Source organism: Streptomyces sp. STAM6 (assembly GCF_054963715.1).
In genome coordinates, this window is record NZ_JBUEFZ010000022.1 from 56,360 (window position 1) to 114,030 (window position 57,671).

General features: G+C 73.4%; 46 protein-coding genes and 2 pseudogenes (2 of these 48 running past the window's edge). 23 read left to right on the forward strand and 25 right to left on the reverse strand.

Going from position 1 to position 57,671, the window contains the following annotated elements:
• On the forward strand, positions 1-47 hold the final stretch of the coding sequence (locus tag ACY34K_RS23275) for a DUF6278 family protein (protein ID WP_462750194.1). Its footprint begins 394 nt before the window's first position; 47 of the gene's 441 nt are visible here — the last part of the coding sequence; its start codon lies off the left edge, out of view; its stop codon occupies positions 45-47.
• Positions 48-207: 160 nt separating this feature from the next.
• Here ACY34K_RS23275 and ACY34K_RS23280 read toward each other — a convergent pair whose 3' ends face one another.
• The 3 genes from ACY34K_RS23280 to ACY34K_RS23290 all read right to left on the reverse strand — a co-directional run bounded on the left by ACY34K_RS23280 (position 208) and on the right by ACY34K_RS23290 (position 4,172).
• On the reverse strand, positions 208-1,794 hold the full coding sequence (locus ACY34K_RS23280; protein WP_462750196.1) for a CocE/NonD family hydrolase: 1,587 nt from the start codon (positions 1,792-1,794) through the stop codon (positions 208-210).
• Between the two features lie 110 nt (positions 1,795-1,904).
• On the reverse strand, positions 1,905-3,056 hold the full coding sequence (locus ACY34K_RS23285) for a L,D-transpeptidase (protein WP_462750291.1): 1,152 nt from the start codon (positions 3,054-3,056) through the stop codon (positions 1,905-1,907).
• Between the two features lie 330 nt (positions 3,057-3,386).
• On the reverse strand, positions 3,387-4,172 hold the full coding sequence (locus tag ACY34K_RS23290; protein ID WP_462750197.1) for a hypothetical protein: 786 nt from the start codon (positions 4,170-4,172) through the stop codon (positions 3,387-3,389).
• 104 nt (positions 4,173-4,276) lie between these two features.
• Between ACY34K_RS23290 and ggt the strand changes: the two genes are divergently transcribed.
• Positions 4,277-6,097 (forward strand): gamma-glutamyltransferase, encoded by a 1,821-nt coding sequence (ggt, locus tag ACY34K_RS23295; protein WP_462750199.1) that lies wholly within the window; start codon positions 4,277-4,279, stop codon positions 6,095-6,097.
• Positions 6,098-6,150: 53 nt separating this feature from the next.
• Here ggt and ACY34K_RS23300 read toward each other — a convergent pair whose 3' ends face one another.
• Positions 6,151-9,039: an NACHT domain-containing protein gene (locus tag ACY34K_RS23300; RefSeq protein WP_462750201.1), complete on the reverse strand. Its 2,889-nt coding sequence runs from the start codon at positions 9,037-9,039 to the stop codon at positions 6,151-6,153.
• A 119-nt stretch (positions 9,040-9,158) separates the two neighbouring features.
• Between ACY34K_RS23300 and ACY34K_RS23305 the strand changes: the two genes are divergently transcribed.
• Complete coding sequence (locus tag ACY34K_RS23305; RefSeq protein WP_462750203.1) at positions 9,159-9,368, forward strand: hypothetical protein; 210 nt, start codon at positions 9,159-9,161, stop codon at positions 9,366-9,368.
• 3 nt (positions 9,369-9,371) lie between these two features.
• Here the strand turns inward: ACY34K_RS23305 and ACY34K_RS23310 are convergent.
• Positions 9,372-9,869 (reverse strand): annotated as a pseudogene (locus ACY34K_RS23310) (M24 family metallopeptidase); the annotation flags it as partial.
• Positions 9,870-10,184: 315 nt separating this feature from the next.
• On the opposite strand from ACY34K_RS23310, the gene ACY34K_RS23315 reads away from it, so the two are divergent.
• The 10 genes from ACY34K_RS23315 (at position 10,185) to ACY34K_RS23360 (ending at position 21,927) form a co-directional block, all read left to right on the forward strand.
• A complete protein-coding gene (locus ACY34K_RS23315; RefSeq protein ID WP_462750205.1) occupies positions 10,185-10,391 on the forward strand; it encodes a winged helix-turn-helix transcriptional regulator in 207 nt (68 codons plus the stop codon).
• Positions 10,392-10,494: 103 nt separating this feature from the next.
• Positions 10,495-12,141, forward strand: a complete 1,647-nt coding sequence (locus ACY34K_RS23320) for a hypothetical protein (protein WP_462750207.1) — start codon at positions 10,495-10,497, stop codon at positions 12,139-12,141.
• A 170-nt stretch (positions 12,142-12,311) separates the two neighbouring features.
• Complete coding sequence (locus tag ACY34K_RS23325; protein ID WP_462750209.1) at positions 12,312-13,154, forward strand: nitrilase-related carbon-nitrogen hydrolase; 843 nt, start codon at positions 12,312-12,314, stop codon at positions 13,152-13,154.
• The gene (locus ACY34K_RS23330; protein ID WP_462750211.1) at positions 13,151-14,434 is read left to right on the forward strand and encodes an aspartate aminotransferase family protein; all 1,284 of its coding nucleotides are present in this window, start codon (positions 13,151-13,153) and stop codon (positions 14,432-14,434) included. The genes ACY34K_RS23325 and ACY34K_RS23330 overlap by 4 nt, the downstream gene beginning before the upstream one ends.
• Before the next feature lie 16 nt (positions 14,435-14,450).
• Positions 14,451-15,854, forward strand: coding sequence for a dihydropyrimidinase (gene hydA, locus ACY34K_RS23335; RefSeq protein ID WP_462750213.1), 1,404 nt, complete (start codon positions 14,451-14,453; stop codon positions 15,852-15,854).
• A gap of 11 nt (positions 15,855-15,865) precedes the next feature.
• On the forward strand, positions 15,866-16,873 hold the full coding sequence (locus ACY34K_RS23340; RefSeq protein ID WP_462750215.1) for a TIGR03842 family LLM class F420-dependent oxidoreductase: 1,008 nt from the start codon (positions 15,866-15,868) through the stop codon (positions 16,871-16,873).
• 386 nt (positions 16,874-17,259) lie between these two features.
• On the forward strand, positions 17,260-19,053 hold the full coding sequence (locus tag ACY34K_RS23345) for a gamma-glutamyltransferase family protein (RefSeq protein WP_462750217.1): 1,794 nt from the start codon (positions 17,260-17,262) through the stop codon (positions 19,051-19,053).
• A gap of 41 nt (positions 19,054-19,094) precedes the next feature.
• Positions 19,095-19,919 carry an inositol monophosphatase family protein gene (locus ACY34K_RS23350; RefSeq protein WP_462750218.1) on the forward strand — a complete coding sequence of 275 codons (825 nt, stop codon included), beginning with the start codon at positions 19,095-19,097 and terminating at the stop codon, positions 19,917-19,919.
• Positions 19,920-20,002: 83 nt separating this feature from the next.
• Positions 20,003-21,424, forward strand: a complete 1,422-nt coding sequence (locus ACY34K_RS23355; RefSeq protein ID WP_462750220.1) for a phytoene desaturase family protein — start codon at positions 20,003-20,005, stop codon at positions 21,422-21,424.
• The gene (locus tag ACY34K_RS23360) at positions 21,421-21,927 is read left to right on the forward strand and encodes an O-acetyl-ADP-ribose deacetylase (RefSeq protein WP_462750222.1); all 507 of its coding nucleotides are present in this window, start codon (positions 21,421-21,423) and stop codon (positions 21,925-21,927) included. The genes ACY34K_RS23355 and ACY34K_RS23360 overlap by 4 nt, the downstream gene beginning before the upstream one ends.
• A gap of 4 nt (positions 21,928-21,931) precedes the next feature.
• Here ACY34K_RS23360 and bla read toward each other — a convergent pair whose 3' ends face one another.
• Entirely contained in the window at positions 21,932-22,945 is a 1,014-nt protein-coding gene (gene bla, locus ACY34K_RS23365; RefSeq protein ID WP_462750224.1) for a class A beta-lactamase, read from the reverse strand.
• A 113-nt stretch (positions 22,946-23,058) separates the two neighbouring features.
• On the opposite strand from bla, the gene ACY34K_RS23370 reads away from it, so the two are divergent.
• Both ACY34K_RS23370 and ACY34K_RS23375 read left to right on the forward strand, forming a co-directional pair.
• Entirely contained in the window at positions 23,059-23,961 is a 903-nt protein-coding gene (locus tag ACY34K_RS23370; RefSeq protein ID WP_462750226.1) for a LysR family transcriptional regulator, read from the forward strand.
• The gene (locus tag ACY34K_RS23375) at positions 23,958-24,860 is read left to right on the forward strand and encodes a serine hydrolase (protein ID WP_462750228.1); all 903 of its coding nucleotides are present in this window, start codon (positions 23,958-23,960) and stop codon (positions 24,858-24,860) included. Before ACY34K_RS23370 ends, ACY34K_RS23375 begins: the two co-directional genes overlap by 4 nt.
• Before the next feature lie 29 nt (positions 24,861-24,889).
• On the opposite strand, the gene ACY34K_RS23380 is transcribed toward ACY34K_RS23375, so the two are convergent.
• The 10 genes from ACY34K_RS23380 to ACY34K_RS23425 form a co-directional block, all read right to left on the reverse strand.
• The gene (locus ACY34K_RS23380) at positions 24,890-25,351 is read right to left on the reverse strand and encodes a hypothetical protein (protein ID WP_462750230.1); all 462 of its coding nucleotides are present in this window, start codon (positions 25,349-25,351) and stop codon (positions 24,890-24,892) included.
• Positions 25,338-26,654 carry an Hsp70 family protein gene (locus ACY34K_RS23385; protein ID WP_462750232.1) on the reverse strand — a complete coding sequence of 439 codons (1,317 nt, stop codon included), beginning with the start codon at positions 26,652-26,654 and terminating at the stop codon, positions 25,338-25,340. Before ACY34K_RS23385 ends, ACY34K_RS23380 begins: the two co-directional genes overlap by 14 nt.
• Positions 26,651-28,942, reverse strand: coding sequence for a dynamin family protein (locus tag ACY34K_RS23390; RefSeq protein WP_462750234.1), 2,292 nt, complete (start codon positions 28,940-28,942; stop codon positions 26,651-26,653). The genes ACY34K_RS23385 and ACY34K_RS23390 overlap by 4 nt, the downstream gene beginning before the upstream one ends.
• 6 nt (positions 28,943-28,948) lie before the next feature.
• Positions 28,949-29,590: a hypothetical protein gene (locus ACY34K_RS23395; RefSeq protein WP_462750236.1), complete on the reverse strand. Its 642-nt coding sequence runs from the start codon at positions 29,588-29,590 to the stop codon at positions 28,949-28,951.
• Positions 29,587-30,417 carry a C39 family peptidase gene (locus ACY34K_RS23400; protein ID WP_462750238.1) on the reverse strand — a complete coding sequence of 277 codons (831 nt, stop codon included), beginning with the start codon at positions 30,415-30,417 and terminating at the stop codon, positions 29,587-29,589. Before ACY34K_RS23400 ends, ACY34K_RS23395 begins: the two co-directional genes overlap by 4 nt.
• Positions 30,408-32,132, reverse strand: coding sequence for a dynamin family protein (locus ACY34K_RS23405; RefSeq protein ID WP_462750240.1), 1,725 nt, complete (start codon positions 32,130-32,132; stop codon positions 30,408-30,410). The genes ACY34K_RS23400 and ACY34K_RS23405 overlap by 10 nt, the downstream gene beginning before the upstream one ends.
• Positions 32,133-32,139: 7 nt before the next feature.
• A complete protein-coding gene (locus ACY34K_RS23410) occupies positions 32,140-33,399 on the reverse strand; it encodes a hypothetical protein (RefSeq protein ID WP_462750242.1) in 1,260 nt (419 codons plus the stop codon).
• A complete protein-coding gene (locus ACY34K_RS23415) occupies positions 33,396-34,292 on the reverse strand; it encodes a PP2C family serine/threonine-protein phosphatase (protein WP_462750244.1) in 897 nt (298 codons plus the stop codon). The genes ACY34K_RS23410 and ACY34K_RS23415 overlap by 4 nt, the downstream gene beginning before the upstream one ends.
• A 95-nt stretch (positions 34,293-34,387) precedes the next feature.
• Positions 34,388-35,170, reverse strand: a complete 783-nt coding sequence (locus ACY34K_RS23420; protein WP_462750245.1) for a vWA domain-containing protein — start codon at positions 35,168-35,170, stop codon at positions 34,388-34,390.
• Between the two features lie 110 nt (positions 35,171-35,280).
• Complete coding sequence (locus ACY34K_RS23425; protein WP_462750247.1) at positions 35,281-36,339, reverse strand: hypothetical protein; 1,059 nt, start codon at positions 36,337-36,339, stop codon at positions 35,281-35,283.
• Between the two features lie 386 nt (positions 36,340-36,725).
• On the opposite strand from ACY34K_RS23425, the gene ACY34K_RS23430 reads away from it, so the two are divergent.
• The 6 genes from ACY34K_RS23430 to ACY34K_RS23455 all read left to right on the forward strand — a co-directional run bounded on the left by ACY34K_RS23430 (position 36,726) and on the right by ACY34K_RS23455 (position 46,847).
• Positions 36,726-40,388 carry a CHAT domain-containing protein gene (locus ACY34K_RS23430; RefSeq protein ID WP_462750249.1) on the forward strand — a complete coding sequence of 1,221 codons (3,663 nt, stop codon included), beginning with the start codon at positions 36,726-36,728 and terminating at the stop codon, positions 40,386-40,388.
• A gap of 1 nt (position 40,389) precedes the next feature.
• Positions 40,390-42,303 carry a caspase family protein gene (locus ACY34K_RS23435; RefSeq protein WP_462750251.1) on the forward strand — a complete coding sequence of 638 codons (1,914 nt, stop codon included), beginning with the start codon at positions 40,390-40,392 and terminating at the stop codon, positions 42,301-42,303.
• A gap of 246 nt (positions 42,304-42,549) precedes the next feature.
• Entirely contained in the window at positions 42,550-43,278 is a 729-nt protein-coding gene (locus tag ACY34K_RS23440; RefSeq protein WP_462750253.1) for a Crp/Fnr family transcriptional regulator, read from the forward strand.
• 140 nt (positions 43,279-43,418) lie between these two features.
• Positions 43,419-44,804, forward strand: a complete 1,386-nt coding sequence (locus ACY34K_RS23445) for a hypothetical protein (RefSeq protein WP_462750255.1) — start codon at positions 43,419-43,421, stop codon at positions 44,802-44,804.
• A gap of 49 nt (positions 44,805-44,853) precedes the next feature.
• Positions 44,854-46,329: an AlkA N-terminal domain-containing protein gene (locus tag ACY34K_RS23450; RefSeq protein ID WP_462750257.1), complete on the forward strand. Its 1,476-nt coding sequence runs from the start codon at positions 44,854-44,856 to the stop codon at positions 46,327-46,329.
• Positions 46,330-46,337: 8 nt separating this feature from the next.
• Positions 46,338-46,847: a methylated-DNA--[protein]-cysteine S-methyltransferase gene (locus ACY34K_RS23455; RefSeq protein WP_462750259.1), complete on the forward strand. Its 510-nt coding sequence runs from the start codon at positions 46,338-46,340 to the stop codon at positions 46,845-46,847.
• Positions 46,848-47,020: 173 nt separating this feature from the next.
• Here ACY34K_RS23455 and ACY34K_RS23460 read toward each other — a convergent pair whose 3' ends face one another.
• Both ACY34K_RS23460 and ACY34K_RS23465 read right to left on the reverse strand, forming a co-directional pair.
• Positions 47,021-47,767, reverse strand: coding sequence for an SIR2 family NAD-dependent protein deacylase (locus tag ACY34K_RS23460; RefSeq protein WP_462750261.1), 747 nt, complete (start codon positions 47,765-47,767; stop codon positions 47,021-47,023).
• A gap of 147 nt (positions 47,768-47,914) precedes the next feature.
• Positions 47,915-48,997: an ADP-ribosylglycohydrolase family protein gene (locus tag ACY34K_RS23465; RefSeq protein WP_462750263.1), complete on the reverse strand. Its 1,083-nt coding sequence runs from the start codon at positions 48,995-48,997 to the stop codon at positions 47,915-47,917.
• Positions 48,998-49,096: 99 nt separating this feature from the next.
• On the opposite strand from ACY34K_RS23465, the gene ACY34K_RS23470 reads away from it, so the two are divergent.
• Complete coding sequence (locus ACY34K_RS23470; protein WP_462750265.1) at positions 49,097-50,251, forward strand: glycerate kinase; 1,155 nt, start codon at positions 49,097-49,099, stop codon at positions 50,249-50,251.
• Positions 50,252-50,280: 29 nt separating this feature from the next.
• Here the strand turns inward: ACY34K_RS23470 and ACY34K_RS23475 are convergent.
• A pseudogene (locus ACY34K_RS23475) lies at positions 50,281-50,565 on the reverse strand (SMI1/KNR4 family protein); the annotation flags it as partial.
• A gap of 92 nt (positions 50,566-50,657) precedes the next feature.
• Between ACY34K_RS23475 and ACY34K_RS23480 the strand changes: the two are divergent.
• On the forward strand, positions 50,658-51,224 hold the full coding sequence (locus tag ACY34K_RS23480) for a GNAT family N-acetyltransferase (RefSeq protein WP_462750267.1): 567 nt from the start codon (positions 50,658-50,660) through the stop codon (positions 51,222-51,224).
• A gap of 55 nt (positions 51,225-51,279) precedes the next feature.
• Here ACY34K_RS23480 and pssA read toward each other — a convergent pair whose 3' ends face one another.
• The 6 genes from pssA to ACY34K_RS23510 all read right to left on the reverse strand — a co-directional run.
• Positions 51,280-52,149: a CDP-diacylglycerol--serine O-phosphatidyltransferase gene (gene pssA, locus ACY34K_RS23485; protein WP_462750293.1), complete on the reverse strand. Its 870-nt coding sequence runs from the start codon at positions 52,147-52,149 to the stop codon at positions 51,280-51,282.
• Positions 52,142-52,798 (reverse strand): phosphatidylserine decarboxylase, encoded by a 657-nt coding sequence (locus tag ACY34K_RS23490; protein ID WP_462750269.1) that lies wholly within the window; start codon positions 52,796-52,798, stop codon positions 52,142-52,144. Before ACY34K_RS23490 ends, pssA begins: the two co-directional genes overlap by 8 nt.
• A 168-nt stretch (positions 52,799-52,966) precedes the next feature.
• Positions 52,967-54,181 carry an acyl-CoA dehydrogenase family protein gene (locus ACY34K_RS23495; RefSeq protein ID WP_462750271.1) on the reverse strand — a complete coding sequence of 405 codons (1,215 nt, stop codon included), beginning with the start codon at positions 54,179-54,181 and terminating at the stop codon, positions 52,967-52,969.
• Between the two features lie 2 nt (positions 54,182-54,183).
• Positions 54,184-54,708 carry a MaoC family dehydratase gene (locus tag ACY34K_RS23500; RefSeq protein ID WP_462750273.1) on the reverse strand — a complete coding sequence of 175 codons (525 nt, stop codon included), beginning with the start codon at positions 54,706-54,708 and terminating at the stop codon, positions 54,184-54,186.
• 5 nt (positions 54,709-54,713) lie between these two features.
• Positions 54,714-55,673, reverse strand: a complete 960-nt coding sequence (locus tag ACY34K_RS23505; protein WP_462750275.1) for an HpcH/HpaI aldolase/citrate lyase family protein — start codon at positions 55,671-55,673, stop codon at positions 54,714-54,716.
• Positions 55,670-57,671 carry the 3' portion of a protein meaA gene (locus tag ACY34K_RS23510; RefSeq protein WP_462750277.1) on the reverse strand. It continues 11 nt past the right edge of the window, so 2,002 of the gene's 2,013 nt are visible here — the last part of the coding sequence; its start codon lies beyond the right edge, outside the window; it ends in the stop codon at positions 55,670-55,672. The genes ACY34K_RS23505 and ACY34K_RS23510 overlap by 4 nt, the downstream gene beginning before the upstream one ends.

The window sequence follows — 57,671 nt, forward strand, 5'->3', positions numbered from 1 at the left end:
GTTCTCCGGAGCTCTTCCAGGTGTACGCCGAAGCCGCCGAGGGCTGACTGCAGTAAATACGGCTATTGCCGCTTTTATGCGTGTCGATGGCATGAAGTCCCTTTTCGCGATGGATAGTTTGCGCTGGCACCGGGTCGGGCGCACGGGACTTTTCTGGAGATCACAGCAGCACCGCACGGCCCATGCCCGCCCGGCGGCGGCCGGAGATCACTCCTCGCGCAGCGGAACCGACACGTACGACGGGTCGGACGACGGTGAGGAGAAGGTCAGCCGTGCGCCGGACGGGTTGTGTTCGATGTACAGCGGGTCCACGGTGTCGACGACCAGGGCGAGGCGATGGCCGGCCGGGACGTCGTAGGCGGTGGAGAACAGCTCCAGGTCCACGGTGAACGGCTTGCCGGGCGTCTTGTCGTGGAAGGTGTACGGCGCGTTGCTGACCAGCTTCCCGAGGCCCAGAGGACCCACGTCGTAGAGGTACGCGACGAGGGTGCCGCTCTCCTTGGTGCTGGTGACCGTGGTGTGCAGTTTCGCCGTGCCCCTGACGCGCTGCACGGAGGCGTGGCGCTCGGACTGCCAGACGGCGGCGAAGGAGCGGGGCAGCAGCGGGATCGAGGCCACGGGCGGCAGCTTCAGGAACTGGTCCAGGGCATTCGACAGCAGTACGACACCGCCGTTGGCGCCGGAGTCGACGTTCGCGTGAATCCGCCGGGAGCCGCCGAGAGCGATCTTGCGCTCGTTCGCGCCGACCGACTTCCAGTCGGGGTACCCCTCGTAGCCGCCGGAGGACCGGGACTTGAGCTGGACCGGCTGCTCCTCGTCGATGCCGTTGGCGGCGCCCTTGAGGTGGTGGTCGAACCAGCGGTGGGCGTTGGTCCAGGTGTCGTTCGGCAGTCCGAGCAGGCCGGTGGCCTCGGCGGTGGCGTGGTCGCCGGGGCGCAGCTCCAGCCGCTTCGGGCCGGTGAGTTTCTCGTAGAACGAGGCGTACTGGTTGGGCGGGAAGATGGTGTCGCCCCAGGCGTTGCCGAGCATGACGGCGGTGCCGTTGGTGTTGAGCCGGTCCAGCTGGGTGACGGGGGAGCGCTTGGCGCCCCAGGCGATCATCTCCTGCTCCTTGGCGAGGTTGGAGGAGAGGAAGTCGCGCAGGACCTGCTGGAGCTCGGCGCTGGGTCGGCCGGTGAGGTAGCCGGCGCCGCCCAGCAGCGAGGCGGCCTGGAGGTGCTGCGTACGGCCGCTGTAGATGGACTCGATGAGGTCGGCCCAGCCGCTCATCGCGACGACAGCCTTGATCCGCTTGTCGTGTCCGGCGGCCAGCAGGCTGATGCCCGCGCCGTACGACACGCCCGCCATGCCGACCTTCTCCGGGTCGGCGGGGGTGTTCGCCAGCGCCCAGTCGACGACCCTGGAGGCATCGGCGACGTCCGGCGGGCCCGCGACCTCGATGTGTCCGCCGGACTGCCAGAACCCCCGGGAGTTGTAGCTGACGACCACATAGCCGGAGTCGGCGAGCTTCTTCGCCTGGGCGAGGTACTCGACCTGCGGCATGGCCCAGCTCGTGGGCAGCACGATGACGGGGTACCGGCGGGTGCCGTCGGCGCCCGCCGGGGTCACCACGTTCGCCTTGAGGACGGTGCCACCGTCACCGGCGATGTCGACGAACCGTATACCGGCGGTCGCCGCCGTCCGTTCGGGTGCGGCCGCCGCGGCGGGGGCGGAACCGAAGGCCGTCCCCGCCACCAGGGTGGCCGAGACGGCCGCGGCCGCCGAGGTACGGCGGGCTTTGCGCACGTTTCCCACGGGTCACTCCTTCGTGGCCACTTGAAAAGTGAACCGAAGGTAACCGCCTGGGCTTACCGGAGGTAACCGGTTGGTAAGTTACGTGCCGGTAACGATTATTGGACGTCGTGTCAGCGGGAGTTGCCGCCCAGCGCGCTCTTGGACTGCCAGTCCGACCAGGAGACGTTCCAGTCGCCGTAGCCGTTGTTCAGCGCCTGCGTGCCCTTGGCGTCCGCGCCCTCCACCTCGAACGGGTCGCCGACCTGGACCTCGCCGTACACCCACTTGGCGTCCGGGGTGTCCATGCCGAGGCAGCCCGAGCTCTTGTTGGCGCTGCCCATGTAGCGCGCGTTCCACGGCGCGGCGTGCGCGTACATCCCGGACCAGGTCAGCCGCATCGAGTAGTCGACCATCTTGTCGTACGCGTCACCCAGGCCGACGGTCTCGGAGCGCATGTTGATCGTGCCCTCCTTGGACATCAGCACCGTCTTCCCGCGCCACGAGGCCTTGTCCCCGCCGGGTGTACCGCCCGACATCGGGACGTCCTTCACCTGCGCGCCGTCCCGGAACAGCTTCAGCCGGTGGTTGTCCAGGTCCGCCTTGACCACCTGGTTCTTGCCGATGGTGACGTTCGTCGTGTAGTCGCGGACGAACCAGCCGCCGTTCGCGCCCGAGTCCACACCGTTCAGCTCGGCCTTCAGGGTGATCTTGGTGCCGGACTTCCAGTACTCCTTCGGCCGCCAGTCGACGCGGTCCTTGCCCGACCAGTCCTGCATCCAGCCCCACGAGCCGACCGTGTTGTTCGACGTCGTGACCTTGAGGTGCTTCTCCACCTCGGCCTTGTTCTTCACCGGGTGGTCGAACACGATCGACAGCGGGTGCGCGATGCCGACCGTGGAGTTCTTGCCCGGTGCCAGCGTCAGCTTGTTGACCTTCTCGGGCTCGGCGGTGGCGAAATCGGCCTTCGCGGTGCCGCCGTTGTCGTCACGCGCCTGGACGGTGTAGCTCGTGCCCGGCGCGGCGTTGCGGACCGAGGTCCAGCTCCTGCCGTCCGACGCGACCTTGCCCTCCAGCGTCGTGCCCTTCGAGTCGGTGACGGTCACCTGCTGGAGCCGGCCCTCGGCGAGGGTCACCTTGACCGGCTCGCCGGCCTTGGCCTGCTTGCCCGTCAGGTTCACCGAGATCCGCGTCTCGGGCTTCCCCTTCTGCTCGGCCTGGGCGGTCCCCGTACCCCCGCCCGAGCACGCGGTGAGGGCCGCGGTGAGAACCGCCGTACCGGCCATGGCGGCGGTGCGGAACGGGGTGCGCGGGCGTATGCGGCTCAACTCGAAACCTCCGGTGCGTTCTGTCGTCCCTGGGAGAGAGGGAGAACGGAGGTGACGGGTTGCCGCGGACCGGAAGAATTCCGCAGGTACCGGGTGTGACACGGCCGACAGGGCGCGCGAACGTGCCCCCACCGGGTCCCGGGGCGCCCCCTCGCGCGAAACACGCCCCCACCTGATGCTGGGGCGCCCCCGGGCGAACGCGTCACCGCCGGGTCTCGGCGTCTCCGGCAGGTCTTCGGCGTCCCCGGTAGGTCCCGGGGTGTCCCGGGCGGGCCTTCGGCGCCCCGGTCAGGCCTCCGCGGCCTCGGCGGCCTCGGCGGCCCGGTCGGGCTCGGCGGGCTCGGCGGGCTCGGCCGCCGCCGGGGCGGGGGTCCGCGCGGCGTCCGTCACATCGGCGACCAGCTCGACGACGTCGGGGCCGTAGGCCTGTGAATTGACGACCTTCAGCAGCAGCACGAAGGAGCCGCGGCGGGCGTACTTGCGGGCCAGCTTCTCCTGGTGCCGGACCAGATAGCGGGTCGCCGCCTGATTGGTGATCGCCCGCTGCCCGCAGAAGAGGAAGACCGGCCGGGTGCCCTCACCGGCGGTGAGCCGGGCCAGCAGGACGTACTCGCAGGAGCCGGCCTCCGCCCGATAGCGCTCGGTGCCGATCCGGAACGAGCCGCGGTCCGGCCCCGGCTCCGTGTCCACATCGACCTCCACCCCGGGCAGCAGCGTCCGCAGATGCGCCTCCATACGCCGGTTGGAATAGGGCCCGCCCAGACAGAACTCCGTACGCTCCCCGAAGCCCTGCTGCGTCAGATCGTGCTGCGTGATCCGGGCGTGCGCCCCGCAGTCCTTGATGAGCGCCGAGAGCTCCAGCAGCGCGAACACGTCGAAGCGGTGCACCGCGACGTCGCTGCCCGCCTCACGGTTGACCACCAGCATGCACTCGGAGTCCCCGGGCAGCCCGAAGAAGGCCTGCTTGCGGCGGAGCCTGCGGCGCCACAGGGCCGTGCGGGCCAGCCAGCCGAGCGACGCGCTGACCCCGGTGGCGACGACCCCGAGCGCGATGTTGAGCAGGTCTTCAGTCATGGCCGCGCATGGTAGCGGGGACACGGACCGCTGTTCGAGGCGGTCCTGGCACGGCGGCCGTCGCGAAGTTACGCTGCGCGGACGGCCGTTGACTGGAGGTACGGATGCGTCGGTCCCACGTACGGTACGTCTCGCTCGCCGCGGTGGCCACGACGGTGCTCTCGGTGGGCGCCGCGGCACCACCCACAGAACGCGCGGGCGGCACCGCGCCCGCGAAGGTTCCGGTGGCCGTCGGCCACGGAGGAGCGGTCGCGAGCGTGGACCCCGACGCGTCGGCCGCCGGAATAGAGGTCCTCAAGAAGGGCGGCAACGCCGTGGACGCCGCCGTGGCGACCGCCGCGGCGCTCGGCGTCACCGAGCCGTACTCGGCCGGCATCGGCGGCGGCGGATACTTCGTCTACTACGACGCCAGGAGCCGCAAGGTCCACACCATCGACGGGCGCGAGACCGCGCCCGCCTCCGCCGACTCCTCGCTGTTCCTGGACGAGAACGGCAAGCCCCTGCCCTTCGAGGAGGGCATGACCAGCGGGCTCGGCGTCGGCACCCCCGGCACGCCCGCCACCTGGGACGCCGCACTCGACGCCTGGGGCACCAAGTCGATGCGGGACCTGCTCAAGCCCGCCGAGCGGCTGGCGCGCGACGGCTTCACCGTCGACGCCACCTTCCGCGCCCAGACCGCGGCCAACGAGGCCCGCTTCCGGGACTTCCCCGCCTCGTCCGAGCTCTTCCTGCCCGGCGGCCAACTGCCCGTGGTCGGGTCCGTCTTCAAGAACCCCGACCTCGCCCGTACGTACCAGAAGCTCGCGCGGCACGGCACCGGGGCGCTGTACCGGGGCGACCTGGCGCGGGACATCGTCCGCACCGTGCGGAACCCCCCGGTGCGCGAGGGCGCCACGCGCAAGGTCCGGGCCGGTGACCTCACGGAGCGGGACCTCGCGGCGTACGAGACCCTGCGGCGCAAGCCGACGAAGATGGCGTACCGCGGCCTCGACGTGTACGGCATGGCGCCGTCCTCCTCGGGCGGCACGACCGTCGGTGAGGCGCTGAACATCCTGGAGCGGACCGACCTCTCCACGGACGCCACCTCACAGACGCGCTATCTGCACCGCTTCATCGAGGCCAGCCGGATCGCGTTCGCCGACCGGGGCCGCTGGGTCGGCGACCCGGCCTTCGAGGACGTACCCGTGCGCGAGCTGCTGTCCCAGCGGTTCGCCGACTCCCGCGCGTGCCTGATCAAGGACGACGCGGTCCTGACCAGTCCCCTCGCCCCGGGCGACCCCCGCGACCCGCAGCCGTGCGCCCCGGGCGGTACGGCGGCCCCGACCACGTACGAGGGCGAGAACACCACCCACCTGACAGCGTCCGACAAGTGGGGCAATGTCGTCGCCTACACCCTGACCATCGAGTCGACGGGCGGCAGCGGCATCACCGTCCCCGGGCGGGGCTTCCTGCTCAACAACGAGCTGACCGACTTCTCCTTCGCCCCGGCGAACCCGGCGGTCCACGATCCGAACCTGCCGGGCCCGGGCAAGCGCCCCCGCTCCTCGATGTCACCGACGATCGTCCTCGACCACCACGCCCGCCCGGTGCTCGCGCTGGGCTCGCCGGGCGGCGCCACCATCATCACAACCGTCCTGCAGACCCTGACGGGCGTGGTCGACCGCGGTCTGCCCCTGGTCGAGGCGATCGCCGCCCCCCGCGCCAGCCAGCGCAACCAGACGACCACGGAACTCGAACCGGGCTTGTGGAACAGCCCGGTCCACAGGGAGCTGGAAGCCCTGGGCCACGCCTTCCGCCAGAACCCCGAGATCGGCGCCGCGACCGGCGTCCAGCGCCTCCCCGACGGCCGATGGCTCGCCGCCGCCGAGAAGACCCGCCGCGGGGGCGGCTCGGCGATGGTGGTCCACCCCTCCGGCACACCGTAGTCCGCGCTCCGCGCGCCCCCTCCGGCCCGGGCGGACGGCCCGGGCCGGAGGGGTCAGAGGGCCGCGCGGGGGCGGGGAAAGAGCGTGACGCGGTCGGGCGGGAAGCCTTCCAGGCCGGTGACGTGCCCCGCGCCGTGGATGTGGAGGCTCATGTCCTTCATGGCTTGGAGCGGGGTGATGTCCGGCGACCAGCCCCCGATGCAGCTGAGCCGCAGAGTGCGGACGTGGGGGAAGCGGTCCGGCAGCAGATCCAGACGTACGTCGGAGCGTTCGCCTCTCAGCTCCAGCGTCGCGACGTGGGGCATCCGCGGGGCGAGGGCCAGGTCGGTGTCCCGTGTATGCAGCTCCGTCAGCTGGGGCAGAGCGGCCAGCTCGTCCCACTCCACGGCGTCCAGCGGATGGTTCACCACGACCTCCCGCAGATTCTCCCACCGGGTGATCCCGGTGAGGGACGCCTCGATCTGCGAGCCCAGCCAGAGACTGCTCAACTCCGGGGGAGCGGGCAGGTCCCGGAGCGTTCGCCACGGCAGGGTCGTGAAGAGCTTCAGACGGGTCAGGCCGGGGAGGTCCCGCAGCCCGTCGAAAGAGAATCCCGCAGGCTGGTCGCCCAGCAGAAGATCGGGCAGGGGCAGTCCGGCCAGGTCGTCGAGCCCGTCGAGCCGTATGCACCGGCGCAGGGCGAGCCGGCGCAGTGCGGACAGGTCGCGGACAAAGCGCAATCCCGTCAGCGCGTGGCCCTCGGAGATGCCCAGCGATTCGGTGTGCTCGGGCGAGAGCTGCTCGGCGACCTGCTCGTCGGTCAGCGGGAGGTGGAACACCACCCGCTTGAGGGGCCTCAGCAGAGCCAGGGCGTGAACCTGCGCACCGTTGACAACCTCGACAGTGACTTCCCCACGCAGCGGCGCCAGCACCTCGCGGGCGTATTCGGCCGCCCCGAAGGCCAGCCAGCCCAGGGCCAGTTCCACACCCACCTGCGGGCCCGCGGCAGGTCCGAATCGCTTGAGGAAGGCGAACGCCGCATCGCCCCCGATGCCGACGGCCGTCCGCACGACGGCCGCCATCTCGTCCTCTTGGAGGCCTTGCGTGTCGCGCGGCAGGAGGTCCAGGACCCCGGGCCCCAGCGCGGCGAGCTCGTCCGCCTCCTGGGGGCTGCGCGGCGGCATGAACGCGGCCGCCCGCCGCGTGACCAGCGCCCGCGCCTCGGGGCTGACCTCCGTCGCGTACGACAGGCTCGCCGCGGCCAGGAGGTGGAGCCGCGCGCGGTGCTCCTTCTCCTCGTCGCCGCGTTCGACCAGTTTCCGCAGCAGGTCCGCCCGTTCGACCGGGCGGGCGTGGGCGATCGCCATACGCACGACGTCCTCCCACTGGCTGTCGTGGGCGTGCCGCACCAGTAGCGGGAAGTCGAGCGCTTCCACGGCCGCCTTGGCGCCGAGATAGTCCTGGAAGGTTCGGTGGACGAAGTCGACGGTGTCGGCGGTCGGTCTGCGCAGCAGCCCGCTGCGGCCCACCAGATGGGTCAGCACTTCTTCCGCGCCGCCCTGCCGGGTGACGACCGGCATGGACCGCAGGGTGTCCTCCAGCAGTCGCACCGCCGTCGCACGGGTCATCTCGGTCTGCTGGTTGCGGATCAGCCAGTACGCCAGCTGTTGCAGCAGGTGCATGCTCTGGTGCTCGCTCAGCTGGATGCCCTCCGGCACCATGATGTCCCGTTCCCGGTCGCGGCGGACCAGCAGCATGGACAGGGCCGCTTCGTACAGCTCCATGCGGCTGTGCGGCAGGTGGCCGCGACGCTCGCGGTGCAGGGCGCAGATGAGCGCGCACATCAGGGGTGTCGTGGACAGCTGGGCGATGTCCCGCTCCGCCCGGACCGTCAGGCGCAGGGCCTCCTCCAGTCCGTCGAGGTGGGCCCGCTCGGCGTCGCTCGTGCAGCCGTGCCGTGCCGCCGTGTGCCATCGGCTCACGAACAGCCCGGTGTCGGCGGCGCCCATGGGGCGTACGGTCAGTTCGGTGAAGCTGAGCGGGGCGGACGCCAGCCAGCCCTCCGGCACGGCCGAGGGGCGGGTGGTGACGACGAAGGTGACGTCACGGTAGGCGGACAGCAGTCCCCGCAGCCACTCCCGCGTCGCGTGGCGCTGCTCCTGCGGCACCTCGTCCACACCGTCGACGAGGATGAGCGCCTGGCCCCGGGAGAGCAGGTCGTCGGCCCAGCCGGCCGGCTCGGCGGCTGCCAGCGGTGAGCCCACGGCGGCGAGGAACTCGTGTGCCCGGGGGAGCGGTCCACGCCGTACGAGGGTGCGCAGAGGGAGGACGAAGGGAATCCTGCCCTGCCAGTCGGCCAGTTCGGCGGGCAGCCGGTCACGGGCCGCCGACACGGCCAGCCACTGCAGCAGGGTCGTCTTGCCGCTGCCGGCCAGCCCCTTGAGCAGGATGCGCCGGCGGCCGGCGATCGCGTACTCGGCCCGGCACAGGGTCTGCGTCCGGTGCGGCACATCCTCCCCACCGCGCCAGCCCTCGCGTTGTTCGGCCAGTTCGAGACTGAGGTAGGCGGCGTCCAGCGGCCACACGGCGCGCCCGGGCCGGCTCAGGTCCAGCCCCACGACGGTCAGCTGGGCATGCCGCTCGGCCACGTAGTCCAGGTACCGTTCGGTGAAGTGCGACGGGGGTGAGGCGCGGCGGGAGGGAGGGACATCGCCGCCGCGTTCCTCGGGGGCCGCCTCGCGGCGGAGTGCCAGCAGGGGCTCGGGGTCCGCGCGCAGGGCCTTCGCCAGCGCGAGCACGGTCGCCTCGGACGGGAGGGCCCGCCCGTTCAGCGCCTGGCTGACGGTGGTGCGGCCCAGTCCCGACCGCTGTTGCAGCCCGGCCATCTGCAGGCCCCGTCGTAGCCGTAACGCACGCAGCCGTGCGGCGAGTGCCGCTCCCGGGCCGTCGACCGCTTCCCCCATGCCGGGCGCACCCCTTTCGCAGACCGTTCCCGTTCATCTTCGTTCGCTCCGAACGCCGCTGAACGTGAAAGTCCCGAAATTGGCGGTGAACCGATTCACGCCGTCAAGGGGGAGACACCATGAACCCGTCCACGCTCCGTCTCGTAGTCGTCTGCCTGGTCCTCGCGGTCGACACGCTTTTCTGCGTGCTGGTCGCGGCGGTGACGGGACTGCTGGCCAGGCGCGGCGGCGCGTGTCCGGCGAACGCGCTGCTGCGTGCCGGGACCGCCTTCGCCGGCACGGTCACCCTGTCCCTGGCCGTCGCCGCGTTCCTGTTCTCCGCGCTGTGAGGGTCACAGGGCCGTCAGCACGCGGGGCCCGTCGTGGGTGATGGCGATCGTGTGTTCCGTGTGGGCCGCGCGGCTGCCGTCGGTGGTGCGGACCGTCCAGCCGTCGCGGACGGTGCAGTGGTCGTCGCCGCCGGCGGTGACCCTCGGCTCGATCGCCGGCACCATGCCGTGGGGCAGGGGCATGCCGCGGCCCGCCGGCCCTCGTTGGGGACGCCCGGGCCCTCGTGCATCGTGCGGCCCACGCCGTGACCGCCGAAGCCGTCCGGGATGCCGTACCCCGCGGCGCGGCAGACGCGGCCGACCGCATGGGCGTTGTCGCCGATGCGGTTGCCCACGACGGCCGCCCCGATGCCCGCCTCCAGGGGCCTCGTACGCCGTGTCGATCAGCCGGGTGTCCTGCGGCCGGGCCCGGCCGACGGTGAAGCTGATCGCCGAGTCGCCCACCCAGCCGTCCAGAACCGCGCCGCAGTCGACGCTCACCAGGTCGCCTTCCCACAGCCGCGGTCGCGAGACCGGCGAGCCCGATGTGCCCGGAGCCCTCCGGCGCCCGGCCCACCGCGGTCCGGTAGCCCCCCGTGCGCCGGCCCTCCGCGTGCTGGTCCAGCGGCGGGACCATCGTCAGTCAACGGTGCTGGGCCGGCGTCGGCCGGATGGGAGAGCGGCTGGACCCCGGCATGTTCGACGCCCCCGGCTGCGCCGACGGCGCTCAGCCGTTCCGCGTGGGGGACAGGTGGTCCGGGGTGGTGCTGCGCTGCCTGGAGGGCGGCCCGCGCCGCTTCGGGGAACCGCGTCCCGCCGCACTGGATCACACCCGAAGTGCTCACCGAGACGCTCCGCGCCATGGAGCGCGACGGCTTCCTCACCAGGACCGTCCACGACGAGAACCCGCCGCGGGTCGCGTACGAACTGACGGCGCTCGGGCGCTCCCCGATCGGGCCCATGGACGTGGCCCGCGACGGGTCCCGGAGGGACGGCGGACTGATCACCCAGGCACGCGACGTCTACGACGGCTCACACCCGTGAAGTCCCGGAGTGCAAACTTCCCGTAGCCGTGCCGTAACACATATGGGGTCCAATGCCTGCGGACGGACCGGAAGGTTCCAGTCGATCGCAGGCAGGGGCGGACATGACGGAGCATCAACTCCCGTCGGACATCTCGGCACTCGCGCACTACCTGAGGGGGCTGACAGGGCTGCTCGACGAAGGGGGCGGCTGGTACGGCGTCTTCCGCCGGCGCGACCCCGACGGCATGCGGGCCTGCCTGGACGGTACGGAGATCCCGCCCTGGGATGTCGTCGAGGCGCTGCTCCAGGACCTCGCCGCCGTGCGCGGGGCCGAGGCCGACGCGTCGGAGACCCGGCGCGCGCGGGAGCTCCACGCGGCTGCGGCCGCCGTCCACGACCGGCTTCCCGGCGGACGGGCCGCCTTGCACGCGCGACTGGAACTGATGCTGCGGGAGCAGGCCCGCACGGCGCGCCACGGCGAGGAGCTGGTGACCCGCCTGAGCGCGGTCCCGGAAGGCACCGCGGAGGCGGAACGGCTCGCCCACGACCTGGCCTGGCTGCGCGACGACCACGCCCGCGCGTCGGCCCGCATCACCGAACTGCGCGCCCGGCTGGCCGCCCTCCCGCTGGAGCCACCGGCCGCCCCGCCCGACGACTGGTTCCGCCGGGCCGATGCCGCGCCGCCCGGGCCGGCGCCGGCCGCTCCCACGGCGGCAGGGCCGGTGCCACGCGTCCCGGCAGCGGCGGCGTCCGCGCAGACCGCCTCGCCGGACGTTTCCGCGTGGGGCGCCCCGGACGCCGCTCGGCCGGCGGACGGCACCGGCGGGGTCCCCGCGCCGGGCGCCCCGGCGTCGGCCGCTCCCGCGCCAGGTGCCCCCGCACAGGGCGTATCCGGGCCGCCCGACGCCGCGCCGCCCGCCCCCGCTCCCGGACCGGCCCCCGCACCGGCCCCGGCCCCCGCACGCGCGAGGTGGGGCCGGGGTGCCGCCGGGAACAGGAAGCAGCGGCCCCGGGGTGCGAGGTACGCATGGGTCGAGGGAGAGGACGAGCCGACCGCCGTGCCGGAACTCCCGGTCACCGGCGCCGTACCACGAGGCGCGCGCTTCGGCGGCGCGGCCACCGAGGAGGCCCCGCACCCGCACGACCCCCGGCGGGGAGACGAGGACCCCGGTCACCCGCACGACCCGGTGGACCCGGCGGACCCCTGGTCGGCCGGCGACGGCGGCGGGTCCCGGGAGCCCGCGGCCCGTGATGCCGCCGCCCGCGATGCCGTCACGACCCTCCTCGCCCTGCGCGCCGAGGGGCGCGGGGGAGAGGCGCACGCACTGCTCTGTGAGGCCGCCGCCTGGCCCGCGTCCTGGCTGCCGGTGCTCGCCGCCGGACTGGAGCGGGCGGGCCTCGCCCCCGACTGGGCCACCCTTCTCTGGGAGGCGGCCTCCCTGCCGTCCGAGTCGCTGGCCGACCTCGCCGGCGCGCTCACCCTGGCCGGGCGGGAAGGGGACGCCCGGCAGCTGCTGCGGCAGGGCGTCGCACGGCCCCCGGACGAGACCGCGGCCGCGGTGCTGGCGCTGGACGACGGCGACCCGAGGGCGTGGGCGCTGATCGAGGCGTACGCCGGTTCCCGCACCGCCGAGGACGCGGCCCGGCTGGCCGCGCACGCCCCGCACCGGCTGGTGCCCCCGCTGCTGGCGGCCGCTCGTGCGGTGTCGCCGGCCCGGGAGCGCGACGTCGTGCACGCCCTGCGGGTGGCGGGGCTGGTGAGTGCCTGAGTCGACACTGAAAAATGACCGGTGTCGACCAGTCGGGTACGAAACGTGATCGACTCCGGTGGTTGACGGCGGCGGTCTTGCTCAGGGATGTGACGAGGCTTACGTTCTCCATCTACGCACCCGGTCTACGTGCGTAGAGGCTCTCTGACGCCGCGCCGAAGGAGCAGCTCATGTCCCACATCGTCCGCGCCGCACTCGTCCAGGCGACCTGGACCGGCGACACCGACTCCATGATCGCCAAGCATGAGGAGCACGCCCGGGAGGCCGCCCGGCAGGGTGCCAAGGTCATCGGCTTCCAAGAGGTCTTCAACGCCCCGTACTTCTGTCAGGTCCAGGAGCCGGAGCACTACCGCTGGGCCGAGCCCGTACCCGACGGCCCCACCGTCCGCCGGATGCAGGACCTCGCCCGTGAGACCGGCATGGTGATCGTCGTACCGGTCTTCGAGATCGAGGACGCCGGCTTCTACTACAACACCGCCGCGGTGATCGATGCCGACGGTTCGTACCTCGGCAAGTACCGCAAGCACCACATCCCGCAGGTCAAGGGCTTCTGGGAGAAGTACTACTTCAAGCCCGGAAACCTCGGCTGGCCGGTCTTCGACACCGCCGTCGGGCGGGTCGGCGTCTACATCTGCTACGACCGCCACTTCCCCGAGGGCTGGCGCCAACTCGGCCTCAACGGCGCCCAGCTCGTCTACAACCCCTCCGCCACCCACCGCGGCCTCTCCTCCCACCTCTGGCAGCTGGAGCAGCCCGCCGCCGCCGTCGCCAACGAGTACTTCGTCGCCGCCATCAATCGCGTCGGCCGGGAGGAGTACGGCGACAACGACTTCTACGGCACCAGCTACTTCGTCGACCCGCGCGGCCAGTTCGTCGGCGACCTCGCGTCCGACAAGGAGGAGGAACTGGTCGTCCGTGACCTCGACCTCCGCCTCATCGACGACGTACGCCGGCAGTGGGCGTTCTACCGCGACCGCCGGCCCGACGCGTACGAGGGGCTGGTACAGCCGTGAACAGCGACCTCCTCAAGCGCCACAAGGCCGTCCTCCCCGACTGGCTCTCCCTCTACTACCAGGACCCCCTCGAGATCACCCACGGCGAGGGCCGCCACGTCTGGGACGCCGACGGCAAGCGCTACCTCGACTTCTTCGGCGGCATCCTCACCACCATGACCGCCCACGCCCTGCCCGAGGTCACCGCGGCCGTCAGCGAGCAGGCCGCGCGGCTCATCCACTCGTCCACGCTCTACCTCAACCGGCCCATGATCGACCTCGCGGAGCGGATCGCGGCCCTCTCCGGCATCCCCGACGCCCGGGTCTTCTTCACCACCTCGGGGACGGAGGCCAACGACACCGCCCTGCTCCTCGCCACCGCCCACCGCCGCACCAATCAGATCCTGGCGATGCGCAACAGCTACCACGGCCGGTCCTTCTCGGCGATCTCCGTCACCGGAAACCGCGCCTGGTCACCGACCAGCCTCTCCCCGCTGCAGACGCTGTACGTGCACGGCGGCGTCCGCACCCGCGGCCCCTACGCGCGCCTGAGCGACGAGCCGTTCATCGAGGCGTGCGTCGCCGACCTGGAGGACCTGATCGGCCACACCGGCGACGTCGCCGCGCTGATCGCCGAACCGATCCAGGGCGTCGGCGGCTTCACCTCACCGCCCGACGGGCTGTACGCCGCGTTCCGCGACGTCCTGCGCCGCCACGGCATCCTGTGGATCAGCGACGAGGTGCAGACCGGCTGGGGCCGCACCGGTGAGCACTTCTGGGGCTGGCAGGCCCACGACCGCAACGGCCCGCCCGACATCCTCACCTTCGCCAAGGGCATCGGCAACGGCATGTCGATCGGCGGCGTCGTCGCCCGTGCCGAGGTCATGAACTCCCTGGACGCCAACTCCATCTCCACGTTCGGCGGCTCGCCGATCACCATGGCGGCGGGCCTGGCGAACCTCTCGTACCTGCTGGAACACGATCTGCAGGGCAACGCACGGCGCGTCGGCGGGCTCCTCCTGGAACGGCTCCGCGCCGCCGCGGCCACCGTCGACTTCGTCCGTGAGGTCCGCGGTCGCGGACTGATGATCGGCCTCGAAATCGTCGCCCCCGGTACCGACGACCCCGACCCGCGCGCCCTCGGGGCCGTCCTCGAAGCGGCCCGCGAGGGCGGTCTGCTCGTCGGCAGGGGCGGCGGCCACCGCACCAGCGTCCTGCGCATCGCCCCGCCGCTCTCGCTGACCGTCGCCGAGGCCGAGGAGGGCGCCTCCGTCCTCGAACGAGCCCTGCGCTCCATCTAGCCGAAGGAGCCGCACCATGACCACCCGTACCCTGATCCGCGGCGGACTCGTCATCACCGCCGCCGACGAGACCCATGCCGACGTACTGATCGAGGACGGCCGGATCGCCGCCGTCGCCGCCCACGGCACGACCGCCGCCGAGGCCTGGACCGCCGACCGCACCATCGACGCGACCGGCAAGTACGTCATCCCGGGCGGCGTCGACGCCCACACCCACATGGAACTGCCGTTCGGCGGCACCTTCGCCTCCGACGACTTCGAGAGCGGCACCCGCGCCGCCGCCTGGGGCGGCACCACCACCATCGTCGACTTCGCCGTCCAGTCCGTCGGCCACTCCCTCCGGGAGGGCCTGGACGCCTGGCACGCCAAGGCGGACACCAAGTGCGCCGTCGACTACGCCTTCCACATGATCCTCTCCGACGTCAACGAGTCCTCGCTCAAGGAGATGGACCTGCTCGTCGAGGAGGGCGTCACCTCCTTCAAGCTCTTCATGGCCTACCCCGGCGTCTTCTACAGCGACGACGGGCAGATCCTGCGCGCCATGCAGCGCTCGTCGGCCAACGGCGGGCTGATCATGATGCACGCCGAGAACGGCATCGCCATCGACGTCCTCGTCGAGCAGGCGCTGGCCCGTGGCGAGACCGACCCCCGCTACCACGGGGAGGTCCGCAAGGTCCTCCTGGAGGCCGAGGCCACCCACCGCGCCATCCAGCTCGCCCGGGTGGCCGGCGCACCGCTGTACGTGGTGCACGTCTCCGCCGAGGAGGCCGTCGCCGAACTCGCCGCCGCCCGCGACAAGGGCCTCAACGTCTTCGGCGAGACCTGCCCCCAGTACCTCTTCCTGTCCACCGACAACCTCGCCGAGCCGGGTTTCGAAGGCGCCAAGTACGTCTGCAGCACACCACTGCGGCCCCGCGAGCACCAGGCGGCCCTCTGGCGGGGACTGCGCACCAACGACCTCCAGGTCGTCTCCACCGACCACTGCCCCTTCTGCTTCGTCGGCCAGAAGGAGCTCGGCCGGGGCGACTTCTCCAAGATCCCCAACGGGCTGCCGGGCGTGGAGAACCGGATGGACCTGCTCCACCAGGCCGTCGTCGACGGCCACATCAGCCGCCGCCGCTGGATCGAGATCGCCTGCACCACCCCGGCCCGCATGTTCGGCCTCCACCCCAAGAAAGGCACCCTCGCGCCCGGCGCCGACGCCGACGTCGTCATCTACGACCCGCACGCGCACCAGACCCTCTCGGTCCGTACACACCACATGAACGTCGACTACTCGGCGTACGAGGGCAGGACCGTCACCGGACAGGTCGAGACGGTCCTCTCGCGCGGCGAGGTCGTCCTCGACCGGCGGACGTGGACCGGCCGCGCCGGACACGGCGTGTACGTCCCGCGCTCCACCTGTCAGTACCTGAACTAGGAGGCCCCGGCATGGACTTCGGACTCGTCCTGCAGACCGACCCGCCCGCCTCGGCGGTCGTCGGCCTGATGCGGCGCGCCGAGCGCAACGGGTTCCGCTACGGCTGGACCTTCGACTCCGCCGTGCTCTGGCAGGAGCCGTTCGTCATCTACAGCCAGATCCTGGAACACACCCAGAAACTCACCGTCGGCCCCATGGTCACCAACCCCGGGACCCGGACCTGGGAGGTCACCGCCTCCACCTTCGCCACGCTCAACGACATGTTCGGCAACCGGACCGTGTGCGGCATCGGCCGCGGGGACTCCGCGATGCGGGTCGCGGGCCGCAAACCCAACACCCTCGCACGGCTGGGCGAGGCGATCGGCGTCATCCGCGACCTGGCCGAGGGCCGGGAGGCGGAGGTCGACGGACAGCCACTGCGCCTGCCGTGGGTCCGGGACGGCAGGCTGCCCGTGTGGATGGCCGCCTACGGGCCGAAGGCCCTCGCCCTGGCCGGACAGAAGGCGGACGGCTTCATCCTCCAGCTCGCCGACCCGTTCCTCACCGAGTGGATGGTGAAGGCGGTGCGGACGGCGGCCACGGAGGCGGGCCGCGACCCGGCGGAGATCACCGTCTGCGTGGCCGCGCCGGCGTACGTCGGGGACGACCTGGACCACGCCCGCGAGCAGTGCCGGTGGTTCGGCGGCATGGTCGGCAACCACGTGGCCGATCTGGTGAGCCGGTACGGCGAGCACTCGGGTCTGGTGCCCGAGGCCCTCACGGCGTACATCAAGGCCCGCCAGGGCTACGACTACAGCCACCACGGCCGCGCCGGGAACCCGTCAACCGACTTCGTGCCCGACGAGATCGTGGACCGCTTCTGCCTGCTGGGGCCGCCCGCCGCTCACATCGAGAAGCTGAAGGCGCTCCGTGACCTGGGCGTCGACCAGTTCGCGGTGTACAACATGCACGACGCGAAGGAGGCGACGATCGACGCGTACGGCTCCGCGGTCATCCCCGCGCTGAACTCCCAGGACTGAACTCCCAGGACTGAACTCCCAGGACTGAACTCCCAGGACTGAACTCCCAGGACTGAGCTTTCCTGGCTGCTCCCGCACCGGATCCCCGCGCCCGCCGCATCAGCCGGGCACGCCGGATCCGCGACCGGCACCGTCTCCGCCGGCAGCCGGTTCGCGCCGGAATCCGGCGACGGGCGCCGTTTCGCCGCGGAGAGGGCCCGGCGGTCGGCGCCGCCCGCACTCCGCGCCGGGAAGGCCCCGTCCCCCGAGGGGCTGCGGCCGCTCGCCGACCGCGGCCGGGCGCCCCGGCCGGTGGCGTCCCGGGCGCGGTACACGGCGCCGACGGCCCCGGCGTCGGGCCGGCCGGCTGACCCCACGAAGGGACAGCCGAGGCGTAGCATCCGCCCATGTTCACCACCCGGCCCACCCTCCGGGGCACCTTCGGCATGGTGTCCAGCACCCACTGGCTCGCCTCCCAGTCCGCCATGGCCGTTCTGGAGGACGGCGGCAACGCCTTCGACGCGGCCGTCGCCGCAGGTTTCGTGCTGCACGTCGTGGAGCCCCACCTCAACGGCCCGGCCGGCGAGGTGCCGGTGCTGCTCGCGCCCGCCGGCGGGCCCGTGCGGGTGCTGTGCGGACAGGGGCCGGCACCCGCGGGCGCGACCACCGGCCACTACCGCTCCCTCGGCCTGGAGCTGGTCCCCGGTACAGGGCCCCTCGCCGCCGCCGTGCCCGGTGCCTTCGACGCCTGGATGCTGCTCCTGCGCGACCACGGCACCAAAACCCTGTCCCAGGTACTGCGTTACGCCGTCGCGTACGCCGAGGACGGCCACCCGCCCGTGGCACGGGTCGGTGAGACCGTCGAGACGGTACGGGGACTCTTCGAGACCGAGTGGACCACCTCCGGCGAGGTGTACCTGGTGGACGGGAAGGCCCCCGCCCCCGGTGAACCGTTCCGCAACCCCGCACTCGCGCGGACCTGGCGCAGGCTGACCGCCGAGGCCGTCGCGGCCGCCGGCGCCGACCGTACCGGGCAGATCGAGGAGGCCCGCCGCATCTGGCGCACCGGGTTCGTCGCCGAGGCGCTGGTGCGCCAGTCCGGCCGCCCCACCATGGACTCCAGCGGCAGCCGCCACACCGGCACCCTGACCGCCGCCGACCTGGCCGGCTGGTCCGCGACGTACGAGGACCCGGTCACCCACGACCACAACGGCTGGACCCTGTGCAAGGCCGGCGGCTGGAGCCAGGGGCCCGTCCTCCTCCAGCAACTCGCCCTCCTGCCCGACGATGTGCCGCCCCACGGCTCCGCCGACTACGTCCACCTCCTCGTCGAGGGCTGCAAACTGGCCATGGCCGACCGTGAGGCCTGGTACGGAGACGCGGCAGCCGTCCCCCTGGACACCCTGTTGTCCGCCGCCTACAACGCCGGACGGCGGGCCCTGATCGGCGCCAAGGCCTCGTACGAACTGCGGCCCGGCAGCCCCGGCGGGCGCACACCGGTCCTCAGCTCCCATGCGGTCGCCGTCGCCGCGGGAGCGCCCCGCCTCGCCGGAGCCGGCGGTTCGTTCGCCGCGGGCACCGGCGAGCCGACCGTCGGCGGCGACGGTGCCACCCGCGGCGACACCTGCCACCTCGACATCGTCGACCGCTGGGGCAACATGGTCGCGGCCACCCCCAGCGGAGGCTGGCTGCAGTCCAATCCCGTGGTCCCCGAGCTGGGCTTCCCGCTCGGCACCAGGCTCCAGATGGCCTGGCTCGACCCGGGCCTCCCGAACTCGCTGACCCCGGGCCGCCGCCCCCGCACGACGCTCAGCCCCACCCTGGCCCTGCGCGACGGTGTGCCGGTCATGGCGTTCGGCACCCCCGGCGGCGACCAGCAGGACCAGTGGCAGCTGCACTTCTGGCTGGCCGTCACCCACGGCGGACTGGACCTCCAGGCCGCGATCGACGCGCCGAACTGGCACACCGAGAGCTTCCCCGGCTCCTTCCATCCCCGCGGCATGCGCCCCGGCGCCGTCACCGTCGAGTCGCGCACGGACCCGGACGTCGTCGAGGAACTGCGCCGCCGCGGCCACGATGTCACCGTGGGCCCGCCCTGGTCCGAGGGGCGGCTCTGCGCGGTCGCCCGTGACCCGCGGACCGGGGTCCTGTCTGCGGCGGCGAACCCGCGCGGAATGCAGGGTTACGCGGTCGGACGCTGACCCGCCGCCCCGCTGTCAGCGGGCCGTGGTTAGCTGGACGCATGATCGAAGACTTTCTCGACGGTTCCCTGTCCGAGGTCGAGGAGGCGGTGCGCGCGGCGGCCGCCGCCGAGATCATGCCGCGCTGGCGACAGCTGGCCGCGCACGAGATCGTCGAGAAGAAGGGCCCGCACGACCTGGTGACGGTGGCAGACCGGTCGGCCGAGGCACACCTCACCGCCTCCCTCACCGCGCTGCTGCCCGGCTCCGTCGTGGTCGGCGAGGAGGCCGTGCACGCCGACCCGGCGGTGTACGACGCGCTGCGCGAGGACGCGCCCGTGTGGATCGTCGACCCGGTCGACGGCACCTGGCACTTCAGCCACGGCGATCCCGGGTTCTGCACGCTCGTCGCGCTCGCCCGGCACGGTGTGGTGTACGCGTCGTGGACGTTCGCCCCCGCCCGGGACGAGATGGCCGTCGCGCTGCGCGGCGGCGGGGCACGGGTGAACGGCGGGGCGATACGGGCGGGCTCGCCCGCGCCGGGCGCCCCCCTGCGGGTCGCCACGTCCCACCCCGACTACACCACGCCCGAACAGAAGGCAGCGCTCCTCGGCCTGAACACCGACGGCGTCCGGCCCCACCCCTGCGGGGCGGCGGGCCTGGAATACCTCGCCGTGGCCCGGGGCGAACTGGACGCGGTCGCGTTCTCCTGGGAATACGCCTGGGACCATGCGGCGGGCCTGCTGCTGGTGGAGGAGGCCGGAGGCGCGCACACCACGCTCGCCGGCACACCCTTCAGCGTCACCGGGGGCAATGAACTCCCCTTCACCGCCGCCCGCGACGCCGCCACGGCCGAGCGGATACGCGGCCTGCTGCGCCCGCAGTGACCGGCCGCCCACCCGGTCACCACACCCGGTCCCGCCCGAATATCCTGGTTTCCCTGGCCACCGCCCGACGAAGGAGTCCGAAGGTGCCGTCGATGCTCGATGCAGTCGTGGTGGGGGCGGGGCCCAACGGGCTGACCGCCGCCGCGGAACTGGCCCGCAGGGGCTTCTCCGTCGCCGTCTTCGAGGCCCTCGACACCGTCGGGGGCGGTGCCAGGACCGAGGAGCTCACCCTCCCCGGCTTCCGCCACGACCCCTGCTCCGCCGTGCACCCCCTCGGCGTCGGCTCGCCCGCGTTCAAGGCCATGCCCCTCGACCGTTACGGGCTGGAGTGGCTGCACCCCGAGCTGCCGATGGCCCACCCCTTCGACGACGGCACCGCGGCCGTCCTCTCCCGGTCCGTCTCCGAGACCGCCGCCTCCTTCGGCCCCCGGGACGCGGGCGCGTACCGCAGGCTCGTCGAGCCCTACCTCGGCAAGTGGGACACCCTCGCCCGTGACTTCATGTCACTGCCGCTCACCGCGCTGCCCCGCGACCCCGTCACCCTCGCCCGCTTCGGCATCGCCGGACTGCCCCCGTCCACCTGGCTGATGCGCCGCTTCCGGGACGACCGGGCCCGCGCCCTGTTCGCCGGACTCGTCGCCCATGTCATCGCGCCGCTCGGCGGCGTGGCGACCGGCGCGATCGGGCTCGTCTTCGCCCTCGCCGCGCACGCCGGCGGCTGGCCCCTCCCGCGCGGCGGCTCCCAGTCCCTCTCGGACGCCCTCGCGGCGTACGTGAAGGACCTCGGCGGCACCCTCCACACCTCCTACGAGGTCAAGCGCCTCGACGACCTGCCGCCCGCGCGCGCGTACGTCTTCGACACCTCACCCACCGCACTCGCCCGCATCGCCGGGTTCGGCCGCTTCTACGAGGGGTACCGCTACGGCGCCTCGGTCTACAAGATCGACTACGCCCTGGACGGCCCCGTCCCGTGGACCGCCGAAGCCCCCCGCCGGGCCGGCACCGTACAAGTCGGCCCCGGCAGCCGGGACATCGACACCGCCCTGAAGAACGTCGCGCACGGCACCGCGCCCGACACCCCCTTCCTCATCACCGCCCAGCCCAGCCTGGTCGACCCCGCCCGCGCCCCCGAGGGCAAGCACGTCTTCTGGGCGTACGGCCATGTGCCCCACCGCTGGGAGGGCGACCTGACCGAGGCGATCGAGCGGCAGATCGAGCGCTTCGCACCCGGCTTCCGCGACCTCGTCCTCGCCCGCGCCACCGCCGGACCGCCCGAACTGGCCGCGCGCAACGCCAACTACGTCGGCGGTGACATCGCCTGCGGCGCCGCCAGCGGCCTCCAGCTGATGCTGCGCCCCCGGCTGTCCCTCTTCCCGTACCACACCCCGCACCCCGCGGTGTTCATCTGTTCGTCCGCCACCCCGCCCGGCCCCGGTGTCCACGGCATGTCGGGTCACAACGCCGCCAAGGCGGTCTGGCGCCATCTGCGAAAGAGCCGGCGGTGAACATCACCCTCGTCCTCGGAGACATCACCGAGCAGCACGCCGACGCCATCGTCAACGCCGCGAACTCCTCGCTCCTCGGCGGCGGAGGCGTCGACGGCGCCATCCACCGCCGCGGCGGACCGGAGATCCTCGCCGACTGCCGCGCCCTGCGCGCCTCGAAGCACGGCCGCGGCCTGCCCACCGGCCGGGCCGTCGCCACCACGGCCGGCCGTCTGCACGCCCGGTGGGTGATCCACACCGTGGGCCCGGTCCACTCGGGGAGCGAGGACCGCTCCGGCCTGCTCGCCTCCTGCTACCGCGAATCCCTGCGCGTCGCCGACGAACTGGGGGCACGGACCGTGGCCTTCCCGGCCATCTCGACCGGTGTCTACCGATGGCCGATCGAGGACGCGGCGCGCATCGCCGTGCGGACCGTGCGCGAGGCGGACACGGCCGTGACGGAGGTCCGCTTCGTCCTCTTCGACGAGCCGGCGTACGAGGCGTTCGCAGCGCAGGTGGGCTGAGGAGCTACGACAGCGACTCGGCGACCACGGCCGCCGCCCGCGCGATCAGCCGGTTGTCGTGGTGGTCGCCCGCCTTGCCGCGGTTCGACATGATCGCCACCACGATCGGCGCGGCGCCGCCCCGGGGCCACAGGACCGCGATGTCGTTCCGGGCACCGTAGCCACTGCCCGTGCCGGTCTTGTCGCCGACCACCCAGCCCTTGGGCACCCCCGCCCTGATGAGCTCGTCCCCGGTGACGTTGTTCCGCAGCCACGTCGTGAGCTGGTCGCGCTCCGCCCTGCCGAGGGCGTCACCGAGGACGAAGGCGCGCAGATCCCGGGCCATCGCCCGCGGAGTGCTCGTGTCCCGCGACTCACCCGGTGCCCAGCGGCTCAGCTCCGGCTCCCGACGGTCCATCCGGATCACATCGTCACCGAGGTCCCGCAGGGCGGATTCGAGCCCCTTCGGCCCGCCGAGCGCGTCGAACAGCAGGTTCGCCGCGGTGTTGTCACTGAAGCGGACGGCGGCTTCGCACAGCTCGCGCAGGGTCATGCCGGTCTCCACGTGCTTCCCGGTCACCGGAGAGTGGGCGATCAGATCGCTCCTGGAGTACGTGATCACCTTGTTCATGCCGCTCAGGGAGTACTTCCGCAGCACGGCACCGGCGGCGAGCGCCTTGAACGTGGAGGCGTAGGCGAACCGTTCGCCGTCGTTGTGGGCCACCTCCCGTCCGGTGCCGGTGTCGACGGCGTAGACCCCCAGCCGCGCCCCGAACTCCCGCTCCAGCTCCTTCAGCTTCGCGGCGTACGGCTTCGCGGCCGGAGCCGCGCCCGCCACCGACGACGCCGCGGGCACGGACGCCGCGGCGGCCGGAGACGACGGGCCCACCGGGGAAGCCCCCGAAGACCCTTGCCCGCCGCACGCGGTGATCGGGACGAGGGCGAGCGCGGCGAGCGTGCGAGCCAGGCGTTCCCGGCGAGACGGGACTTTCGAAACACGCCCCGGTGCGGCGCGCCGGGCACGGGTCGTCTGCTGCATGGTCCGAACCTCCGATGGGGGATGGCTGTCGGGAACACCCTCACCGCCGCGCCGTCATGCGGTCCAATACGCTTCCGCGCGATTCCATGCCGTTCTGGCATAGGGTGCGGAGTGTGGATCTGGTGGGGGCATGTCGTGCGTTCGTCAGCGTCAGCGAGCGGGGCAGTTTCACCGTCGGCGCGGCCGCCGCCCGGATGTCCCAACCGGTGGCCAGCCGCCGTGTCGCCGCGCTGGAGGAACGTCTCGGCGAGCGGCTGTTCGAGCGCACGTCGCGACGCGCCGTCCTCACCCCCTTCGGCCGGGACATGCTGCCGGTGGCCCGACAGCTCGTACAGGCCGCCGACGTGCTGCTGGACGAGGCGGAGGCCGCCACACGCAAGCCGTGGCGGCTCGCGGTGCCCGGCATCTGCCCGACCGTCGCCCTCGCCCGCCTCGTCGCCGAAGCGCGCGCACACGGCACCACCCTCGACCTCCGTCCCGCCCCACCGGCACGCCGCACGGAGCTCATCCACACACAGCAGGTGCGCGCCGCCCTGCTCGCCGTCCCCGAGGCCGAGGCGACCTGGTCCGTGCCGCTCGGCCTGGCCGGCGCACGCGACCCCGGGGTGAACCGCGTCCACCTGGAGACCCTGCGGGTGGGACGAGCGTCCTCCGGCCCGGCCCGCCGCGTCTGGATCCAGCCCGAGGACGACGTCCCGCACATCCGAGACCCGCTGACGCGGCTGCGCGACGCCGTCGGCCTGCGGCCCGCGCAACTCGTCGTCGCAGCGGAACTGACCACCGCGGCGGCCGAAGTCCTCTGCGGCGACGACCTGTTGCTGTGTTCGGCGGCCCAGGCGGACGAACTGGCCCTCGACTGGCGGCCGGTCGGCGGGATCACGCTCCGCCGCGGCTACGCCCTGGCCGCCTCCGCCGACGGCAACCCCCAGCACATCGAGGCGCGGCTCGGCGCGGCCATCGCCCGCTGCCTCGGCGCCGGCACACCACACGACGACGGGGAAGGAACGGGGAAGTGAGCACCGAGGCACTGCTCCGCGCGATGCGCCGGCAACTGCACGACGGCGGTCTGCACGGCTGCCTGCTCGTACGGGACCTCCACACGGGCGACGAGCTGGGCATCGAGCCGGACACCCAGCTGCCCTCCGCGTCGCTGGTCAAGGTCCCGCTCGCGCTGGCGACGGCGGAGCGCATCCGGCGCGGTGAACTCGACGGCGCCACGACGCTCGACATCCCGCCGGGCCGGATCACCACCCCCGGCCCCACCGGGCTCAGCCGGTTCCGCCACCCCGCGCGGATCGCGATCGACGACCTGCTCTACCTGAGCACCTGTCTGAGCGACGGGGCCGCCGCCGACGCGCTGTTCGACCTCACCCCGCCGGCCCGGGTCGCCGCGATCCTCCACGAGTCCGGCGTCGGCGGCATCACCGTCCGGCACACCCTCCGCGAACTCACCGAGACCCCCGTGGAACGCTTCGACGCCGCCCAGGCGCACCTCGCCCACGCCCTCGCCATCGACGCCGGCACCGGCGGCCGCGGCCACCGCGTACCCCAGCTCGACACCACCCGGGCCAACACCGGCAGCGCACGCGCCTACGCCGATCTGCTCCAGGCGCTCTGGACGCCCTCCGCGATCCACCCCGAAGTCGCCGCCCGGGTACGCGAGCTCATGGCGCACAACGTGATCCGGCACCGGCTCGCCCCGGACTTCAGCTCCGACGCCACCACCTGGTCCTCGAAGACCGGCACCCTGCTCAACCTCCGCCACGAGATCGGGGTCGTCGAGCACTCCGACGGCCAGGCCTTCGCCGTGGCCGTGCTCACCGAGTCGCTCGTTCCGGCGAGCACCCAGCCCGGCGCCGAGGCCCTCATGGCGGACGTCGCCCGCAGACTGCGCGACCACCTCCGGCAGCTCTGAGCGACGGCCGCGGCAGCGGCCCGCGGTGCCTACAGCCGGAACTCCCGGTGGCACCAGGTGAACAGCTCACCCGCCTCCTCCAGCCACCGGTCGGCCATCGTGTGGAACGCCGGCCGGGAGACCGCACAGGCGAGCGGCAGCGTACGGACGCCACTCAGATACGCGGGACGGGCGGCGCCCACGTCGCACACGGTCAGCATCGGAGCCAGCCTCTCGACGTTCCAGGCGTTGGCCGCGGCGGCGGCCAGGGCGATCTGGTCCTCCGCCAGGTAGCGGTCGTCCGTGGCGAGCACGAGCAGCACCTCGTCGCGGACCGTGGTGAACGCCAGAGTGACCTTCCTCCCGGCGCCGGGATGGTCGAACCACACCGTCACCGCGGTCGTGTCCGCCTCGAAGGGCAGGTCGTGCCGTGCCACCCAGCCGCTCACCAGACGCTGCCACTGGCCGGACAGCGCGGGCCCCTCGGGCGGGAAAACGTCAGGTCCGTCCACGTCGTACCGCCTCCAGCACCATACGGCCGGTCAGCCCGGCGTCCAGCAGCGCCCGCACACCGGCGGGGAACGTACGCACCGGACGCGGGCCCGGAGCCGTGTCGGGAAGGGCCGGGGGCGCGGCCACCCGGGCGGGGACCACGCCCCGGGCGAGCAGGGCCGCCCCCGTGGCCACGGCGAGTTCCGGCTCGGACACCGCCATCACCGGACGCCCGGACCGGGCGGACAGCAACTCACCGACCATGGGAAGCCGGGAGCTGCCGCCCACCGGGACGATCAGATCGAGGTCCGCCCATCCCAGGCCGTGGCCCCGCAGCACCCGCTCGCACTCGTCGACCGTGTCCGACAGCAGGGGACGGACGGCCTCGCGCAGTTCCTCCTGGGTGAGGGTGACCTCCACCGGCGGATCGAGCATGGTGAGCAGATCCGTGTGCACCGACGACACGGACAACTGCTGCTTGAACGCGGTGCACGCCTCGGCCAGCTGCGTCCTGCGGCGCAGCACGTCCGCCGCGCCGTCTCCGGCGCCGTCGCCGGGGGCCCGCAGGCGCTCGAGGGCGGTCGCGGGACAGCGGTCCCGGATCAGACCGAGGACCGCCCGGTCGACGGACAGCCCGCCGACATGGGGCAGCCCGCCGGGGGAGCCGAGGACGGTCGGGCTGCGGCCGTCCCCCGTGCCCCGGGCGATCGCCAGGTCGAACGTGCCGCCGCCCAGGTCGTACACCAGGATGGTGCGCTCCCGGTCCATTCCGTGGTCGTGCAGGGCGTAGACCGCGGCGGCCACCGGCTCGGTGTGCACCTCGACGGTCTCCGGCCGCAGGCCCGCCGCGGCGGCCGCTTCCCGCATGAGTCCCCGCCGGGCCCCTTCCCACGTCACCGGCACGGTGATGGCCACCCGGTCCGGTTCCGCGGCGACGGCACGGCGGGCCTGCTCCACCAGGAAGCCCAGGACCCGCGCGGTCAGCTCCTCACTGCGGAACCGGCGTTCGCCGAGCCGGTGCGCGAACGGCTCGCCGAACTCGCGCTTGAACTCGTCGCGGAACCGCTCGGGGCGGCGCAGGCGCGAGCTCTGGGCGGCCTGCCCCACCACCGTCGACCCGTCGGGCAGCAGACACACGGCACTGCGTACCGATGTCGCCCCGTGGGCGCTGACGGGGTCGCGCACCGGCATCGGCGGATGGCCCGGGCGGAGCACCACCAGGGCCGAGGACCAGGTGCCGAAGTCGATGCCGTAGACCAGGCCGCGGGCCGCGGTACCGCCGGCCGCGCCCCCGGCCGGTCCGTCGGTCGTGTCACCGGTCACGGGGCGTCGAACTGGTCGGGGTCGAAGGACGAGCCGATCGCCGGGGGCAGGCCGGCGTCGGCACCGGGCGGCTCGGACAGGAGGTCCGGCGCGGTGACGTCGCCCGGCAGCCCTTCGGCGGCGGTGGTGCCGGGGCCTGGCAGGGCGGCTCCCTGGCCGGGCAGGGCGGTCGCCGGGCCGGCCGGGGCGTCAGGGCCGAGCCCGTCGAGTGCGGCATCCAGGACGAGGTCCGCAACGATCTCACCGGCCACCGCGGCCGCCGTGGCGCCCGCCATGGCCGCGGCCGTGGACGACGCGCCGTGCGGACGGGGCGCGGCGTGCGGGGTGTGTGCGGTGTGCGGCCCGGGCGCGGCGTGCTCGGCCCCACCGCCGGGGCCGTGCGCTCCCGGCGGCGCCTGCCGGGACACCGGCCGCGCGGCCAGCCGGTCCACGCGGTCACGCAGCCGGTCGAGCTCCCCCCGCAGTCCGCGGTAACGCTCCTGGCGGGCCAGCAGTTCGCCGCGCCGGCGCGCCTGGACCTCCCTGGTCTGCCGGCTCGCCTCCTGGAGCCTGCGGCCCGACTCGGCGAGGGACTCCTGCTGGGCCGCGAGCTGCGCGTTGAGCTCCTTGACGAGGGACTGGGCGATGTCCCCGTACGCCTGCTGGAAGGATTCCGAGGCATGCCGCCGGTTGGCGGCGATCTCCTGGCAGACCAGCTGGAGCAGCCGCGCGTCGCGCTCGCGTTCGGCCCGCTCGCGCAGGTCCTGCCGATGGTGGCGAACGCCCTGGACCAGGCCCATGATGCCCAGTCCGGCCGCCACGAACATGCCGCTGAACGGCTCGAGAATGGCGACCCCGGCTCCCGCGCCGAGACCGGCCGCCCCGGTGGACCACCCCGCCCGCAACTGGTCGAAGACACGGGCGGGCCGGACGTTGAGCGGCACGGTCGGGACCGTGATGCGGGGGCTGAACGGCGGGTGGGGCGCCTCGGGCGAGGCGAGCGGGAGACTGGTCTGCCGGGCGAAGTCCTCCATGATCCGCACCGCCACCCCGGCCAGCCGGTCGTGGGCCTCGGTCAGAGCGGCGTGCATGCCGGAGGCGACCTCGCCGATCAGCTCGTCCGAGCCCGGGTCGACCCCGGCGGACGCCTTCTCCTGGTAGCGCCGCAGTACCGAGTCGAACGCGTCCTGCAGCCCGGAGCGGGCCTGCCGGGTGTCGACCTCGAAGCGCCGGGCCAGCTCGGTGCGCCAGCTCGCCCCGCCGGAACCCAACCGGGCGAGGTGCGCGGTGGTCTCCTCGACCTGGCCGCGGATCCGCCGCAGCGACTCGCCGGACTCCAGCGCGGCCAGCTCGTTGACCAGCGGCGATCCCGCCGTCGCCACGGCGTCGCCCAGCCTGTCCAGCGCTCGCCGCAGCTGGACGGCGCAGCTCGTGGTGGCGAGTCCCTCCCACAGCTCGCGCTCCAGCTCCGGGAACCCCGAGGCGGCGAGCAGCCGGTCGTCGTCGCGGTCGCGGAGCCACTTCGTCTTGCGGAAGGAGGACACGGGCACCACGACCAGATCGTCGGCCGGCCTGCCGGTGCGCGCGGCGACCTTCTCACGGATGCCCGCGACCACCGGACCGGCGTCCCGCACCTTGTCGGTCTTGGTGACGGCGGTGACGACCACCTCGCACTTCTCCAGTGCCTCGGCCAGGAAGTCCAGTTCGTACGTGGTGGGCGGTTCGATCGCGTCGCAGACGAAGACCAGCCCGTCGGCGCGCTCCAGGAAGGCGCGGGTGGCGGCGGTGTGATCGCCGTTGAAGCTGCCGACGCCCGGGGTGTCGACGACCACCAGCCCCCCTTCCAGCTGCGGCACCGGGGCGTGGATCTCGACCAGCCGGACGTTCCTGCGGTTGCCGGGGTTGCCCTGCTCGGTGACGTACGCGGGCAGCTCCCCGAGCGACAGCTCCAGCCGCCGCGTCGACTCACCGCCGCTCCGGGCCGCTTCGCCTCCCCGGTCCGTGTCCGCGAGGTGCACCACGGCACGCTCCTCGGCGCCCCAGGCCAGTGTGGACACCACGCAGGTGGCCACGTCGACGTCGACCGGGAACAGCCCGAGCCGCTCCACCAGCGCGTTGAGCAGTGACGACTTGCCGCGCTTGTACTCGCCGAACACCACCACGTGGCTGGTGCCGGCTTCCAGTCGGTCCACGGACCGCGCGAGCAGTTCCCGCTGCAGAGGGCCGAGTTCGTCGCCGAGCTCGGCGAGGACTCTCGGATGGGCGGCCAGCACTTCGCCGCGCAGGCGGCTGATGGCGTTGTCCCGCATGGTGGTTCACCCTTCCTCGGACGGCCGGTGGCCGGTCAGGTACTGCCGGGAGAAGTGCGGCGCGAGCCGCCGGTAGGAGGGGACGAGGCAGGGCTCCAGCAGCCGTCCCAGCAGCTTCCGGAACTCCTCCGTCGTCGCCGTGCCGGGCTGGCGCCCCAGCGAGAACGCGGCGAAGAGTTCGTCGTACAGCCCGAACAGACGGCCGCGCAGCGCGCGGTAGCCGGAGTCCGACAGCCCCTCCACGGCCGGGTGGGGGAAGCGGCCGACGGGCTGGGCCCACTCCCGCCGGGAGCGGTGCGGCTCCTTGAAACGCAGGTCCGTGTACTCGACGAGACGCCCCGTGGACCAGTCGAGGGTGGCCGTGGCGAACGGCGGGAACAGGTCCGCACCGCCGGCCGGGTCGGGACGCAGGACGAACAGCGGCAGCCGGGCGAACACCCGCGGCCGGCCGTCCTGGAGCACCACGATCGGCACGGGCCAGCCGACGCCGCACTCCATGGGCACGAGCTCCCGGAAGGTCCGCGAGCGGCGCAGTGCCTTGACGAGGTCCTCGCAGCGGGTACGCCCGGGGCCGGTGCGGACCGTTCCGTGACCGGTGCCGGCCGGGTTCCGGCCGGTGCCTTCCACGCCGTGACCGGTGCGGCTCATGGCGCGACCGTCCCCGGCGTCCCGGCCGCCACCAGCAGGTTCCCCGAGTCCTGCCAGGCGCCCATGAACTCGTCCAGCGGGACCGCCAGGCCCTGCCCGTCCGGATGCCCCGAGTCGTTGAGTATCACCATCGGCCGGGCAGGGTCGGTGTGGTCGATCCCGGTGACCCACACCGCGTGGTCGGCGTCCTGGCCCGGAATGCCCGGCACCGCGGCCAGGGGGTGGTCGGCGGGGTCGTGCCCGGGCGTCCAGATCTCACTGGAGTCGACCCCCACGATGGCCGCCCCGCCGCTCGCGACCACCTGTTCCAGCTGTGCCAGTGACGCCCCCTCGACCTGCTGGACCGGAACGCCGTGGTGTTCCAGCAGGTTTCCCACGTCACCGGGCGCCGTCCCGGAACCGTCGAACCAGCCCATGGCCGCCGCCTCCCTCGTGAGCTGCTCCTCGCTGAACTCCTGACCGGTGAGATGACTGAGGACCATGCCCTGCGCGCCGATGGCGCAGGCGTTCTCGCCGGTGTGCTGCCGCCACACCTCCATCGCCGCGCCGGGACTCCCGGTCACGGCCATGGGATCGCTCCGCGCCGGATCGAAGTTCGGCAGGTCGGGCACACCGCCCGGGGCCGGACCGGCGTACGGGGCGTCCGCCCCGGCACCGTCGTACAAAACGGCCACCGCGGCCGGGGCCGACAGGTCGCCCGGCAACGCCCGGCCGGCCGGGTCGACCGTGGACGACGGATCCGAGTGGTCCGTGAGGTCCACCTGGGCGACCGGGTCGAATCCGGCGCCGGAGTCCCCCGGGTCGTACGTCTCCCAGCTCACTGCCACGCCCCTTCCTCGTCCGTCCCGTACGGCTCGTCGCCGTTCCCGTACAGAAGCTCCATGACCCCGCCCACCTCGTCCGCGATCCGTTCGTAGGAGCGCAGCACCGCCCGCGCGACGGTGAGCGTGGGCCGGTCGACGAGCGGGTCGGAGCACAGCCCGGCCCACAGGGCCGCACGGCGGCGGGCCGTCGCCAGCAGCGTCTCGACCGGTGTGCCGGCCGGCAGCCCGAGCCGGGCCGCGCAGCTGGTGCCGTGCTCGCCGGTGACCGCCAGCAGCTGGGACTCCTGTTCCGCCGTCAGATCCAGCCCACCGCCGTAGTACACGCTCAGCGCCGCCAGTTCGGCGGGGCCCGGGTCGGTGACCTGGAGCCGCTCCAGCAGGGTGGCCACCCGGTCCGCCGCCGCGGGCACCGGCCGCCCGGAGAGCCGCGCCGCGGTCCGCAGCCGGGCCACCTCGCCCGCGATCTCGCGCCGGCCGTGGTCCAGCTTGATCAGCCCGGCCCGGTTGCCGAAGTGCCGCAGCACGAGCTCCCGCAGCGCCGGCACGCCGCTGCGCTCCAACAGGATCCGGCGGACCTCGTCCTCGCCGAGGCCCTCCCGCAGACCGCCGCACGCGAGGAAGACCCCCCACGCGCCCATGCGGTCGACCAGGCCCGCCCGGACCGCCGCCGGGACCGGCAGCCCGGGGTGCTCGTGGGCGCAGAACAGCCCCACGTCCTCCATGAGGTCCGCGAGCCGCCGCGGCCCCACCTTCGCCAGTTCCGACAGGGGCCCGAACGCCTCCGAAGGCATCCGCCGGGCGGCGATGCCGAGCAGACCGGCGACGGGCACGACCGTCCGGAACACCCGGCGCACGGCGGGCCGCCGGGCGTACGCCTCGGCGATGCGGCGGGCCGTCGCCATCGGGTCGTAGTGCAAGGGGTCGGCCGGCATCCCGTCCGGACCGGTCTCGCCCACGGGAGGCCAGTACTGGTCACTGCGGGAGAGGACCCCGAACGCCTTCAGCGGGCTGACGACCGAGCCGTACACCCCGGCGAAGCTGTCGACGGCCTGCTGGTCGGCCCGGCCCACACCACGGCTGAAGACGAAGACGACGGCGTCGGCCCGGTCCATCTCGGCCGCGCTGTCGGCGTGCACCGAGCGGGCGTCCCCGCCCAGTTCCGCCAGCACCCGGGCGGCGTCCGCCCGCTCCGCCGGGTCCTCGATGCCCAGGAAGGACAGGGTGTTGTCGGCATCGGTGCCGTGCACACTGCCCAGCCCGGGGGTGTCGATGATCCGGAAGCGGCGCAGCAGCGGGCTGGGCCGGCCCACCTCGACCTTGCGGACGGCCCGCAGCTCCCGCAGGCCCCGCGCGTCGCGCACCGTCAGCCGGGTCAGCGCGTCCGGAGGCCACTCCTCGGCCGGCCGGCCGTCCTTGAAGTGGACCAGCAGCCGTGGCCGGGGCGCGTGGTGGAACTCGGTCACGTTGAAGGTGAGTTCCAGCTGACCGGTCGCACAGACCTCTTCCCCGAGCAGGGCGTTGACCAGGGTCGACTTGCCGCGCTTGATCTGGCCGGCCACCGCCACCCGCATGGGCTGCGCCATGCGGGCCCGGGCGGCGCGCAGGATGACGGGAAGGTCGCCGGCCTCCGGGCCCGCAGGGCCGAGCTCCTCGGCGATCCGGGCCAGCACCCGGCCGTGGTGACCCGCTGCCTCCGTCGGGAGGAGGGTGTCCGTCATGCCGTCATCACTCCGAGAAGAACAGGTTGTTCAGGATCAGGTACACCACCGCGATCGCCGCCCAGACCAGACAGGTCTGCAGCCAGTCCGGCAGGGTGAAGTCGGGTGTTTCCGTCGCGTTCGGGGCCTGTGGCGGCGGGGGCGGGGGAGTGGCACGCTCCGGGGTGGCGCCGGCGGTGGGCGGTGAGCCCGGAGGCACCTCGGCCCGCCCCGTCCCCGTCGTCCGCTCCGGCGGTGTGTTGAAGGCGTCGTGCCCGGTCGCCTCCGCCCGGTCGCACCACGGGCAGCTCGTCAGATGGGCCGCGTGGGCGTGCCTCGGCCGGCGCGGGCAGACCGTGATCGCACCCTCCGACCGTGCCTGCTCCAGGGCCGTGAGCCACTGCCGTGACGTCGGGCGCCGCGCCGTGTCGGAGAGCCCGGGCCCGAACGCCTGCCGGGCCAGCGCCAGCACGGCCGGGGGCAGCACCGTGGGATCGAGCACCCCGCGGGGGACGAACACCGATTCCGGTCGTACGACGAAGGAGCAGCCGGCCGTGATGTTGTCCGAGATCTGTACGTCGTCCTCGCTGTCCCGCGGCACGCCGCCGAACGGGTGGTACCCGGCCGTCAGCAGCTGGTAGACGAGGACCGCCAGCGCGAAGTCGTCGCTCGGCACGGTCCCCGGCGCGCCGCGCAGCCGTTCCGGCGCCGCGTAGTCGGGCGTGTGCAGGGTGGCGGCGAAGGGTTCACGGGTCTCCGGGTCCGTGAAGCCGATCGAGTCGCAGTCGAGGAACGTCGCGAAACCCCGCTGGTCGACGACGACGTTCTTCGCCGAGAAGTCGCCGATCACCAGGCCCTCGTGGTGCAGCCGGGCCGTCATGAACGCCAGGTTCCAGCAGATCCCCAGCAGGAACCGCCAGTCGGCCTCGGCCGGGAACCTGAGCAGCCGCTGCTCGCGGCTGAACAGCGCCATGAGCTGGATGTGCTCGGGCCCCGCGAAGCGGCCCATGGCGTAGCCGAGGAAACGGCCGTCCGTGGCGCGCACCATCCCCACCGGCCAGGCCAGCTCCGGGGGCTGGCCCCCGTCCGTGGGGCGCCCGGCCAGCGGGTTGAGCTCCAGCATCCGCCGCAGCCGGTGCTCACGCGCCGCGTCCGGCTGGTGGTAGACCTTCACCACCAGGTCGCCGGCGCCCTCCACCGGGTGGACCGCCGCCTCCAGGCCCGAGCCCAGCGGCGGGTCCAGAAGCACCACCGGCCGTCCGTCGAGAAGTACCTTCCGTCCCGTCACGCCGGCCCCCGTCCGTCCGCGGCGCCCGCCGTACGGACCGCCCGCACCAGCGTCTTGTCGTCGGCGTTGAGAGCGGTGAGCCGGTCCGACAGCAGCAGTGCCTCCAGCTCACGGGCGTCCGCCCGTGGGTCGGGGCCGGGCCGGTCCAGCGAGCGCAGCAGCGAGGCGGCGAACGAGCGGTTGGCGAGGGCCGCCGGTCCCCGCCCCCGGGACAGCGCGGCCTGCGTCAGGCCGTCGGTGGAGAGCATGACGCCGTCGACGCCGGGGTCCCGCACGCAGTCGACGCGCACCCTCAGCGGGGCGTCCGCCGAGCTGAGGAAGGTGGTCTCATTGCCGTACTCGCTCGTCGCGTCGGGCTGCGGCAGCAGATGGAACTGCGGTTGCCCCTCCACCCGTCCGGCCCGCAGCACCACGAAACCGTCCCCGAGGGAGATGTGCCCCAGCCAGCCGGGGCCCAGCACCACCACGGTGAGGGTGGTGGCGAAGTCCGCCGGGCCGCCCCGGCCGCCGCCGGCCCGTACGCCGCCGGGGGCGCCGCTGCCCGGCGCACCGGGTCCGGCGAGCGCACCGGGTGCGCCGGCGTTCTCGCCGGACAGCGCCCAGGTGTCGTCGACGAACGCGTCCAGCACCTCCAGGAAGGCGTCGCGCAGCCGCGTACGGAGGTCCTCGGCGTCCCGGGGCGCGCCCTCCCGCTCGTCGAGGCGCGCCCCGAACACCGACGTGGCCAGCCGGACGGCCAGCCGCGCGCCCTCCCGCGACCTCGGTCTGCTGCCCGCACCGTCCGCCACCGCCAGGACCGTGGTCCCGCCGTGGGGCGGCCCACTGTGCGACTGCCCCCACGCGTCCTGGCACGGCACACCCTGCTGGGCGTGCCGATAGCCCTGCACGCTCATCCCGTGCACCCGCCAGACGCCTCCCGGGACCCGTCCGGTCCCCGTCGTCTCCGCCACCCCGATCGTCCCCACCCCTCGAACCCGCCGGCCGCCGCTCAGGAGTCCCAGGCGGAGCGCTGTGTCTTGAACCGGTTGAACAACTGCTCGAAGGTCTCCTCCTCCGCGCCCCGCTGTTCGGCGCTCGCGCTCGCCGACATCGTCTGCAGCAGGTCGCGGAACGGAAAGCCCTCCAACGTGGCGTGGTACTTGGGCGCCAGTTCCCGCAGCACCTGCCGGCCGCGCTCACTGATCCCGCCGATGCCGAAGGCGTAGAACCGGAAGCGCTTGGCGGCCTGTTCCGCGGCGAGTGCCGGGACGAGCCGGCGCCACGCGTCCGTGGCGATGCCCCGGCTGTCGGTCGGCAGCCCGTCGGTCACCAGGCAGATCTGCGGCCGGTAGTACTGCAGCCCGGAGCGGCGCAGCTCCGTCTTGCGTTCCGTCACCAGGCGCATCCCGGTCTCCACGGCCTCCGTGAGCAGCGTGACGCCGGATGCGGACAGCTGCGGCGGACGGAACTGGTGGGCGGACACGAAGGGGCTCGCGGTGGCTTGCGCGTCGAGGAGGTGCGGGCCCTGCCAGACCCCGATGCCGGCGCCGCCGAAGGTCACCACGGCGATCTCGACACTGGAGCTGAGCCCCACGTCCTCCTGGATCTCGTGCCCCCAGAGGGTGAGGGCCTCGTTGAGCAGCCGGATCGGTTCGCCCGACATGGAGCTGGAGATGTCCAGGCAGAGCAGCAGCGGAAGACGCTGTGCGTTGTTGCCGAGTTCGATGTCCGCGTAGGCGGCGGGCAGGTCCTGGGGCGGCGTGGCGGGCCGGCCCGGAAGCGTTGGGTTCATGGGACGGGATCCCCTTGTTCTCGTATCCGTGGACGTGCTGTTGCCGCCGCCGGTGGTCCGGCGGCCGGTGTTCCGGCGCCCGCGCCGCGGGGCCGTGGTCCGTGCTGCGGTCAGTGCCGTGAGTCTCCGGGCGCGTACGCCAGGAGGAGCCCGGCCGGTCCGTCGGCGACGTCGACGGGGGCGTCGGGACCGGGCGGTTCCAGGTACGGCTCGGCCCAGCTCGCGCGGCACAGCCAGCCGTCCAGCTCCACATAGCCCTGGGGGTGCAGGCCGGTGCGTACGGTGGCCGGGCGGACGGGCCCGTCCGGCACCGCGCGCGGACCGGCGGGCCGGGGCCGCGGTTGCTCCGCCGGCCGGGACGGGCGGGGCGGACGCCGCGGAAGCACCGGCGGCGCGGCGCCGTTCCGGGCGTCCCACGGGTCGGGTACGGGGCCGTCGCCGGGCGCGGGCCGGGCGGACCGGCCGGCCCCGGCGACGGGCACGGGCCGGTACCTGGTCCTGAACACCGCGTGGACGATCAGCGCGGTACCGGCGACGAGCAGCATCACGAGCAGCGCCTTGACCGCCCCCAGGCCCGCCCCGCCCGCGCCCTCTCCGGACGGGAGCCGCAGCCGGCGCGGCTCGGCCCCCGCGGGGCCGGGCGTGCCCTGGAGCGCCGCACGCTCGTCGACGGCCATGCGCGGATCGGCCTCGGGCCGGCCGGGCCGGCTCATCCGGACCCGCTGTCCGTCGGGTCGCGCGAGGAGCGTGCACAGGCGGGCCCTGGCCTGCGCGCAGAGCTCCTGCTCCCGGGCGTGTCGCACGATGTCGCCGGGGAGTGCGCTGACCCCGGCGTCCGGGGGCACGACGGCCCGGTCCGCGAGCAGGAGGAGCACCGCCCCGCCCCGTCCGCTCTCGGTACCCTTCTGCACGACCACCAGACGGACGTTCCGGTGCTTCTTGGCGTCGACGACGCGTCGCATGCCCTCCGGCACGTTTCCGTCACCCAGGTCGAGCGGCTCGGCGACCGTCACGACGAGCGTTCCGCCGGCCCCGGCCGCGTCGATCTCCCTCGCCGTGCGGTCCAGCCATCCGGCGGCGCCGTCGTCCGCCGAGCACCCCACCAGGGCGGCCGTCAGGAAAAGCACCGCCGTCAGCGCCCTCAGGGCACGCCCGACCGCCCCTGCCATGTGTCCCCCCGAATGATCCCCCGGTGCCGCCCGGGGCCGGTTTCCGGCCCCGTGTGCCGACCGGAACAGAGTGGCAGGGCAATGTCGGCCATCGGTGTGGTTGTCGGACAACTGGGAGCGACGCGCGGGAGCGCGGAGCCTTTCGACGGCGCGCGGTAAGGCCGCCGCGCGCCGGAGCGCCGCCGTGCGGCGCGTCCCGGCCAGAGCCCTCCCGACGTGCCGCGACAGCAGCTCCATGACACTCGCCCCCCAATTCGCGCACACCTGCGGACCGGCTCTGCAACATGCCATCGGGCCACGGCCGACAATCCGTCGTATTGCGGAATCGGCCACGGGAGTGGTGCGGTATCACAGTCCCGGCTCGTACGCGGGGACAGGGGGAAGACATGGCCGAGACCGAGGGCCGGGGCACGGCCGGGGAGACCGGCGAGGCCCACGAGCGGCTCGTCGCACTGCTGCTGACGGAGCAGCGGGGAACCGCCCCGGCGACGTACCTCTCCGGCGCACCGGCCGCCGCCCGGGACCCCGTGTGGGGCGGATGGCTCGCGCCGGCGGCGGCGCTCGCCGCGGGCGAGCCCAAACGGGCCCTGGCCCTGCTGGCGCACACCACGAGCACGGCGCACGCCCCGCCCGGCCACGCGCAGTTGGCGCGGGCGCTGCGGGCCGCCGCCGTCGCCATGGAGCACACCTGGCACCCGGGCGCCGCACCCGTCACCGTCCCCGAGGAGGCGGTCCGCGCGGTGGCCGGCGCCGGCTCCGGGACGGAGGCCGCCGTCGCGTCGGTCACGCACCCGCCGACCCGGCTCTGCGCACACCTGGCCGGCCGCGTCGGTGTCGTCCTGCTCTCCGCCCGTACGGCACTCGGACACGCCACCGCCTCGCTCGACGCCCGGGCCCGCACCCTCCGGTACGGGACACGGGCCCCGTGGACCGCCCGTGAACTCGCCGACGACGTACTGCCGCCGCTGGAGTGGTTCGACGCGCTGTACGAGCGGCTCATGGACCTCGGGCACGCCGACGCCCTCGCGTACCACCTGCTGCTCGCGGCCGATCTGCGCGTCCGGGCCGGGGACCGGGCGGCGGCGCACCCCCTGCTGAGGCACGCGGAGCGGTACGCCACCGGCAACCCCGCCGCCGAGGGCTTCGCCGCGCTCCTCGCCGGCGACTGGGACCTCGGCGCGCCGGGAGCGGCGGAACGCCGCGCCGTCGCACCGCAACCGCCGGACGGGGGCCCGCCGGACGCGAACGCGCAGGCGCTGTCCGCGGCCGCCCGCCACTACCGGCGAGCGGCGCGCTCGTACCGCGCGGCGGACTCCGCACGCGGCCTGGCGGCGGTGCTGCTCCGCCTCGCGCACACCCACCGGGCGGCCGGCCGGCCCACCGCATGCCGGGAACTCCTCGACCAGGCCCTCGCCCTGGCGGTCACCGCCGGGGACGGCGCCTGCGCCGCGCTCCTCCGCGTCCACCGGGGGCTCGACGCCATCGACACGGAGGAGGCGGGGGACGCCGAGTCCGAGGCCGCCGACCAGGTGATGGACTGGGCCGCGACGCACGGCAGTGACTCCTGGCTCCGCGGCCTGCGCCACATCGCCGACGACCACGCGCGGCGGTGGAGCGCCGAGGGCGAGACCGTCAAGAGCAAGCGGGCCGGGTTGCTGGCGCACCGGCTCACCGCCCCGCCCGCGGGCACCCGCGCACGTCCGCCGGCCGGGGCCGCGGCCGGCACCTACCGGCGGGCCGGCCACCGCCTCGCCGCGTTCGTGCTCACCGGCATGGAGCAGCAGGAACACCTGGACCGCGTCCGGCGGCGGACCGACCGGGGCGAGCCCCCGGAGCGGGCCGCGTGCCTCACGGCCATCCACTGCGCCAAGGTCCTCCACGCCGAGGCGTCCGCGCTGCGCGACCCGGATCTGATCGCCGCGGCCCGCTCCTCGACCACGCTGGCCCTCGACGTCGCGGAGACCCTCCTGACCACCGCCGATCCAGCTGTCACGGAGGCGGTCCGGGCCGTGCTCGGCCTGCTGGAGTCCGACCTGCTCACCTCCCGGGCCCAGGAGACCTGGTTCCGCTCCCGGCAAGCCCGCGCGGCCGGTCTCGACGCGGAGGCCGACCTCCACGCCCGCCGCACCCTGCGGGAGTCCGAGCGCGTCACGGACCCGCTGTTCGCGGGACTCGTACGCTGCTCGGCCCACCTGGACCTGCGCGACACCGAAGCGGCCGCCGCCGAAGCGGCCGCGATCGAGGAACACCTCACCGCGATCCAGGCGGCCGCCCTGTGGCTGAACCTGGGCGAGCCCGACCGGGCCGCACCCCATCTGCGGCGGATCGGCGCGGACGGCGGGCCCCGACCCTCCCACCCGTGGGAACTGCCCGCCCTCCAGGCGGATCTCGCCCTGGCCCGCGGCGCCTACGACACGGCGGCCGCTCACGCCCTGCGGGGACTCGCCGCCCACGAGGAGCGCCGTGTCAGGCTGGCGCGCGACGCGCTGCGCGCCTCGTCCGCCGACGACCCGGTGGTGGCCGGCCTCCACCACGCCGCGGTGCTCTCACTGCTGCTGCGCGGTGGTCCCGACGCGGCCGCCGCGTCCTTCGACCGGGCCGAGCGCACCCGGTCCGGCTTCCTCGACGCCGTCCGCGCCCTGGACGCCGCGGGCGCCGACCCCGCGGCACGCGCCGCCGTCGCCGAGTGGCTGGCCGCCGGAGTCCGCTGGTCCGCCCGGTTCGAGAGCGAGGCCGCGGCCGTCCGCCGCGGTACCGTCACCGCCCCCGCGCAGGACCGCAGGGCCCGCGTCGACGCGGCGGAAGCGGCCCTGCACACGGCCGAGTCGGAGGTGCGCAGGCTCGTTCCCGCCGCGCTCACCGCGTCGCACACCGAGCCGCCGGCCGCCGCCGCCGTGGCCGCCGCCCTGCCACCGGGCGCCCTCCTGCTCACCCACCACCTCCACGGCGACGACCTCGTCGGCTGGGCCATGACCCGCGAGACGCTGCTCTCCCGCCACCACCGCCGGTGGGCCCACGGCACCGTCGCGACCGCCCGCCGCTTCCACTCCTGGTGCGCCGGGAAGGACGGCGGCGGCCACGGCGAGGCCGACGGCCGGGAGCTGGCCGACCTGCTGCTGGCGCCGTTCCGCGCGCTGCTCCACGACCACCGGCGGGTCGTCGTGGTTCCGCCGGCCGGACTCGCGCTCCTGCCGTTCCACGCGCTGCCCTGGGACGGCGACGTCCTCGGCGCCACCCACGAGGTCTCGTACCTCCCCGCCGCCTCCCTCCTCACCCGGCTGCGCGGTCTGCCACCGGAGCGGCCCTGGACCGAACTGGACGCGACCCTGGTGGGAGACCCCGCCATCGCTCCCCGCCACCGGCTCGCGGCCCTGCCCGGCACCGCGGCCGAAACCGCGGAGATCGCCCGGCTGCTGCCCAGGCACCGGCTGCTGACCGGGCCGGCCGCGACCCGGGAGGCGGTCCTGCGGGCGGCGCGCGGCGGCGGCCTGCTCCACCTCGCCACGCATGGTTCCGTCGACGACCTCGCGCCCCACCGCGCCCGGCTCCGGCTCGCCGGGGACGACCACTTCGGCCTCGCCGACCTGCTCTCCGTCGCCCACGCCCCGCAACTGCTCACCCTGTCCGCCTGTGACACCGGACGCGGCACCGCCACGGCGGGCGGCGACGTCCTCGGGCTGACCCGGGCGGCGCTGATCACCGGGGCGCGGCACGCCGTGGTCTCCCTCTGGCCCGTCCGCGACAGCACCGGTTGCCTGGTCGTCACCCGCACCTACCGCCGTCTCGCGGCCGACCCGACGGTCTCCGCCGGCGCGGCGCTGGCCCGGGCCCAGCGGGAGGTGCGCGAACTGTCGGCCGCCGAACGGGACGAGGAGTTCGAGGAGCTCACCGGCCGCGCCGGCACCCGTGGTCCGGCCGCGTCCCGGCACGGCCGCCGGCCGGGGCCGCGGGCCCGATCGGCGACCAGGGACAGCGAACCGCTGCACTCCGCGGAGGCAGACGACCGGCACCCTTACCACTGGGCGCCCTTCATCCATGTGGGGGTATGACATGACGCTGCGCGCGGTACTGATCGGCGCCCAGACCTTCGGCCTGACCGGCGTGCACACCGATGTCGGGGTCATGCACGACGTACTGGCCAGGCACGGCTTCACCGACATCCGCACCCTCGTCGAGGAGGACGCCTCCTACGCGGGCATCACCGGGGCCCTGCGACGGCTGTGCCGCGACACCCGGCCCGGGGACGGAGTCGTCGTCTACTTCTCCGGACACGGCTCGCTGCGGGGAGACCTGCAGTACCTGGTGCCCTACGACATGGAACAGAGCACCCCGGCCGACTTCCGCGGCTACCTGGCCGCCGAACTGACCGCCGTGGCCCGGGTCCTCACCCGCGTCACCCCCAACCTCACCTGCGTGCTCGACTGCTGCCACTCGGGCGGAGCGGTGCGGGACACCGCCCGCGCCCCCGGCCGGTGGCGGCTCAAGTCGGTCTCCCCGGGCGAGGTCGCGCACGACGCCGGGTTCGCCCGGGCCGCCGCCCTCGCCCGCCACGACGCCCCGCTGGTCCCGCACGTCGTCCGGCTGGCGGCGTGCCAGCAGCACGGTTCGGCGTTCGAGGCCGAACTCCACCCCGGCACCGGCCGCCAGGGCGTCTTCACCGCCGCGCTGGCCGCCGTGCTCGACTCGCCGGCGGCGCGGCAGGTCCCCTGGTCGGTCCTCATCGCCCGGGTGCGCGACCGCGTCAAGCAGCAGCAGGTGCTGCAACGGCCCGACGCCGGCGGGCCCTCCGGCCGGCTGCCGTTCTCGCTGGAGGAGCCCCCGGAGCCGGAACGGCTGCCCCTGGTCCGCAGGGACGGGCGGTTCGTCGTCCCCGGCGGCGCCGTGTTCGGCCTCGGCCGCGACGACACCGTCCGCATGGTGTTCCCCCACGACGACCCCTGGCGGGAGCCGGCCTGCCGGGAACCGGCCGCGGGCGAGGACACGACGGTACGGGCCGCCGTGGCCACCATGGAGGGAGGCGACGCCGTCCTGCTTCCGGCACCGGGCACCGCCGAGCCGGCGGACGAAGCGGGCCTGCCCGCCGGACTGTTCACCGCGGAACCGCCCCCCGGCTCGTACGCGCTGCCGCTGCGCGTCCACGACCGCCGGCGCGTGCGCGTCGACGGCGGTGGCCCCTTCGCCGAGGCGCTGCGCCGGAGCCTCGCCGACTGCCCCCGGCTGGCCGAGACCCACGACGGGCCGGCCTTCGCCACCGTGCTGCTGCGCGGCGGTACCGCCACCGTGCTGAGCGGCGACGACCTGCCCCTCCGGGAGCCGCTGGAGGCGACCCCGCCGCAGATCCCCCGGATCACCGCACTGCTGGACGACCTGGCCCGGGGCGAACGGGTCCGCGCCCTGCGCGACCCCGAGGACGCCGCCCTGCTCACGGCCGGGGCGGAGGTCCGGTTCGAGATCGAGGCCCCTCCCCGCGGTGGCACCTGGCGCCCGCTGGCCCCGCTGGGGGAGCGGCTGCACGAGGGCGACCGCTACCGCGTCACCGTCACCAACCACGCGGACGAGGCGCTGTACTTCTGGGTGCTCGGCGTCGGACTGAGCGGCCGGACGGCCCTGGTGACCAACGACCAGCCCAGCGGCTACCGTGTCGAACCCCACGGCGCGTCCGCCCGCAGCACCCGCACGACACGCCCGGTCACCCTCACATGGCCCCGCGACGTGCCCCGCCTGGGCCCGCGCCCGGAGACCGTGCACCTCCTCCTGGGCGACCGCCCGATGGACCTCGGCCCCCTGGTGTCGGCCGGGCCGAGCCGGACCGCGCACGCCCCCGACCCCGCCCTGCTGCCCCTGCTGCAGGAAGTGGCGGAGGCCTACCGGGACCAGGTCATGGACGGCGCCGACGAGTTCCACTACCGCGTCAGCACCGTGCACGCCGAAACCCTCCCGCACCGCCGGGGGGCCGGGGCGTGAATCCACCGCCGCGAGCGGCCCGGCCACCGGTGGGCGGCGGAAGCGCGGGGACGTGGTCGTCGTAGCCGGCCGCGTCCCCGCCGTCCCCCGTACGGCCAGCATGCGCCCCGGTGCGCTCGCCCTCTCCGCAGCAGTGCGGAATCCTGAACTTCCCGGCGGAACAGGGGAATTCGTTCCCGGCAGGGCATTACGATGCCGTACGTCACGACTGCCGCGAGGCGCCGGTGAGGCCGGGAAGGTTCCGTGATGCCGGAGAAGTACACCCAAGGCCCGGATCCGGGGGACCGCTGGCCGCACGGCACACTCCTGGCGGAGCTCACCGGCTCCGGGGAGGCCGCCAAGGACCTGCTCTCCCTGGGGACGCCCCGGGCGTACGCCCCCGGCGAGATCCTCCTCGCCCAAGGCCGGCAGGAGACGTTCGTCCTGCTGCTGGTGACCGGTGTCACCAAGGTCACGGCCCTCTCGGAGAACGGTGACACCGCCCTGCTGGCCGTCCGGCTCGGCGGCGAACTCGTCGGGGAGTTCGCCGCCTTCGACAACCGGCCGCGGTCCGCCACCGTCACCGCGGCCGGCGCGGTGACCGCCCGCCGCATCGGGCAGCAGGACTTCCTCGGCTGCCTGGACCGGTATCCCGCGGCCGCCCTGGCGGTGAGCAGGATGCTGGTGCGCAAGAACCGCTGGTCGGTACGGCGCCGCGGCGACTTCGGCAGCTGCCCGGTGGCCACCCGGGTGGCCCGGGTCCTCCTCGACCTCGTCGAGGACTACGGCCGGCCCCAGGGCGGCGGAGTCCTCATCGGGCCGCGGCTCACCCAGGCGGAGATCGCCGGCCTGGTCGGTGCCAGGGAACGCCGTGTCCACCACGTCCTCGGCGAACTGGCCGACCGGGGCATCATCCGGATCGGCTACAGCCGGCTGACCGTGCTCGCTCCGGACGGACTGCACGAGGCGGCCCGGCTGACCACGACGGACGACTGACCACTGATCACTGATCACTGATCACTGACCACTGATCACGACGGACGACTGACCACTGACCACGACGGACCGCCGACCACGACGGACCGCTGATCAAGAACGACGACGGACCACGACGGACGGCCGAGGGGGCCCGCACCATGCCACGGGACGACGCACGGGACGACGCACGGGACGGCATGCGGGACGACGTCCTCGCCACCGTCGAGCTCCTCGCCCCCGGCGCCGCGGTGCCCAAGGGCGGACAGCCCGTACGGGACCGGGTCGCGGGGGCCTCCCTGGGCCGGCCGCTGGGCTACACCCTGCCGCCGGCCACCGGCCGCGTGACGGCGGTCGGGCGCACCCCGCGCGAGGTCCTCGTCTGCTTCCCGTTCGACCTGGAGGACCTGCCGGACGGCCGCGCCTACCGGGAGGCGACCCTCACCGTCCAGCTCGACGACGGCCCGCACGCCGTGGCCCTGCACCCCGCGCCCGGCAGCACCGCACCCGACGGGGCGGAGATCGCCGCGTTCGGGCTCGGCAAGGACCGGCTCCAGTGGGTCTTCCGGGCACCGGGGGCGAGCGGTGCGCTGCGCCCCGACGGGCGCTGGGCGCAGGCCGTCGTCCGGCTTCCGGCCACCGTGAGCGGACTGTCCGGCAGGCTGAGCCTGAGCACGGTCACGCTCCAGCCGGTGCTCGGCGGGGCGTTCCGGCGCAGGGAGGCGGAGACACCGCACGAGACGCCGTTCCGGCTCGCGGCCGAGGACCTCTGGCCGGCCGCCGCACCCCTCGCCCCCGACCGGACGGCCCTTCCCGGCGCGGGGGCGCTCGCGGCGTACGCGGAGGCCGGGCCGCCCGCGTACGGCGAGGCGGCGCCCGCGTACGGCGAGGCGGCGCCCGCGTACGACGAGGCCGCCCCACCCGCCACCCACGACGAGGCCGGACCGTCCGCGGACGCGCAACTGCCGCCGGGAGTGCGGCGCCTGTGCCTCGCCGTGGACATCGAGAAGTACAGCGCCCGCGACAACACCGACATGATCCGGCTGCAGCGCGTCCTGCTGCGCACGCTGCGCACGGCCTGCGCGCGGGCCGGCATCGACTGGGAAAGGTGCGGCCGCCAGGCACAGGGCGACGGCTACCTCCTCGTGTTCGAACCCGGCATCGACGAGACCCGGGTCGTGCCCGACCTCCTGGACGGCCTCGCCCGGGCGCTGGCACAGGCCAACGACGGCGCGCCGGAACGGCTGCGCGTCCGGATGCGGGCCGGGCTCCACCAGGGCATCGTCCACGAGGCGGACAGCGGGTACGCCGGCTCCGCGGTGGTCGCCCTGTTCCGGGTCCTCGACTCCGGCCCCGTACGCCGTGCCCTCGCCGATGACCCCTCGGCGCAGCTCGTCGTCGCCTTCTCCGACGGACTCCACCACGATCTCGTCTCCCAGGGCTACGACGGCCTGACCGCCACCGGCTTCCGGCGCACCGAGATCCGCGTCACCGCCAAGGCCTTCACCGCGGTGGCCTGGATCCGAGCCCTGGCAGTCGAAGGCTGATGTCGCTTTTCCGCCAGCGACAGGCCCCGCCGCCCGCGATGCTTGAACCATGCACACCGACACCGAGCGATGCGTTCGGGCGGTCCAATCCAAGGACGCCCGCTTCGACGGCTGGTTCTTCACCGCCGTCGTGACCACCCGGATCTACTGCCGGCCCAGCTGCCCGGTCGTCCCGCCCAAGGTCGAGAACATGGTGTTCTACCCGAGCGCCGCCGCCTGCCAGCAGGCTGGGTTCCGGGCCTGCAAACGGTGCCGCCCCGACACCAGCCCCGGCTCCCCGGAGTGGAACGCCCGCGCCGACGCCGTCGCCCGCGCCATGCGGCTCATCCGCGACGGGGTCGTCGACCGCGAGGGCGTACCCGGTCTCGCCGCCCGGCTCGGCTACTCCACCCGGCAGGTGGAACGCCAGCTGCGGGCCGAGCTCGGCGCCGGCCCGCTCGCCCTGGCGCGTGCCCAGCGTGCCCAGACCGCCCGCCTCCTCGTCGAGACGACCGGGCTCCCGATGGCCGAGGTCGCCTTCGCGGCCGGGTTCTCCTCGATCCGCACGTTCAACGACACCGTCCGCGAGGTGTTCGCGCTGGCGCCCGGTGAACTGCGTGCCCGCGCCGCCCGCGGCGGCTCCACCCCGCCGCCGACCCCCGGCGTCATCTCCCTGCGCCTGCCGTTCCGCGCACCGCTCAACCCCGACAACCTCTTCGGGCACCTGGCCGCCACCGCCGTCCCCGGCGTGGAGGAGTGGCGCGACGGCGCCTACCGCCGCAGCATGACCCTCCCGCACGGTCACGGCATCGTGTCCCTCGCACCCCGGCCCGACCACATCGCCTGCCGGCTCTCCCTCACCGACCCGCGCGACCTCACCCACGCCATCAGCCGCTGCCGCTGGATGCTCGACCTCGACGCCGACCCGGTCGCCGTCGACGACCAGCTCCGCGCCGACCCGCTGCTGGCACCCCTCGTCCGCAGCGCGCCCGGCCGGCGGGTGCCCCGCACCGTCGACGCCGCCGAGTTCGCCGTACGCGCCGTGCTCGGCCAGCAGGTCTCCACGGCCGCGGCCCGCACGCACGCCGGACGCCTCGTCACCGCGCACGGCGTCCCCGTCGACGACCCCGAGGGCGGCCTCACCCACCTCTTCCCGACCCCCGCCGCGCTGGCCGTTCTCGACCCCGAGGATCTCGCCCTGCCGCGCACCCGCCGGACCACCCTCACCACCCTGATCGGCGCCCTCGCCGACGGCTCCCTCCGGCTCGGCCTCGACAGCGACTGGGAGGAGGCCCGCGCCCGCCTCACGGCCCTGCCGGGCTTCGGCCCCTGGACCGTCGAGGTCATCGCGATGCGCGCGCTCGGCGACCCCGACGCGTTCCTCCCGACCGACCTGGGGATACGCCGCGCCGCCGCCGACCTCGGCCTGCCGTCGACCCCCGCCGCGCTGACGGCGCGCGCCGCCTCCTGGCGGCCCTGGCGGGCCTACGCCGTCCAGTACCTCTGGGCGACCGACAGCCACCCCATCAACCACCTCCCGGCCTGAGGAAACCCATGACCACCCGCGCCACCAGGCAGCACACCGTCACCGACAGCCCGTACGGCCCGCTCACCCTCGTCGCCACCGACGGCACCCTCAGCGGGCTCTACATGACGCAGCAGCGCCACCGGCCGCCGGAGGAGACGTTCGGCGACCCGGATCCCCGCCCCTTCGGCGAGGTGATCCGCCAGCTCGACGCCTACCACGCGGGCGAGCTCACCGATTTCGACCTCCCGCTGCACCTGTCCGGCACGCCGTTCCAGCTCAGCGTCTGGGACCAGCTGCGGAAGATCCCGTACGGCGAGACCCGCTCCTACGGCGAACTCGCCGAAGTCCTCGGCAAACCCGGCGCCTCCCGCGCCGTCGGCCTCGCCAACGGCAGGAATCCGATCGGCATCATCGTCCCCTGCCACCGGGTCGTCGGCGCGAGCGGCAGCCTCACCGGATACGGCGGCGGACTCGACCGCAAGCAGCGCCTGCTGGCCTTCGAGAGCGGCGCACCGGCCGACGACGCGCTCTTCTGACGAGCGCGCACGCCCCGGAGTGCTCTTCTGGGCGTGTGACGAGCGCGCATGCCCCGGAGTGCTCTTCTGGGGCGTGTTTCGAAAGTCCCGTCCGGCCGGGGGCGTCTGGCACGCACGCACCAGACGCCCCCGGCCCCGCCCTCCGGGCGACGCCGCTACTTCCGGAACACGCCCTAGCGTGCACGTCCCGAAGCGCTCTGGGGCCGCAGCCGCTTCAGCAGCGCCGGCAGGGCCGTGCCGATGGGCTCGCGGACGACCTCGTCCGCCAGCTCGTCGTACGGCGTCGGCTCGGCGTTGACGATGACGAGCCGCGCGCCGTGCTCGGCCGCGATCCCCGCCAGCGAGGCGGCGGGCTGCACCTGGAGCGTCGAACCGACCGCGATGAACACCTCGGCCGCCTTGGCGATGCCCATCGCCTCACCCAGGACCACCGGGTCGAGCCGCTCGCCGAACATCACCGTCGCCGACTTGAGGATCCCGCCGCACGCCTCGCAGGCGGGGTCCTCCTCACCGGCCTCCACGCGCGCCAGCGCGTCCGCCATCGACGACCGGGCATGACAGCGCGTGCACACCACCGCCCGTGCGGTGCCGTGCAGTTCGAGCACCTTGCGGTCGGGCATCCCGCCCAACTGGTGCAGCCCGTCCACGTTCTGCGTGATCACCCGCACCGCGAACCCGGGGGTGCGCTCCAGCTCGGCGACGGCCCGGTGGGCGGCGTTCGGCTCCGCCCGCAGCGCCGTGGTGTCGCGCCGCATCCGCCACGAACGGCGCCTGATCTCCGGGTCCGCCATGTAGTAGTCGTACGTGACGAGCTTCTCGGCCTCCGGATCACGCCGCCACAGCCCGTTGGGGCCGCGGTAGTCACTGATGCCGGAGTCGGTGGAGATGCCGGCACCGCTGAGGATCGCGACGAGAGTCATGCCGCGAGGTTACGCAGCGAACCACCCCCGCCGCGACGCAATTGCCGCGGCCCCCGCGCCGGCCCGCCGCCAGTGCGTCGACCAGCCCCGCTGGGGCGTGTTTCGGAAGTCCCGTCTGGCCGGGGCCCGCCCTCCGGGCGGACGACGCTACTTCCGCAACGCGCCCCAGCCGGCGTCGACCAGCCGCACCGTGCGCTCCGCCAGCTCACTGATCCGCACCCCGTCGAACCCGAACACCGCGCTGCGCACCCGGTCCTCCAGCGGGTCCGTCCAGTGGCGCGGGATCCCCGAAGCCCCGCACAGCACGCCCGCAACGGAGCCGGCCGTCGCGCCGTTGGAGTCGGTGTCCAGCCCGCCGCGCACCGTCAGGGCGATGGTGCGGGAGAAGTCGCCCCCGCCGTAGAGCAGCCCCGCCGTGATGACGGCGGCGTTCGGCACGGTGTGGATCCAGTGCATCCCGGCCGTCTCCCGCTCCACCTCGCCCAGCGCGTCGGACCACGCCACCCCGGCCTCGTGCAGCGCCACCACATGACGGACGGTGCGGGCCAGACGGCTGCTCGCGGGGATCCGGTCCAGCGCCGCCTCGATCGCCGGCCGCGGTCCGGCCGCGGTGAACGCGGCGGCGATGAGCGCCGCCGCCCACATCGCGCCGTACACGCCGTTGCCCGTGTGTGACAGCACCGCGTCGCGGCGGGCCAGCGCGGCGGCGCGGCGCGGCTCGCCTGGTGACGTCCAGCCGTAGACGTCGGCGCGGATGAGGGCGCCGATCCACTCCTGGTACGGGTTGTCGTAGGTGGCCGTGAGCGGCGGCCCGAGGCCGTTGGCGAGATTCCGGTACGCCGCCCGCTCGGCGGTGAAGGTCTGCGCGTACGGCAGGCACAACAGCCACAGGTCGCCGACCTGCGCCGTCGTGAACTCGAAGCCGTGGGTCTCCAGGAGGTGCAGAACCAGGATCGCGTAGTCGATGTCGTCGTCCCGGCAGCTGCCGTGGATCCGGCCGCGGACACACTCGGGCCACTCGGGCCGCAGCTCGAACCCGTCGGCGCCCGGTGGCGGCTCCGGCAGGTAGTCGGTGAGGGGAAGCGCGCCGACGGCCCGCAGGTAGCGGTCGATCCGCTCCCGCGTCCAGTAGTCGCCCCGCTCGACCGGTTTGCCGAGCATGTTTCCGGCGATACGGCCCGACCAGCCGCCGAGGATCCGGTCCAGGAGCTGCGCACGCTGTAGACCCATACGTCCGGTTTACCGCACATCGGGGGGTGGCACGCCGTATGACGGGCCGGATAGGGTCGGCCTCGGCGCGACTGCCTGTTCGATAGCAAGGGATGCAAGGTGACGGACGGAGCAGTAACTGAGGCCGCGCGCGTGCTCGTCGCGGCCGACAAGTTCAAGGGGTCGCTCACGGCCGTGCAGGTCGCGGAGCGGGTGACGGCCGGGCTGCGGCACGTCCTCCCTGAACTGGAAGTGGAGACCCTGCCCGTCGCGGACGGCGGCGACGGCACGGTGGCGGCCGCGGTGGCGGCCGGGTTCGAGCGGCGAGAGGTACGGGTGACCGGGCCGCTCGGCGAGCCGGTGACCGCGGCGTACGCGCTGCGCGACACCACCGCCGTGGTGGAGATGGCGGAGGCCTCCGGCCTCCAGCTCCTGCCCGAGGGCGTTTTCGCGCCGCTGACGTCCACCACGTACGGTTCCGGCGAGCTGCTGCGCGCCGCCCTCGACGCGGGCGCGCGCACCATCGTGTTCGGTGTGGGCGGCAGCGCCACGACCGACGGCGGCGCGGGCATGCTGGCCGCGCTCGGCGCGCGCTTCCTCGACGCGCGGGGCGAGCCCGTCGGCCCCGGGGGCGGTGGCCTGCGGGACCTTGCGACGGCGGACCTCTCCGGCCTCGACCCGCGCTTCGCGGACGTGGACCTCGTCCTCGCCAGTGACGTCGACAACCCGCTGACCGGCCCGAAGGGCGCGCCGGCGGTGTACGGCCCGCAGAAGGGCGCGTCGCCCGAGGACGTGGCCGAGCTGGACGCGGCCCTGTCCCACTTCGCCGCCGTCCTGTCCGAGTCGATCGGCTCCCGGGCCACCGCCCTCGCCGAGTCCCCGGGCGCGGGCGCGGCCGGCGGCATCGGGTACGGCGCTCTGGTCGGCCTGGGCGCGGGCTTCCGTCCCGGTATCGAGGTCATGCTGGACGTGCTGGGGTTCGCCCCCGCCCTGTCCCGCGCCACCCTGGTCGTCACCGGCGAGGGCTCGCTGGACGAGCAGACCCTGCACGGCAAGGCGCCGGCCGGCGTGGCCGCGGCCGCCCGTGCGGCGGGCGTGGAGGTCGTCGCGGTCTGCGGCCGCCTCGTCCTCCGGCCGGAGGCCCTGGGCCGGGCCGGTATCCGCCGCGCCTACCCCCTGACGGACCTGGAGCCGGACACGGCCACGTGCATCGCCGAGGCCGGTCCGCTGCTGGAGCGGGTCGCCGCGAACATCGCCCGCGACTTCCTTTCCTGACGAGGCCGCCCCCGGCCGTCCGCCGGGGGCAGCACCCTGCGCGGCCGGTCGTCGCCCCAGTCGGCCGGCAGCCCGGCCAGCGGGGTCAGCCCGTGGTCCGGCGGGCCGGCGTCGGACCCGTCGGCGATCTCCGCGACGAACGTCCGGTACGGCTCGGGCAGGACGATGCCGTGTTCCGCCTCGAAGGCGAGCACCGCCGGCCAGCCGAGCGGCGGCGCCGACGAGCCGGTGCCGAAGGCGGCGCGCAGGGCGGCCAGGTCCCCGGGATCCGCCGATCCGGCGGGGCCGGGCGCGGGGGCGCGACGGGTGTTCATGGGTACGAGAGGTATCACGCCGCACCGACGGTCCCGCCCGCCGGGGAGGGGGGCGTCACACGGGTGAAACGGCGCCGTGTGAAGCTCTGATCATGAGCGACGGTCACCGCATCGAGCCCCTCACCGCCGAGCAGATCCACGAGCACGCGGAGAACGGTCTTGCCGCGCTGCTGCGGGACGCCGTGGACGGGGGTGCCTCCGTCGGCTTCCTCGCACCGCTGCGGCACGCGGAGGCGGCCTCCTGGTGGCGCGGAGTGGCCCGGGAGACCGCCGAGGGCACCCGGAGCGTCTGGGCGGCCCACGGGCCCGCCGGCGGGCTCTCGGGCGTGATCACCCTGGTGCGGGCGGGGATGCCGAACCAGCCGCACCGTGCGGAGATCTCCAAACTGCTCGTCCACCGCGACGCCCGCGGGCACGGCCTCGGCTCGCGGCTGCTGGCGACCGCCGAGGCCGCGGCAGCGGCCGAGGGGCGCACCCTGCTCGTGCTGGACACCGAGACCGGCAGCGCGGCGGAGGGGCTCTACCGCAAGGCGGGCTGGACCCCGGCGGGCACGATCCCGGACTACGCCCTCGACCCCGCCGGCACCCCCCACCCCACGACGTACTACTTCAAGCGCCTGCCGGACCCGGTCGGGCCAGGGGGAGAGGCCCGGCCATGACGAAGGGCCCGGGTGCGATTCCCGCACCCGGGCCCTTCCCTGTCCGTTCCCGCCGCTACGGCAGCTGCGCCGCCCGCGCCTCCCGGCTCTCGCGCCGGTTGTCGCGGAAGGTGTTCACCCGCCGGGCCGTCGCGAAGAGGGGGATCACGGCGCCCAGCACGACCTGCAGCGCACAGCCGGTCTGGAGCAGCACCTGACCGCCCGGCGCGTCGAACGCCCACGCCGCGAGCATGCCCATCGCGCCCACGATCCAGCTGAGCATCGCCACCGCGAGGACGCCCCGCGGCTTGGGGTACTCGACCCGGCTCACCATCAGCCACGCCGTCCCGATGATCGCGAGGAGCGTCGGGACGAACGGCAGGCCCAGGAGCACGATCGAGACGACCGTCAGCGCGCCGAAGGGGCTCGGCATGCCCTGGAACATGCCGTCCTTCATGGTCACGCACGAGAATCTGGCCAGCCGTAGCACCACCGCGAGGAGCACCACGACCGCGGCCACCGCCGAGACCTTCTGCTGTGCGCCGTCCGAGACCGCGACCATTCCGTACACGAGCACGAAGTACGCCGGGGCCAGACCGAAGCTGATCAGGTCCGACAGGTTGTCGAGCTCGGCGCCCATCGGGGACGAGCGCAGCTTGCGCGCCACGATGCCGTCGAACAGGTCGAAGATCGCCGCGCACAGCATGAGGATGACGGCGGTGGCGGCGCTGTTGCGCGCCATGCCGGTCTCGGTACTGCCCGTGAGGTGCGGGATGAGGATGCCCGTGGTGGTGAAGTACACCGCCATGAACCCGCACGTGGCGTTACCCAGCGTGAGCGTGTCCGCTATTGAGAGCCGCAGTGAGAGCGGCATCTCCTCCGCTTCCTCGGCGGCGTCCGCCTCGGCGTCGGCGACCCAGTTTGCCTGTGTATCAGGATCAATCACGGTCAATTCGAGTCACCCCCGCGGTCGTGGTCTGTCCGACCTCGACCGCGACGTCGACACCTTCCGGAAGGTAGATGTCAACGCGCGATCCGAAGCGGATCAGACCGATGCGCTCGCCCTGCTCGACCTTGGTCCCCTGCGGGAGGTACGGGACGATGCGCCGTGCGACCGCGCCGGCGATCTGCACCATCTCGATGTCACCGAGCTCGGTGTCGAAGTGCCAGACAACGCGCTCGTTGTTCTCGCTCTCCTTGTTGAACGCCGGCACGAATCCGCCGGGCACGTGCTCCACGGACGTCACCGTGCCCGCGAGCGGGGCGCGGTTGACGTGAACGTTCAGCGGGCTCATGAAGATGGCGACCCGGGTACGCCCGTCCTTCCACGGCATGATGCTCTGCACCACACCGTCGGCGGGCGAGATGACCCTGCCCTGCGCGATCTCGCGCTCGGGGTCGCGGAAGAACCACAGCATGCCCGCCGCGAGAGCGGTGGTGGGCACAGCGATCGCCGCGGCGCGCTTGGAACGGCGCGAGCGGGCAAGGCTGAGTGCGGCGGTGGCGACGGTCGGCAGAAGCCACGGCGATGCTCCGCGAGCGATACGTACGCCAAGGAGGCTGTCGCGACGTGCAGAGGTTTGGCTGTGGGGCATGGATGACCTTCGTAGCGGATGATGCCGCGCTGGACGGGGGACGGCGGCTTTCTGGACGATGCTATCGGTTGCGGGCCGCAACTGGGCAAGCCAGAAGCCGAGTCGGCGGCCGGAAGACGATGACAGGGTGTGATCTTCTTCGCGGCCAAACCGACTCGAAAGCGACAATCAACCCTGGAACCGGTACTCCTCGAGCAACCGACGCCCAATGATCATTTTCTGGATCTCGGCGGTACCTTCGCCGATCAGCAGCATCGGAGCCTCTCGGTAGAGACGCTCGATCTCGTACTCCTTCGAGAACCCGTAGCCACCATGGATACGGAAGGCGTCCTCGACGACCTCTTTGCAGTATTCGGAGGCGAGGTACTTCGCCATCCCTGCTTCCAGGTCGTTTCGTTCCCCGGAGTCCTTTTTGCGAGCTGCGTTGACCATCATGGCATGAGCGGCCTCGACCTTGGTAGCCATCTCGGCCAGCTTGAACTGAATCGCCTGGTGCTGGGCGATCGGCTTGCCGAAAGTGTGACGTTGCTGGGCGTACGAGACACCCAGCTCAAACGCACGCTGGGCGACACCGCAACCACGGGCCGCGACGTTCACGCGACCGACCTCGACGCCGTCCATCATTTGGTAAAACCCTCGGCCGGTGGTCCCGCCGAGCACACGATTGGCCGGAATGCGCAGTCCGTCCATGATGAGCTCGGTGGTGTCGACCCCCTTGTACCCCATCTTGTCGATCTTGCCGGGGATGGTGAGGCCGGGGCGGACCTCTCCGAAGCCGGGCTCCTTCTCGACGAGGAAGGTCGTCATCGACTTGTGGGGCTTGGCGGCCGCTTCCTCGGGAGTGAGTCCTTCGTCACTCCGGACGAGCACCGCGACGAGCGTTGACGTTCCACCGTTCGTCAGCCACATCTTCTGACCGTTCAGGACGTACTCGTCGCCGTCCCTGACCGCCTTGGATGTGATGGCCGACACATCCGAACCGAGGCCCGGCTCCGACATGGAGAACGCGCCGCGCACCTCGCCGGCCGCCATGCGCGGCAGGAAGGTGTCCTTCTGCTCCTGCGTGCCGTGCTGCTTGAGCATGTACGCCACAATGAAGTGGGTGTTGATGATCCCGGACACGGACATCCAGCCGCGGGCGATCTCCTCCACGCACAGCGCGTACGTGAGGAGGGACTCACCCAGGCCCCCGTACTCCTCGGGGATCATCAGACCGAAGACGCCCAGCTCCTTGAGCCCGTCGACGATCGCTTGCGGATACTCGTCGCGGTGCTCCAGCTCGGTCGCGACCGGGATGATCTCCTTGTCGACGAAGTCCCGGACGGTGGACAGGATCTCCTGCTGGACGTCGGTCAGACCGTGGGTCTGGGCGAGTCGCGCCATGACTACTTCTCCGCCTTCTTCGAGGGCTCGTTCAGCTCCGGGCGGCCGGGCTGCTCCCCGCCGCGCTCCTTGATGTACGTCTCGGTGGGGACCATCACCTTGCGGCGGAACACGCACACCAGCGTGCCGTCCTGCTTGTAGCCCTTGGTCTCGACGTAGACGATGCCCCGGTCGCTCTTCGACCTGGACGGCGTCTTGTCGAGCACCGTCGTCTCGCCGTAGATGGTGTCACCGTGGAACGTCGGGGCGACGTGGCGCAGCGACTCGATCTCCAGGTTGGCGATCGCCTTGCCGGAGACGTCCGGCACGGACATCCCCAGCAGCAGGGAGTAGATGTAGTTCCCGACGACGACGTTCTTCCCGAAATCAGTCGTCTTCTCCGCATAGTTGGTGTCCATGTGGAGCGGGTGGTGGTTCATGGTGAGCAGACAGAAGAGGTGGTCGTCGTACTCGGTGACCGTCTTCCCGGGCCAGTGCTTGTAGACCGCCCCGACCTCGAACTCTTCGTAGGTGCGTCCGAACTGCATGGTGATCAGGCCTCCGGGGCTTCGAACTTGGAGGTGCGGGTCATGCCGGCGGCCCGTCCCTTGCCGGAGATGACCAGCGCCATCTTGCGGCTGGCCTCGTCGATCATCTCGTCGCCGAGCATCGCCGAGCCCTTCTTGCCGCCCGCCTCGGACGTGTAGTACTCGTACGCGTCCAGGATCAGCTCGGCGTGGTCGAAGTCCTCCTGCGACGGCGAGAAGATCTCGTTGGACGCCTCGACCTGGCCGGGGTGCAGCACCCACTTGCCGTCGAAGCCGAGGGCCGCGGCGCGCTGGGCGACCGCGCGGTAGCCGTCGATGTTGCGGATCTGCAGGTAGGGGCCGTCGATCGCCTGGAGGTTGTTGGCGCGGGCGGCCATAAGGATCTTCATCAGGATGTAGTGGTAGGCGTCCGCCGGGTAGCCGGGCGGCTGCTCGCCGACGACCAGGGACTTCATGTTGATGGAGGCCATGAAGTCGGCCGGGCCGAAGATGATCGTCTCCACGCGCGGCGACGCCTGGGCGATCGCGTTCACGTTGTTGAGGCCCTGGGCGTTCTCGATCTGCGCCTCGATGCCGATCCTGCCGACCTCGAAGCCCATCGTCTTCTCGATCTGCGTCAGCAGCAGGTCGAGGGCGACCACCTGCTGGGCGTCCTGGACCTTCGGCAGCATGATGCAGTCGAGGTTCTGGCCCGCGCCCTCGACGACCGTGACGACGTCACGGTACGTCCACTCGGTGGTCCAGTCGTTGACGCGCACGACCCTGGTCTTGCCCGTCCAGTCGCCCTCGTTGAGGAACTTCACGATGGTGTGCCGGGCCTCGGGCTTGGCGAGCGGCGCGCAGGCGTCCTCCAGGTCCAGGAAGACCTGGTCGGCCGGCAGCCCCTGGGCCTTCTCCAGGAAGCGCGGGTTGCTGCCCGGCACCGCGAGGCAGGAACGGCGGGGCCGAAGCCGATTGACGGTCATGCGGGAACCTCCAGAGGGTCGAGCTTGTTCGCTTTACGGATCTCGTCGACGATACGGCCGATGATCTCCGTGATACCGAAGTCCTTCGGGGTGAAGACGGCGGCCACACCCGCACGCTTCAGTTCGGCGCCGTCGGCGCTCGGGATGATCCCGCCGACGATGACCGGGATGTCGGAGGCGCCGGCCTCGCGCAGCCTGGCCAGCACGTCCGGGACCAGCTCGGCGTGCGAGCCGGACAGGATGGACAGCCCGACGCAGTGCACGTCCTCCGCCAGCGCGGCGTTGACGATCTGCTCCGGGGTGAGCCGGATGCCCTGGTAGACCACCTCGAAACCGGCGTCACGCGCACGCACCGCGATCTGCTCGGCGCCGTTGGAGTGGCCGTCGAGCCCCGGCTTGCCGACCAGCAGGCGCAGCCTGCCGGACCCCAGCTCCTCGGCCGTGCGGGCGACCTTCTCACGGACCAGGGCGAGCGGCGTGCCCTCCTCCGCGGTCACCGCGACCGGCGCGGAGGACACTCCGGTCGGCGCGCGGAACTCGCCGAAGACGTCCCGCAGCGCCCAGGACCACTCGCCGGTGGTGACACCCGCACGGGCGCACTCCAGGGTGGCCTCGAAGAGGTTCCCGTCGCCCGCGGCCGTCGCCTTGAGGGTGGCGAGGGCCTCCTGGGCACGGGTCTCGTCGCGGTTGTCGCGCCACTCGTGGAGCTTCGCCACGACCCGCGCCTCGTTGGCCGGGTCCACCGTCATGATGGCGGTGTCCAGGTCCGCGGTGAGCGGGTTGGGCTCGGTGCCCTCGAAGCAGTTGACGCCGACGATCTTCTCCTCGCCGGCCTCGATCCTGGCCCGCCGCTCGGCGTGCGAGGAGACCAGCTGCGACTTGAGGTAGCCGGACTCGACGGCAGCCATCGCGCCGCCCATCTCCTGGATCCGGTCGATCTCGGCGAGGCACTCCTCGACGAGGGCGTCCACCTTCGCCTCGATGACGTGCGAGCCCGCGAAGATGTCCTCGTACTCCAGCAGGTCGCTCTCGTGCGCCAGCACCTGCTGGATGCGCAGGCTCCACTGCTGGTCCCAGGGCCGCGGCAGGCCGAGAGCCTCGTTCCAGGCCGGGAGCTGCACGGCACGCGCGCGGGCGTCCTTGGAGAGGGTGACGGCCAGCATCTCCAGAACGATGCGCTGGACGTTGTTCTCCGGCTGGGCCTCGGTGAGGCCCAGCGAGTTGACCTGGACGCCGTAGCGGAATCGGCGGTGCTTGGGGTTCTCGATCCCGTAGCGCTCATGCGTGATCTTGTCCCAGATCCGGCCGAAGGCGCGCATCTTGCACATCTCCTCGATGAAGCGGACGCCCGCGTTCACGAAGAAGGAGATACGGGCGACGACATCGCCCTTGCGCTCCTCGGGGACCTGACCGGAGGCGAACACCGCGTCGAGCACGGCGATCGCCGTCGACATGGCGTACGAGATCTCCTGGACCGGGGTGGCGCCCGCCTCCTGCAGGTGGTAGCTGCAGATGTTGATCGGGTTCCACTTCGGGATGTGGTTCACCGTGTAGGTGATCATGTCGGTGGTCAGCCGCAGGGACGGACCGGGCGGGAAGACGTGCGTCCCGCGCGACAGGTACTCCTTGACGATGTCGTTCTGGGTGGTGCCCTGGAGCTTGGTGATGTCCGCGCCCTGCTCCTCGGCGACCACCTGGTAGAGCGCCAGCAGCCACATGGCGGTGGCGTTGATGGTCATGGACGTGTTCATCTGCTCCAGGGGGATGTCCTGGAACAGCCGCCGCATGTCACCGAGGTGCGAGACCGGGACCCCGACCCGGCCGACCTCGCCGCGGGCGAGGATGTGGTCGGGGTCGTAGCCGGTCTGCGTCGGCAGGTCGAACGCGACGGACAGGCCGGTCTGGCCCTTGGCGAGGTTGCGCCGGTACAGCTCGTTGGACGCCTCGGCCGTGGAGTGACCGGCGTACGTCCGCATGAGCCACGGCCGGTCCTTCTGA

Coding starts and splice junctions, on each gene's coding strand:
- ACY34K_RS23285 (WP_462750291.1), bottom strand. CDS start 3,056: ATGGCCGGTACGGCGGTTCTCACCGCGGCCCTCACCGCGTGCTCGGGC.
- ACY34K_RS23290 (WP_462750197.1), bottom strand. CDS start 4,172: ATGACTGAAGACCTGCTCAACATCGCGCTCGGGGTCGTCGCCACCGGG.
- ggt (WP_462750199.1), top strand. CDS start 4,277: ATGCGTCGGTCCCACGTACGGTACGTCTCGCTCGCCGCGGTGGCCACG.
- ACY34K_RS23300 (WP_462750201.1), bottom strand. CDS start 9,039: ATGGGGGAAGCGGTCGACGGCCCGGGAGCGGCACTCGCCGCACGGCTG.
- ACY34K_RS23305 (WP_462750203.1), top strand. CDS start 9,159: ATGAACCCGTCCACGCTCCGTCTCGTAGTCGTCTGCCTGGTCCTCGCG.
- ACY34K_RS23320 (WP_462750207.1), top strand. CDS start 10,495: ATGACGGAGCATCAACTCCCGTCGGACATCTCGGCACTCGCGCACTAC.
- ACY34K_RS23325 (WP_462750209.1), top strand. CDS start 12,312: ATGTCCCACATCGTCCGCGCCGCACTCGTCCAGGCGACCTGGACCGGC.
- hydA (WP_462750213.1), top strand. CDS start 14,451: ATGACCACCCGTACCCTGATCCGCGGCGGACTCGTCATCACCGCCGCC.
- ACY34K_RS23340 (WP_462750215.1), top strand. CDS start 15,866: ATGGACTTCGGACTCGTCCTGCAGACCGACCCGCCCGCCTCGGCGGTC.
- ACY34K_RS23345 (WP_462750217.1), top strand. CDS start 17,260: ATGTTCACCACCCGGCCCACCCTCCGGGGCACCTTCGGCATGGTGTCC.
- ACY34K_RS23350 (WP_462750218.1), top strand. CDS start 19,095: ATGATCGAAGACTTTCTCGACGGTTCCCTGTCCGAGGTCGAGGAGGCG.
- bla (WP_462750224.1), bottom strand. CDS start 22,945: ATGCAGCAGACGACCCGTGCCCGGCGCGCCGCACCGGGGCGTGTTTCG.
- ACY34K_RS23390 (WP_462750234.1), bottom strand. CDS start 28,942: ATGCGGGACAACGCCATCAGCCGCCTGCGCGGCGAAGTGCTGGCCGCC.
- ACY34K_RS23395 (WP_462750236.1), bottom strand. CDS start 29,590: ATGAGCCGCACCGGTCACGGCGTGGAAGGCACCGGCCGGAACCCGGCC.
- ACY34K_RS23405 (WP_462750240.1), bottom strand. CDS start 32,132: ATGACGGACACCCTCCTCCCGACGGAGGCAGCGGGTCACCACGGCCGG.
- ACY34K_RS23415 (WP_462750244.1), bottom strand. CDS start 34,292: ATGAGCGTGCAGGGCTATCGGCACGCCCAGCAGGGTGTGCCGTGCCAG.
- ACY34K_RS23420 (WP_462750245.1), bottom strand. CDS start 35,170: ATGAACCCAACGCTTCCGGGCCGGCCCGCCACGCCGCCCCAGGACCTG.
- ACY34K_RS23425 (WP_462750247.1), bottom strand. CDS start 36,339: ATGGCAGGGGCGGTCGGGCGTGCCCTGAGGGCGCTGACGGCGGTGCTT.
- ACY34K_RS23430 (WP_462750249.1), top strand. CDS start 36,726: ATGGCCGAGACCGAGGGCCGGGGCACGGCCGGGGAGACCGGCGAGGCC.
- ACY34K_RS23435 (WP_462750251.1), top strand. CDS start 40,390: ATGACGCTGCGCGCGGTACTGATCGGCGCCCAGACCTTCGGCCTGACC.
- ACY34K_RS23440 (WP_462750253.1), top strand. CDS start 42,550: ATGCCGGAGAAGTACACCCAAGGCCCGGATCCGGGGGACCGCTGGCCG.
- ACY34K_RS23445 (WP_462750255.1), top strand. CDS start 43,419: ATGCCACGGGACGACGCACGGGACGACGCACGGGACGGCATGCGGGAC.
- ACY34K_RS23450 (WP_462750257.1), top strand. CDS start 44,854: ATGCACACCGACACCGAGCGATGCGTTCGGGCGGTCCAATCCAAGGAC.
- ACY34K_RS23455 (WP_462750259.1), top strand. CDS start 46,338: ATGACCACCCGCGCCACCAGGCAGCACACCGTCACCGACAGCCCGTAC.
- ACY34K_RS23460 (WP_462750261.1), bottom strand. CDS start 47,767: ATGACTCTCGTCGCGATCCTCAGCGGTGCCGGCATCTCCACCGACTCC.
- ACY34K_RS23465 (WP_462750263.1), bottom strand. CDS start 48,997: ATGGGTCTACAGCGTGCGCAGCTCCTGGACCGGATCCTCGGCGGCTGG.
- ACY34K_RS23480 (WP_462750267.1), top strand. CDS start 50,658: ATGAGCGACGGTCACCGCATCGAGCCCCTCACCGCCGAGCAGATCCAC.
- ACY34K_RS23490 (WP_462750269.1), bottom strand. CDS start 52,798: ATGCCCCACAGCCAAACCTCTGCACGTCGCGACAGCCTCCTTGGCGTA.
- ACY34K_RS23495 (WP_462750271.1), bottom strand. CDS start 54,181: ATGGCGCGACTCGCCCAGACCCACGGTCTGACCGACGTCCAGCAGGAG.
- ACY34K_RS23500 (WP_462750273.1), bottom strand. CDS start 54,708: ATGCAGTTCGGACGCACCTACGAAGAGTTCGAGGTCGGGGCGGTCTAC.
- ACY34K_RS23505 (WP_462750275.1), bottom strand. CDS start 55,673: ATGACCGTCAATCGGCTTCGGCCCCGCCGTTCCTGCCTCGCGGTGCCG.